Origin of the sequence: Chroococcus sp. FPU101, assembly GCF_017312365.1 — a bacterium.
Lineage (GTDB): Bacteria > Cyanobacteriota > Cyanobacteriia > Cyanobacteriales > Microcystaceae > Chroococcus.
Window position 1 is genome coordinate 1 of the sequence record NZ_BLJI01000032.1, and the last position, 49,280, is coordinate 49,280.

General features: G+C 39.2%; 42 protein-coding genes, 1 tRNA gene and 3 pseudogenes. 23 read left to right on the plus strand and 23 right to left on the minus strand.

Annotated elements, in window-relative coordinates; all coding sequences use genetic code 11:
• A partial coding sequence (locus CFPU101_RS26190; RefSeq protein WP_307730465.1) for a DUF29 family protein occupies nucleotides 1–203 on the plus strand: 203 nt, incomplete at its 5' end.
• Nucleotides 181–420 (plus strand): annotated as a pseudogene (locus tag CFPU101_RS26195) (DUF29 family protein). The gene CFPU101_RS26190 and the pseudogene CFPU101_RS26195, both read left to right, overlap by 23 nt.
• 94 nt (nucleotides 421–514) lie before the next feature.
• Here CFPU101_RS26195 and CFPU101_RS19990 read toward each other — a convergent pair.
• Nucleotides 515–1,090 carry a Uma2 family endonuclease gene (locus CFPU101_RS19990; RefSeq protein WP_206817088.1) on the minus strand — a complete coding sequence of 192 codons (576 nt, stop codon included), beginning with the start codon at nucleotides 1,088–1,090 and terminating at the stop codon, nucleotides 515–517.
• Nucleotides 1,091–1,241: 151 nt separating this feature from the next.
• Here CFPU101_RS19990 and pruA point away from each other — a divergent pair, with 151 nt between their 5' ends.
• On the plus strand, nucleotides 1,242–4,211 hold the full coding sequence (gene pruA / locus CFPU101_RS19995; protein WP_206817089.1) for an L-glutamate gamma-semialdehyde dehydrogenase: 2,970 nt from the start codon (nucleotides 1,242–1,244) through the stop codon (nucleotides 4,209–4,211).
• A 100-nt stretch (nucleotides 4,212–4,311) separates the two neighbouring features.
• Here pruA and CFPU101_RS20000 read toward each other — a convergent pair whose 3' ends face one another.
• On the minus strand, nucleotides 4,312–4,524 hold the full coding sequence (locus CFPU101_RS20000; protein ID WP_206817090.1) for a hypothetical protein: 213 nt from the start codon (nucleotides 4,522–4,524) through the stop codon (nucleotides 4,312–4,314).
• Between the two features lie 64 nt (nucleotides 4,525–4,588).
• Between CFPU101_RS20000 and CFPU101_RS20005 the strand changes: the two genes are divergently transcribed.
• Both CFPU101_RS20005 and CFPU101_RS20010 read left to right on the plus strand, forming a co-directional pair.
• The gene (locus tag CFPU101_RS20005) at nucleotides 4,589–4,870 is read left to right on the plus strand and encodes a hypothetical protein (RefSeq protein ID WP_206817091.1); all 282 of its coding nucleotides are present in this window, start codon (nucleotides 4,589–4,591) and stop codon (nucleotides 4,868–4,870) included.
• A 273-nt stretch (nucleotides 4,871–5,143) separates the two neighbouring features.
• Nucleotides 5,144–6,544, plus strand: coding sequence for an ATP-binding protein (locus CFPU101_RS20010; protein WP_206817092.1), 1,401 nt, complete (start codon nucleotides 5,144–5,146; stop codon nucleotides 6,542–6,544).
• Nucleotides 6,545–6,546: 2 nt separating this feature from the next.
• Here the strand turns inward: CFPU101_RS20010 and CFPU101_RS20015 are convergent, their stop codons facing one another.
• The 3 genes from CFPU101_RS20015 to CFPU101_RS20025 all read right to left on the minus strand — a co-directional run bounded on the left by CFPU101_RS20015 (nucleotide 6,547) and on the right by CFPU101_RS20025 (nucleotide 9,862).
• Entirely contained in the window at nucleotides 6,547–7,995 is a 1,449-nt protein-coding gene (locus tag CFPU101_RS20015; RefSeq protein ID WP_206817093.1) for a bifunctional orotidine-5'-phosphate decarboxylase/orotate phosphoribosyltransferase, read from the minus strand.
• 44 nt (nucleotides 7,996–8,039) lie between these two features.
• Entirely contained in the window at nucleotides 8,040–8,741 is a 702-nt protein-coding gene (locus CFPU101_RS20020; protein WP_206817094.1) for a 1-acyl-sn-glycerol-3-phosphate acyltransferase, read from the minus strand.
• Between the two features lie 119 nt (nucleotides 8,742–8,860).
• Nucleotides 8,861–9,862 (minus strand): DMT family transporter, encoded by a 1,002-nt coding sequence (locus CFPU101_RS20025; RefSeq protein ID WP_206817095.1) that lies wholly within the window; start codon nucleotides 9,860–9,862, stop codon nucleotides 8,861–8,863.
• Nucleotides 9,863–9,993: 131 nt separating this feature from the next.
• Here CFPU101_RS20025 and sppA point away from each other — a divergent pair, with 131 nt between their 5' ends.
• From sppA to CFPU101_RS20045, 4 genes are all read left to right on the plus strand, one after another.
• A complete protein-coding gene (gene sppA / locus CFPU101_RS20030; RefSeq protein ID WP_206817096.1) occupies nucleotides 9,994–10,818 on the plus strand; it encodes a signal peptide peptidase SppA in 825 nt (274 codons plus the stop codon).
• 88 nt (nucleotides 10,819–10,906) lie between these two features.
• Complete coding sequence (gene aroH / locus CFPU101_RS20035) at nucleotides 10,907–11,320, plus strand: chorismate mutase (RefSeq protein WP_374191979.1); 414 nt, start codon at nucleotides 10,907–10,909, stop codon at nucleotides 11,318–11,320.
• A 3-nt stretch (nucleotides 11,321–11,323) separates the two neighbouring features.
• Nucleotides 11,324–12,370 (plus strand): pentapeptide repeat-containing protein, encoded by a 1,047-nt coding sequence (locus tag CFPU101_RS20040; protein ID WP_206817097.1) that lies wholly within the window; start codon nucleotides 11,324–11,326, stop codon nucleotides 12,368–12,370.
• A gap of 49 nt (nucleotides 12,371–12,419) precedes the next feature.
• Nucleotides 12,420–12,492, plus strand: a tRNA-Arg gene (locus CFPU101_RS20045).
• 86 nt (nucleotides 12,493–12,578) lie between these two features.
• Here the strand turns inward: CFPU101_RS20045 and CFPU101_RS20050 are convergent.
• From CFPU101_RS20050 to CFPU101_RS20060, 3 genes are all read right to left on the minus strand, one after another.
• Entirely contained in the window at nucleotides 12,579–14,198 is a 1,620-nt protein-coding gene (locus tag CFPU101_RS20050) for a choice-of-anchor I family protein (RefSeq protein WP_206817098.1), read from the minus strand.
• A gap of 229 nt (nucleotides 14,199–14,427) precedes the next feature.
• Nucleotides 14,428–14,892 carry a Uma2 family endonuclease gene (locus tag CFPU101_RS20055; RefSeq protein ID WP_206817099.1) on the minus strand — a complete coding sequence of 155 codons (465 nt, stop codon included), beginning with the start codon at nucleotides 14,890–14,892 and terminating at the stop codon, nucleotides 14,428–14,430.
• Between the two features lie 33 nt (nucleotides 14,893–14,925).
• Nucleotides 14,926–15,315, minus strand: a complete 390-nt coding sequence (locus CFPU101_RS20060; RefSeq protein WP_206817100.1) for a VOC family protein — start codon at nucleotides 15,313–15,315, stop codon at nucleotides 14,926–14,928.
• Between CFPU101_RS20060 and CFPU101_RS20065 the strand changes: the two genes are divergently transcribed.
• Nucleotides 15,314–16,717 (plus strand): TldD/PmbA family protein, encoded by a 1,404-nt coding sequence (locus CFPU101_RS20065; protein WP_206817101.1) that lies wholly within the window; start codon nucleotides 15,314–15,316, stop codon nucleotides 16,715–16,717. The genes CFPU101_RS20060 and CFPU101_RS20065 overlap by 2 nt on opposite strands.
• 385 nt (nucleotides 16,718–17,102) lie before the next feature.
• Nucleotides 17,103–18,413, plus strand: coding sequence for a calcium-binding protein (locus CFPU101_RS20070; RefSeq protein ID WP_206817102.1), 1,311 nt, complete (start codon nucleotides 17,103–17,105; stop codon nucleotides 18,411–18,413).
• Between the two features lie 53 nt (nucleotides 18,414–18,466).
• Here CFPU101_RS20070 and CFPU101_RS20075 read toward each other — a convergent pair whose 3' ends face one another.
• The 7 genes from CFPU101_RS20075 to CFPU101_RS20105 all read right to left on the minus strand — a co-directional run bounded on the left by CFPU101_RS20075 (nucleotide 18,467) and on the right by CFPU101_RS20105 (nucleotide 28,182).
• Nucleotides 18,467–19,258: a hypothetical protein gene (locus CFPU101_RS20075; RefSeq protein WP_206817103.1), complete on the minus strand. Its 792-nt coding sequence runs from the start codon at nucleotides 19,256–19,258 to the stop codon at nucleotides 18,467–18,469.
• Complete coding sequence (locus tag CFPU101_RS20080) at nucleotides 19,258–20,502, minus strand: hypothetical protein (protein WP_242578124.1); 1,245 nt, start codon at nucleotides 20,500–20,502, stop codon at nucleotides 19,258–19,260. Before CFPU101_RS20080 ends, CFPU101_RS20075 begins: the two co-directional genes overlap by 1 nt.
• Before the next feature lie 166 nt (nucleotides 20,503–20,668).
• On the minus strand, nucleotides 20,669–21,364 hold the full coding sequence (locus CFPU101_RS20085; protein WP_206817104.1) for a response regulator transcription factor: 696 nt from the start codon (nucleotides 21,362–21,364) through the stop codon (nucleotides 20,669–20,671).
• A 105-nt stretch (nucleotides 21,365–21,469) separates the two neighbouring features.
• Complete coding sequence (locus CFPU101_RS20090) at nucleotides 21,470–22,258, minus strand: hypothetical protein (RefSeq protein ID WP_206817105.1); 789 nt, start codon at nucleotides 22,256–22,258, stop codon at nucleotides 21,470–21,472.
• Nucleotides 22,255–23,283, minus strand: a complete 1,029-nt coding sequence (locus CFPU101_RS20095) for a metal-dependent hydrolase (RefSeq protein WP_206817106.1) — start codon at nucleotides 23,281–23,283, stop codon at nucleotides 22,255–22,257. The genes CFPU101_RS20090 and CFPU101_RS20095 overlap by 4 nt, the downstream gene beginning before the upstream one ends.
• Nucleotides 23,284–23,291: 8 nt before the next feature.
• Nucleotides 23,292–24,113: a sigma 54-interacting transcriptional regulator gene (locus tag CFPU101_RS20100; RefSeq protein WP_206817107.1), complete on the minus strand. Its 822-nt coding sequence runs from the start codon at nucleotides 24,111–24,113 to the stop codon at nucleotides 23,292–23,294.
• Nucleotides 24,114–24,411: 298 nt separating this feature from the next.
• Nucleotides 24,412–28,182, minus strand: a complete 3,771-nt coding sequence (locus tag CFPU101_RS20105; RefSeq protein WP_206817108.1) for an ATP-binding protein — start codon at nucleotides 28,180–28,182, stop codon at nucleotides 24,412–24,414.
• Nucleotides 28,183–28,575: 393 nt separating this feature from the next.
• Between CFPU101_RS20105 and CFPU101_RS20110 the strand changes: the two genes are divergently transcribed.
• Nucleotides 28,576–29,355, plus strand: a complete 780-nt coding sequence (locus CFPU101_RS20110) for a DUF1194 domain-containing protein (RefSeq protein ID WP_206817125.1) — start codon at nucleotides 28,576–28,578, stop codon at nucleotides 29,353–29,355.
• A 199-nt stretch (nucleotides 29,356–29,554) separates the two neighbouring features.
• Here the strand turns inward: CFPU101_RS20110 and CFPU101_RS20115 are convergent, their stop codons facing one another.
• Together CFPU101_RS20115 and CFPU101_RS20120 are read right to left on the minus strand one after the other, a co-directional pair.
• Nucleotides 29,555–30,592, minus strand: a complete 1,038-nt coding sequence (locus tag CFPU101_RS20115) for an SDR family oxidoreductase (protein WP_206817109.1) — start codon at nucleotides 30,590–30,592, stop codon at nucleotides 29,555–29,557.
• Nucleotides 30,593–30,618: 26 nt separating this feature from the next.
• Complete coding sequence (locus tag CFPU101_RS20120) at nucleotides 30,619–31,089, minus strand: DUF6335 family protein (RefSeq protein WP_242578126.1); 471 nt, start codon at nucleotides 31,087–31,089, stop codon at nucleotides 30,619–30,621.
• Between the two features lie 246 nt (nucleotides 31,090–31,335).
• Between CFPU101_RS20120 and CFPU101_RS20125 the strand changes: the two genes are divergently transcribed.
• The 3 genes and pseudogenes from CFPU101_RS20125 (at nucleotide 31,336) to CFPU101_RS20135 (ending at nucleotide 33,510) form a co-directional block, all read left to right on the plus strand.
• A complete protein-coding gene (locus CFPU101_RS20125) occupies nucleotides 31,336–31,530 on the plus strand; it encodes a hypothetical protein (protein WP_206817110.1) in 195 nt (64 codons plus the stop codon).
• 48 nt (nucleotides 31,531–31,578) lie between these two features.
• A pseudogene (locus CFPU101_RS20130) lies at nucleotides 31,579–33,158 on the plus strand (iron uptake porin).
• 106 nt (nucleotides 33,159–33,264) lie between these two features.
• Nucleotides 33,265–33,510 carry a FeoA family protein gene (locus CFPU101_RS20135; RefSeq protein ID WP_206817111.1) on the plus strand — a complete coding sequence of 82 codons (246 nt, stop codon included), beginning with the start codon at nucleotides 33,265–33,267 and terminating at the stop codon, nucleotides 33,508–33,510.
• Here CFPU101_RS20135 and lspA read toward each other — a convergent pair.
• From lspA to bioB, 3 genes are read right to left on the minus strand one after another with little or no spacing between them, the layout of a single operon-like run.
• Nucleotides 33,507–33,974 (minus strand): signal peptidase II, encoded by a 468-nt coding sequence (lspA, locus tag CFPU101_RS20140; RefSeq protein ID WP_206817112.1) that lies wholly within the window; start codon nucleotides 33,972–33,974, stop codon nucleotides 33,507–33,509. The genes CFPU101_RS20135 and lspA overlap by 4 nt on opposite strands.
• A gap of 9 nt (nucleotides 33,975–33,983) precedes the next feature.
• A complete protein-coding gene (locus CFPU101_RS20145; RefSeq protein ID WP_374191980.1) occupies nucleotides 33,984–34,640 on the minus strand; it encodes a biotin transporter BioY in 657 nt (218 codons plus the stop codon).
• On the minus strand, nucleotides 34,612–35,691 hold the full coding sequence (bioB, locus tag CFPU101_RS20150) for a biotin synthase BioB (protein WP_242578128.1): 1,080 nt from the start codon (nucleotides 35,689–35,691) through the stop codon (nucleotides 34,612–34,614). Before bioB ends, CFPU101_RS20145 begins: the two co-directional genes overlap by 29 nt.
• A gap of 256 nt (nucleotides 35,692–35,947) precedes the next feature.
• Here bioB and CFPU101_RS20155 point away from each other — a divergent pair, with 256 nt between their 5' ends.
• A complete protein-coding gene (locus CFPU101_RS20155; RefSeq protein ID WP_206817114.1) occupies nucleotides 35,948–36,826 on the plus strand; it encodes a lipid kinase in 879 nt (292 codons plus the stop codon).
• Here CFPU101_RS20155 and CFPU101_RS20160 read toward each other — a convergent pair.
• Nucleotides 36,823–38,013 carry a glycosyltransferase gene (locus CFPU101_RS20160; RefSeq protein ID WP_206817115.1) on the minus strand — a complete coding sequence of 397 codons (1,191 nt, stop codon included), beginning with the start codon at nucleotides 38,011–38,013 and terminating at the stop codon, nucleotides 36,823–36,825. The genes CFPU101_RS20155 and CFPU101_RS20160 overlap by 4 nt on opposite strands.
• A gap of 66 nt (nucleotides 38,014–38,079) precedes the next feature.
• Between CFPU101_RS20160 and CFPU101_RS20165 the strand changes: the two genes are divergently transcribed.
• On the plus strand, nucleotides 38,080–38,628 hold the full coding sequence (locus CFPU101_RS20165) for a Uma2 family endonuclease (protein ID WP_206817116.1): 549 nt from the start codon (nucleotides 38,080–38,082) through the stop codon (nucleotides 38,626–38,628).
• Here CFPU101_RS20165 and CFPU101_RS20170 read toward each other — a convergent pair.
• Entirely contained in the window at nucleotides 38,620–39,075 is a 456-nt protein-coding gene (locus CFPU101_RS20170) for a DUF29 domain-containing protein (protein ID WP_206817117.1), read from the minus strand. The genes CFPU101_RS20165 and CFPU101_RS20170 overlap by 9 nt on opposite strands.
• Nucleotides 39,076–39,183: 108 nt before the next feature.
• Here CFPU101_RS20170 and shc point away from each other — a divergent pair, with 108 nt between their 5' ends.
• The 6 genes from shc (at nucleotide 39,184) to CFPU101_RS20200 (ending at nucleotide 48,992) form a co-directional block, all read left to right on the plus strand.
• Entirely contained in the window at nucleotides 39,184–41,115 is a 1,932-nt protein-coding gene (gene shc / locus CFPU101_RS20175) for a squalene--hopene cyclase (protein ID WP_206817118.1), read from the plus strand.
• Nucleotides 41,116–41,354: 239 nt separating this feature from the next.
• Entirely contained in the window at nucleotides 41,355–41,888 is a 534-nt protein-coding gene (locus CFPU101_RS20180; protein ID WP_206817119.1) for a photosystem I reaction center subunit XI, read from the plus strand.
• 165 nt (nucleotides 41,889–42,053) lie between these two features.
• On the plus strand, nucleotides 42,054–42,920 hold the full coding sequence (locus CFPU101_RS20185; protein ID WP_206817120.1) for a DUF72 domain-containing protein: 867 nt from the start codon (nucleotides 42,054–42,056) through the stop codon (nucleotides 42,918–42,920).
• Nucleotides 42,921–42,986: 66 nt separating this feature from the next.
• A complete protein-coding gene (locus CFPU101_RS20190; RefSeq protein WP_206817121.1) occupies nucleotides 42,987–44,018 on the plus strand; it encodes a DUF4034 domain-containing protein in 1,032 nt (343 codons plus the stop codon).
• Nucleotides 44,019–44,253: 235 nt separating this feature from the next.
• Nucleotides 44,254–47,514: an alkaline phosphatase gene (locus CFPU101_RS20195; RefSeq protein WP_206817122.1), complete on the plus strand. Its 3,261-nt coding sequence runs from the start codon at nucleotides 44,254–44,256 to the stop codon at nucleotides 47,512–47,514.
• Between the two features lie 956 nt (nucleotides 47,515–48,470).
• Nucleotides 48,471–48,992 (plus strand): phycocyanin subunit beta, encoded by a 522-nt coding sequence (locus tag CFPU101_RS20200; protein ID WP_206817123.1) that lies wholly within the window; start codon nucleotides 48,471–48,473, stop codon nucleotides 48,990–48,992.
• A gap of 79 nt (nucleotides 48,993–49,071) precedes the next feature.
• Here CFPU101_RS20200 and CFPU101_RS20205 read toward each other — a convergent pair.
• Nucleotides 49,072–49,280: pseudogene (locus CFPU101_RS20205) on the minus strand (TolC family protein); the annotation flags it as partial.

The window sequence follows — 49,280 nt, forward strand, 5'->3', positions numbered from 1 at the left end:
TCATATGTATTAGATCACTGCTAAGACAATCACTAGAAATTTTAATGAATACGGAAACAATTAAAGTTCGTCTTGGAGAATTATATCATCAAGATTTTTATCTTTGGCTAGAAACAACAGCTAAACAAATTAAAGAGGGTGATTTAGAGCAGATTGATTTTAAAAATCTTTTAGAAGAAATTGAAAGTATGGGGGAGAAGTGAGAAAAATAGTTTAGAGAGCAATCTAAAAATTTTACTTCTCCATTTACTCAAATATAAATATCAACCTCAAAGACGGACGAATAGCTGGTTAGCTTTTATTGAAGAACATTGACAACGAATCGAAAATACTTTTCGAGATAGTCCTAGTCTAAAACGATATTATCACGAGATTTATGATACTGTTTACCTAAAAGCACGTCGTGAACGCTGCATTTGAAACAGGTTTGCCTTTAAACGTTTTCCCAGAATGCTCTCCTTTTACGCTAGAAGAAACAATCAATCCTGATTTTTTCTCAAACTAAACATATAATCTATGACCAAATTTTGCTCAGATTTAAAGTAAAGTTAGGTAACACATCTTCACCTGATAGAGTCATCGGACAATCTAAAACTTCTACTTCTTTTCCAGTACGATAAATCTCGACTTTTTTAGTTAAAGGATCGATTAACCATCCCAAACGAGTACCATTAGCTATATATTCAAGCATCTTTTTTTGTAGGTCTTTTATTGAATCAGTTTTAGAACGTAATTCAATGACAAAATCTGGACAAATCGGAGAAAATTTCTGTTTTTCTTCAGTGGTTAAAGTATTCCATTTCTCTAGAGGTATCCAAGACGCATCAGGTGAACGATTTGCACCGTTGGGAAGTTTAAAACAAGTAGAAGAATCGAAAGATATACCTGTTCCGTCTTCATTTGTCCATATCCATAACTGTGCTGTTAATCCTGCATTTTTAGAACCCGTTTCACCTCCAGTGGGTGGCATAATAATTAAATCTCCTTTCGCATTGCGTTCAAATCGATAATCTTTATTATTGGCACAGAGTTGGAAAAATTGTTCATCGCTTAATTCAATCGAATCTAAGTCTAATGTAAAGTAAGTCATAAGTATTTATTCTCTGATTTCAAGAATAACGATCGCTCCCTTTTCCTCCCAATAATACCCCGCCAAATGGTTTAAAATGGTAGATCTGGGGCATCATCAACAAGCGCAACATTAGCAGAATTATTTTAAAGGAAAGGGAGAAACGATCGCTGTGGTTATACAAATAGATTCTAACCAAACTTATGAAGCAAAAACTCAAGAAATCGCCAAACAACTTTTAGCCGAAACTCGTCAAAAACGATCCTTGTGGGCGCAACTACAAGACCAAATGCGCTGGGATGATAAACTATTAGCCTGGACGATGAGTAATCCTAACTTACGGGTGCAGATGTTTCGCTTCATCGACTGTTTACCCGCATTACGGAGTAAGGGAGAAATTGCCAATCATCTGCAACAATATTTAGGAGATGAATCTGTAGAACTTCCCTCAGCTTTAAAAGGTGTTCTCAACTTTACTGATCCTAATACACCTCCCGCGCAACTGGCTGCAACAACGATTAGTAAAGCAGTTGAAACTCTAGCCCTCAAATATATCGCAGGTGAAGATATTGGGCAAATCACTAAAACCGTTGAACGTCTCCGCAAAGAAAAAATGGCCTTCACCATTGACTTACTTGGGGAAGCAGTCATTACCGAAACTGAAGCAAAAGACTATCTACAAGCTTACCTAGATCTCATGCAACATCTAAGTCAACAAGCGAAAAGATGGTCAAAAGTTCCCGAAATCGACGAAGCAGATGGAGAATCATTACCACAAATTCAAGTTTCTGTCAAGTTAACTGCCTTTTATTCTCAGTTCGATTCATTCGATCCAGAAGGAAGTAAAGCCAAAGTTTGCGATCGCATCCGTATCTTATTACGTCGGGCTGAAGAATTAGGGGCGGCGGTACACTTTGATATGGAACAATACAAATACAAAGATCTCACCATCAGCATCTTACAAGAATTATTACTCGAAGAAGAATTTCGCACACGTACTAATCTTGGTGTCACCCTGCAAGCTTATCTCAAAGACTCAGAACAAGACCTAAAAAACTGGATCGAATGGGCAAAAAAACGAGGCTATCCGATCACTATTCGTCTAGTCAAAGGAGCATACTGGGATCAAGAAACGATTAAATCGCTACAAAATCATTGGCCACAACCCGTTTATAACGATAAAGCCGAAACTGATCTAAATTTTGAACGGATGACGCGGTTACTCTTAGAAAATCATCAATATTTATATGCAGCGATCGGCAGTCATAACGTTAGATCTCAGTCTCTAGCTTGTGCGATCGCAGAAACCCTGAATATTCCTCGTCGTCGTTTCGAGATGCAGGTTTTGTATGGAATGGGTGATCAACTCGCCAAAGCATTAGTCAAACGGGGACATCGAGTAAGAGTTTATTCACCGTATGGGGATCTCTTACCTGGAATGGCGTATCTAATACGTCGTTTGTTGGAAAATACCGCGAATAGTTCTTTCTTACGACAAAATCTCGAAGAAAGACCCGTAGATGAACTGATTGCACCGCCAAAAGTCGGCAATGCTTCCCAACTGATATCTAATGGCTTTCCCAATGCGCCAGATACCGATTATGCTAATTCAGATCTCAGAAATCAAGCCGAAAAAGCATTAGTACAAGTTCGCGGTGAACTCGGTAAAACCTATCTACCTCTGATTAATGGAGAGTACATAAATACTAGCCAAACTGTAGATTCAGTGAACCCATCTAACCCCAGTGAACTGATCGGAAAACTTGGCTTACTTTCGATTGAACAAGCAGAAATAGCCTTGAAAGCAGCTAAAGAAGCCTTTCAAGGGTGGAAAAAGACCCCAGTCAGAGTAAGGGCGGGTATCTTACGCAAAGCAGCCGAAATCATGGAAAGACGGCGACATGAATTAAACGCTTGGATCTGTTTAGAAGTCGGTAAAGTGATCCAACAAGCAGACGCAGAAGTATCAGAAGCGATCGATTTTTGTCGCTATTATGCCGATGAAATGGAAAGATTAGATCAAGGACATATATTAGATGTCGCAGGTGAAACCAACCGTTACATCTATCAACCGCGTGGTATTGCCTTAGTCATTTCGCCGTGGAATTTTCCGTTTGCGATCGCAGTTGGAATGACAGTCGCCGCCCTAGTCACAGGAAATTGTACTCTCCTAAAACCTGCCGAAACCTCCTCCGTTATTGCTGCTAAGATCACTGAAATTTTAGTCGATGCAGGTATCCCTAAAGGTGTCTTTCAGTTCGTTCCAGGGAAAGGCTCAGAAGTCGGGGCCTATATGGTGAAACATCCAGACGTACATTTGATTGCTTTTACAGGCTCTCGTGAAGTAGGATGTCGCATCTATGCAGATGCAGCCATTCTACAACCTGGACAAAAACACCTCAAACGAGTCATTGCAGAGATGGGCGGAAAAAATGCCATCATCATCGATGAAAGTGCCGACTTAGATCAAGCGGTTGCGGGTGTTGTGTATTCTGCATTCGGTTATAGTGGTCAAAAATGTTCAGCTTGTTCAAGAGTGATTGTACTCGATCCTGTTTATGACGCCTTTGTTGAAAGATTTGTCGAAGCTACAAAATCATTAAATATTGGCCCAACAGATCTACCTAGTATCCAAGTTGGCCCCGTCATTGATGCCACCGCCCAAGCCCGTATTAAGGAGTATATCGCTCTTGGGAAAACAGAATCAGAAATCGCTCTCGAACAGGAAGCCCCAGAAAACGGCTATTTTGTCGGGCCAACCATCTTTAAAAATGTATCACCCAATGCAACGATCGCTCAAGAAGAAATCTTTGGCCCTGTAGTTGCAGTCATCAGAGTGAAAAACTTTGATGAAGCATTACAGGTGGCAAACGGAACCGACTATGCTTTAACTGGGGGTTTGTATTCCCGTACTCCAGAACACATCGAACGCGCAAACGCAGAATTTGAAGTCGGTAACTTATATATTAATCGAGGAATTACAGGGGCGATCGTCTCTCGTCAGCCCTTTGGCGGTTTCAAGCTATCGGGTGTCGGTTCTAAAGCAGGAGGCCCAGATTATTTATTACAATTCCTAGAACCGCGTCATATTAGCGAAAACATCCAGCGACAAGGGTTTGCACCCATTGAAGGAGTAGATTAGATCAGTATGAAGGGTGGGTTTAAATCCCACCTTTTAAAAGATTTTTGATTAATATGAAAACCGACACCATTTTTATTAGAAAGCAGTGACGGTATTTGAATTATTCCAAAGTAGCCTGTTTTTGTGCTGCTAGACGTTCTTCTCTTCGTTTACAATACTGACCGTAAACACTATTGTTAAAATCTTCTTCTAAACGAGCATTGATATAGTCTAGATCAGCAATATGTTTGTCCATCCGCTTGATTAATTCTCGCATCGTCGCAACATGGCGATCAATTGTTGCTTTATCAGGAATTTGAGGTTGATTGCTCATGATAGACCAAAATCTCTTTTTATTTCTTCAATTGTTGCTCTAACAGCTTCATGTTATTTTACTCGTGATCATTAGTGAGGCAACTCAGAATGCGTTGATCCGTAATGATTATTCCCTCACAAATGGCTTTTTGGTTATTATAACTTTAATGAGTATCGATATCGGTTTATCACTTTGGAAACAACGATCGCCAGTTATTGAAAAGATTATTGATGGTGTACCGATGATGATCGTCAAAGAAGGTCAACCACTTAAAGATAGAATGAATAAGGCTCGTGTTGATGAAGATGATGTATTGACCGTAGAAACGGGAATTACAAGGTTTAGAGCGAATGGCTCAAATTAAGTATGCAGTCTGAGAGCGTACAATTATCCTTAAGCAAAGTTTGGTGTTCTGTAATTCATATAAATCAATAATACCTATTTGATAAAGAAATACTTAGAAAGGGTCAAATAATTTGAATAAACTCCAAAAACTAATAAATCTGGCTATTTTGATGAATTTTTAATTTCTGGCTCCCTCAAGAAATAGATTAATTTATTTAAAAAAATGATAATTTTTGCTTTAATGTTTAAAAACATCAGTTAATCTGGTTTATTAAAGCAAACTATAAAATTAATGAATCCATCTTCAGCAGACGCATCTCTTTATCAACTAACTCAAAAATTTAATCCGCCTCCGCCACCTTTGACTGTTAGTAATACTACTTTTAAAGGTGTGATTAAGGCTTTAATTAATTTTCTCATAGAACAGCAACTACCTGCTACTGTTTGGTTTAAATCACCTTGGTTAGATGAATTAGAACGATATTATAAACAAGGAAAGGCTACTCAAATTTACTACTGCACGACTCATTTAAAAAAACTAGAAGAGTTTGTGACTACTTTTGATTTTTCTCTTGATTCTCATTCTCGCACCTCTATTACTCCTTTAGTCCTAGAACCTAGTTCACAGCTTAAACAAGAATCTTATCTGATTATTCTTTCTTCTCAATTTTGTTGCTTGCTGTTAGCTCATCCACAAACTGAACAGATGTATAATCATGCTAATCATTCTCATCAAAAAACGGACTGGAAATTAATTTACTGTTTCGATCATGCTTTAATTGAAAGTGTTATAGAGACGATCAAACAGTCGATTACTGTTACTGATACAACTCCAGAAGAGCTTTTAACCAGTAATAGTTTACCTTTTTCTTTACCTAATAACATAACTTCAAAGCTGGTCAATAGTTTGTTATTACAACAAATTCAACAAATTGAAAGGATGCAAAATGATGAGGATTTAATTAATCAATCGAATCAAACAATTAAACAATTACTAGAATCAATTCAATTTAAAAGCGAGGTTTTAAAAAATCTATCTCAAGAAATTAGTCTGCCTTTGACTAATATGAAAACCGCTTTACTTCTCCTCAATTCAAGACAGGCTAAAAAAGAACATCGACAAAAATATTTAGATTTGTTGCAAAAAGAATGCGATCGACAATCTTTAGTCGTCACAGGTTTATTAGAATTAGTCGCTTTTGATCAATCAACAGGTGAATTAGGAACAACATTAAAGTTAGAGGATTTAGTGCCTGGAATTGTCAGTACCTATCAATCTTTAGCTGCAGAAAAAGGAATATCGATGGGGTATACGGTGCCTACAAATTTACCTGTTGTTGCTTGTCCTGAAAGTTGGCTAAGACAAATTTTACAGCATTTATTAAATAATAGTTTAAAATATACTCCAGCAGGGGGAAGAATAATAGTTAAAGTATTTTTGAAACCAAATCGAGTAGAATTAATGGTTTCCGATACTGGAATTGGGTTTGATTCTAGTGAGATTCCAAAAATTTTTAATAGTTTTTATCGCGGTAAAGTTAATGACCCGAATGCTGGTGCTGGACTAGGTTTGACACTTGTTAAATTCCTTCTTAAACGTTGTGGAGGAGATATTTTAGTCTCCAGCAAGTTAGAACAAGGAACAACTTTTACAGTAATTTTACCAATTGTTACTTCAGAACTAGAAGATTAATTTTAATGATTTTTAATTAAACATTGATATTGCTCATTACTAATTCGTCCCGCACTATAAAGCGTTTCTGTTATTTCTGAAATTGCTACTACAGAATAAGCATTATAACCTTTGTCTTTAAGTTTATCTTTAACACCTTCTTCGTGATCAATAAAAACCACAATATCTTTAACATTTAAACCAGAAGATACTATTTTTTCTGCTCCTTCTATCGCGCTTTTCCCTGAAATTAGAACATCATCAACCACAACAATTGTTTCACCAGCTTCAAAATGTCCTTCAATTAAACGACGAGTACCATGCGCTTTGACTTCTTTTCTCGGATAGATCATGGGACGATTTAATAACAATGATAACCCCGTAGCCGTTGGTAGTGAACCATAGGGAATACCAGCAATTCGATCAAACTCTAGGGTTTTCAGAATATTTACATAAGCTTCTAAAACTTGTTGAAAAATCTGAGGATTAGAAATAATTTTTCTTAAATCAATATAATACGAAAAAGTTGCGCCTGAAGCCTGCACATATTCACCAAAAAGTAAACAGCCAAGATCATAAAGTTGTAGGATTAAATCTTGATGGGGATGCTTATTTAATAAACAAACATTAGATGTCCAAATCTCACAACTTGAACTTGTTTCTCCAAGAGAGTTTTTCACTTCTGTGACTTCATCACGCAATGATAAAATATTTTTTCTTAAATCATTAGAGCTTAATTGATCTTGAGGAACTGGAATTAATAACCCTTCTCTATTACTATTTAATCCTGCGGAGAGTATTTCCTTAAGATTGCCGCTTTTTGCCCAAATACTGCGTAATAGAATATAACGTTCGGGTGCGATCGCTCGAATTCTTCTTAAAACTTCACCATTGGTTGTACCAACTTCTAAAAATAGCTGTTCTGGAGTTCCCCACGTTTGAACCTCCTTTACGACTTGTAGGTAAAAAGGATTGTCTGAAGTGGGATAATCTTGTAAATTAACTGCACCAGGATTCGAGGTACGACACAAAATAATAGTCCCTTTATCGGGGTAGACTAAAAAAGACGCGGCATGATCTTGACCCACATAAGGATTAAGCGTGACTGCATCGACTCCCCATTCTTCAAAAACAGTACGGGCGAAAATCGTGCTAGTGTTGAGATCACCGTGTTTCGCATCGAGAATAATCGGGATATTCTGGGGAACTGCTTGAATAACCTGAAAAAGTAACTCTAACCCCTTAATTCCAAGAGCTTCATAAAATCCAAGAGTCGGTTTATAAGCACAAACTAAATCAGACGTTTCATTAATAATATAAGATAACCATTGCCAAAGTTGTTGACTCAATTCATGATGATCGCCTTCTATCTGATATTCTAGAGGCATCATCTCAGGATTCGGATCAAGCGCAACAATGAGTGAACTTTTGTTTTGCTCAATAGCTGTAGTGAGTTTGGTAAAAAAATTCATTTCAAATTTATCTTTGCTTTGAATTTTACCATACCTCAAAACTATCAGCCTTCATACATCCGTTTCAGACGCAGATATAGATCATCAGTTAACTGCTCTGCATTGTCTTTCATCTCTCCACTACTATAATCAGCTACATTCAGAGGAGTATCAATTTTAATTTGAATATCACTCCCCCATTTAGGATAGGGTTCTGTGTAATGGATACTCATTGGTAATATTTTTATGCCAGACTTGGGATACAATTTCTCAACTTCTAGAGCAATTCGCGCTACACCAAGTTTAAGCGGATGAACCCTATCATCACGAAAAATTCCCCCTTCAGGAAAAATAGCCACCATTTCCCCTTGTGAGAGGAGTTCCACACTATGAATTAAACTACCAACACCAGGACGAGTGGTATTTACTGGAAAACCACCCAAACGTCGAATGAACCATCCCTGTATCCCTCTCATTTCATTAGCAGATACCATGAAGCGCAAATCTCTACCACTAACCCATCGACCAACTGCATAAGGAACCATCAGAGCATCCCAACGCGATCGATGTGTCGGAGCAACAATCACTGGGCCAGTCAAAGGAACATTTTCTCGTCCAATGACATCTATCTTACCAAAATAGCCAGGGATAATCATCCGACATCCCAACGGATAAACCAGACGAATTAACCAAGGTGCAACACGAGAATCTATAGAAGTGCCTTTTTTATCGATGAGGTTAGAAGTCGGGGACGTTACTTGAGTCATTGGTTAGGAAGTAAGAACTGATTGACCTTACTTCTACTCTAGCTGTGATGATTACAGTTCGTCATACTTGCTCATGACAGTTTACTAGGTGGCTAGAATTTCTTGAGCTACAGATTAATCTAGGATTCGCTTTTGAAAAAAGAAGGAAGTTGCGTTCTGTCAAACAAAGATTTAAGTTGTTGCGTAATACGATCGCGTTGATTAATTAAATAAATACTGACTAAAGTTAAACTAACACCCATCCACTGTAAAGGACTTAATACTTCTGACAAAAATAAATTCCCAAACGTCAAGGCAAACACGGGGGTTAAAAACGTCAAAGAACTTAAACTGGTTAAATTTCCTTTCGCTGCTAGATAGAAAAAGACTCCATAAGAAAGCGCACTACCGAACGTGGTTGAATAAGCTAATCCTAACCAACTATTAAGCTCAAGTTGTTGCCATTGTTGCGTTTCCCATAAAAGCGAACCAATCAATAACGGTAGTCCTCCTATAATCATATGCCAACCCGTCGCCACAACTGGATCAACATGACGAGAAACATATCGAATGAGAATTGTTCCGACTGCCATCGATAGGGAAGCGAGTAACATTAACCATTCACCACTGTTTAATAAATTTTCCCAACTGAAAACAATATTTAACGTATGGTCTTGCCATAAATCGAAAAACCATTGATCAGGTAAACCGATTAAACTAATTCCTAAGATGCCAATTCCCAAACCCAACCAACCCCATAAACCAATGATTTCTTTAAATAGCCAGCTTGACATCAAAGCAACCGCTAAAGGCTGAGAATCAATAATTACTGAACCTAAACCTGCACCTGTTCGCATTAAACCCGCAGCTAAAAACCCTTGAAACATCGCGCCATCGACTAAAGCGAATAAACTAATCCAAAGCCAAGCACGTATACTTTTAGGTTGAGAACGACCTAAAAACATGGCTACAATTAGTACTAAAATACCAGCAGGTAACAGACGAACACTCGCCATAAATAAAGGAGTCGTTTGTAGAGTAACACCTTTCATCGCGACCATCGCCGTACCCCACAGGAAAAAAGGCGAAATCAGTAGCAAGGATGACCAAATAGATTCAGGTTTTTTGAGATTGGATTCCATACAGGTTGAGGATAACTTATTTCTCAAATTGTATACTTTTGTAAAGCATTGTAGAGAAACTGGGGGTCAAAGCGCATCCTAACAAAAGTGTTAGGCTAGAAGTGTATTGCTTAGAACACTCTCATTAATTTATGGTTTGGCCGTTTAAACCCAGAACAACGAAACAAATTGCTCGCATTGAAATTAATGGAGCGATCGCCCAAGACACCCGTAAACGCGTTTTACAAGCATTAGAAACCGTTGAAGAAAAAAAATTCCCTGCTTTACTATTACGAATTGATTCACCAGGGGGAACCGTTGGCGACTCCCAAGAAATCTATACCGCACTCAAAAAATTACAAGATAAGGTCAAAATTGTCGCTAGTTTTGGCAATATTTCGGCTTCTGGCGGCGTTTATATTGGAATGGGTGCCAATCATATTATGGCTAACCCTGGTACCATTACGGGCAGTATAGGCGTGATCTTACGGGGTAATAATCTAGAACGATTACTCGATAAAATTGGTGTATCTTTTAAAGTCATTAAATCTGGCCCTTATAAAGACATTCTCTCCTTTGATCGAGAATTAACCGAGCAAGAACAGCATATCCTACAGGAGATGATTGATACAACCTATGAGCAATTCGTCGGAACCGTAGCCGAAGCCCGTAAACTAGATGTAGAACAAGTCAAAAGCTTTGCTGATGGTCGTATTTTTACTGGACAACAAGCGTTAACCTTAGGAGTCGTGGATCGTTTGGGAACCGAAGAAGATGCGAGAAAATGGGCAGCCGAATTAGTTGGCTTAAATCCCGAAAAAACCAAATGTTATACCATTGAAGAACCGAAACCCTGGTTAAATCGTTTAATACCAGGACGTAATCAAATATCGAACAAACGGATCACGACGGGCCTCAATTGGATAGAATTTGAACTAGCAACTAATGGTCAACCACTTTGGTTATATCGACCTTAATGGGAAGATCTGCGTATAGATTTTAGTCAAACTCAAGGCTAAAATCTTAAAGCTAGTATCATTATGTTATGGTCGGAGGATTAAGATCGTGAATTGGAAAGTGCGGGCAATTCGGGGGGCAACTACAGCAACAAGTAATAGTAAAGAAGCTATTCGAGAAGCAGTTACAGAATTACTTGATGAAATCGAAGCGCACAACCAGTTCGATCCAGAAGACATCGTTAGTGTCATTTTTACTACGACCAAGGATCTTGATGCAATTTTTCCAGCAGCGATCGCAAGAGAACGTTCTAATTGGGATCATGTTCCTCTACTAGATGTCCAACAAATGCACGTGGAGGGCAGTTTAGAACGGTGTATCCGTATTCTAATTCAAATTAATACACCCAAACGACAAATCGAAATGTATCACTCTTATCTAAGAAAAGCGAAAAATCTTAGACCAGATTGGAGTTTAGCGCAAATCAGTACGCCTTCTTCTATACAATCTCACCGTTTTTAATTTATGGATCTCCTCAAATCTGATAACCTCTATCCAGATTGGGTATTATTAAAACTGAATCTTGTTCCCATCAGTTCTGGACACTATGATCTGAATGTTACGCTTAAATTTCAAGATAATTGGCAACCTCTTCTAGATGGTCGAATTAAATGGGGTCTTAAAGGTGGAGAATTAAAAGTTACCTCGAAAAATTGTGAGATTCTGCAAAATCCTAATCCTTATGGTTCAGTTGTAACAGAAGCAGACACCAATAACTTTACTTGGATTTTAATGCCTTCTATTACTTCATCGGTTAATGATGGTTCACTTTCATTTCAAATTGGAACTGCGGCCGCAACTTCAGAATCTTTTGAAATCACCGTTGCTTTTATTCCGACTTTAGCAGATATTTCGGTTAGTGATGCTGAGGGACTTTGGAAGCATGATATTAGTCCGAATAAACATGGTGTATTAGAACGTGCGATCGCTCAATACATTCACCAAAACTATTGTTTTCCTCATCTCAGTTTTATCCAGCTAGGATCTCAAACCGTTCCGACAACTCATCCGAGTATACCAGTCGATCCCGAACCGTTAGCCTCTTTAATCGAACAAATCTATCATCATGAGAGCGATAATTTAATAGAATTGGCACAATTAGCCAATTTAAACCCATTAGAAGATTTTTCAGGGGCTAACCTCATCGCAGCGCAACTAAGCGGACTTTCTCTGGGAAATGCTAATTTATATCAGACTAATCTTAGAGGTGCTAATTTAACCGATATCGATCTCAGTGAAGCGGATCTAAGTTATTCTAACCTCAAAGGTGCAGATTTAAGCGGGGCTTATTTAGGGAATGCTAATTTAAGTTATGCTGAATTACAACGAGCTAGTCTAGCTTTAGCGAATCTAATTGGTGCCGATTTACAGAATGCCAATTTAGAAGAAGCAAACTTGAGTAATGCCAATTTTAGTGGTGCCAATTTACAGAATGCTAAATTTGGCAACAACCCAGGATTAACGGAAGATCTACAAGCAATCATCAAAGATCGAGGCGGGCAAATAGAATAAACTAGAATATTAACCCAAAAAAATGTTAACCTAGATAAGCGATATATTTGGGCATGTAGCTCAGTGGATAGAGTGCCAGGTTCCGGTCCTGTAGGTCGGGGGTTCGAATCCCTCCATGCTCGTTGTACTCCACAGTAACCAAATAATTTGTTACTGTATATCAAATGCCATAACCAGTAATAGCTATGGCTTTTCTAATTTACATTATTTAGGATCTTTTTTTCTTAAGTTTAAACAAGATTCCTCCCATTCCTAAAATCAATAAACCTAAACCTGTCGTCGGTTCGGGGGTTGTTGCTGCATAAATTGTTGTTGTCCCACTCAGTTCATTAGTCACGACAACTAAAGAGCGATTTGTGGGACTATCAAGAGAGGGAATAAATAAAACTCCTTCTGGACTAATATCGCCCTCAGTCCGAGTATAAGTGACAAAGGTCGGATTAAGAGGATCAGTAATATCGTAGGTTAAAAAGCCTCCTGTTCTCTCTAAACCAATAAAAGCATAGAAATGATCGCCTATTAGTCCAACGGTTAATCCTTCGGGTTCGGGGCCTTTATTATCACTGCGCGTATCAAAACTACTGGATGTTCCATCGGAGTTAAATAGGGAGGGAACTAAAGATGCTGTAATTTGTTCAAAAGCATCACCACTATCAAATACTAAATTTCCATTAGCATCCCAAATCGAAAAAGAACGCCCACCATAAGCGTATAATTGATCAAAATCGCCATCTCCGTCAAGATCGCCATCAACACTAGATACATTCAAACGTCCTAGATTTTCATCCTCTTGAAGTTGTGCTGCATTTGGAAAGACAGTCGGATCTAAAGTTATATCTTTAATCCGCACATTTTCACCGCGATCGTCTCCCTCATTGGCTGTGATAATATAAGTTTGACCGTGAATTTCAACAGTGGCAATAGCATCAGGCATATACATCCCAAAAACTGGCCAATTTTGAATATTAATCCCACCATCTCGATCACTCGCGTCTAAACCATTCCCTAATGTATTGTAATTTTTTAGACCCAAGGGCAAAATATCCGTAATGGTTGCGCTATCAATATCTAAAACAGCTAACGCATTATTTTCTTGTAGAGAAATGTAAGCGGTTCGATTATCTTGGGAAATGGAAATGTATTCGGGTTCAACATCTTCTGCTACGGTTGCATTGCCGTTTTGACCGAATAATCGTACTCCTGCTGCTTCTAATGCGGCTTTTTGGCTATTAAATCCAGCAAAACCTGCTGTATTGACTGTAGCACTACCGACACCTCCCGAAAGGTCGATAATACTAATTGAGCCTTCTGGATCGGTTGTTGGATTAATACTTAAAGGAAAGGGTTCTGCTTCATTTGCAACTAATACTCTTGAACCATCTGAGGTAAAGGTTAACATATCAGGTAATGCACCCACAGTCACCGAATTAAGAAAATTACCTGTAGTATTAAAAAAGGCAACTGTACCCACATCGGTTATGGGATCTGATCCAATTGCCGCCGCAACTAAACCATTTTTCACCGCAACACTGTTTACACCCGCACCATAGGGATTAAGATCAATGCTGGAAACTAATGACGGAGTTCTAGGGTTACTTATATTTAAAATATCAATGGAATTCGTAGACGCATTAGTAACAAAAAGACTTTGACTGATGGGATCATATGCAGAAATTTCGGCGGCACTTTCTCCCGAAGGTGATACATATGTTCCTAAACGGCTCAGGTTTAAAGCGAAAGATTGATCGGCAAAGGTTCCTAAGAATAGAGGTGTAATAACTGCTGTAGTTCCCCACACAGGAAGAAGACGAGAAATCAAACGAGACATGATCAGTTCTAAAAATAAATTTCTCGTTTAGCATCGCTGGTTAATTTTAAGAGAAGCTAAAGAATCGGTTAATTTTAGAGTAAAGTAGCTAAATTTGATATTAATCTTAATTTTAATCACTTAAATTCGTAATTTTAAACCTTAATCATCAATTACCTAGAATTCTTGCCACAAAAATTAGAATATTATGAAAAGCACTAGAATAAATTACACCTTGGGTATATTCTGTCTAACTCTGATACTCTTCTCCTTCAGGTTGTAGAAAAACTTTCACTGACTGAGATTTGAGATTAACTACCCAATTTTCAAGAATACCTGCACGTGCATAAACTTTCTTTTTCTGATCTAAATCTGCTGTTAAAGTACTATCAGAGATCTCGACTAACCAGTAAATATCTTCAGCAAAAGGATGACGAGTTCGATAATGATCGGCTCTAAGACGTACAATAGTTATATCGGGTTCGGGTTCAGAATCTAATAGAGTGATTGGATGCGCTTCATAGATTTTAGCTTTCCCCAGTAAGAGCGAACGTAAATAATCAGCAGCATTATCTGTCACATATCGGTGTAACGGGCCTTCTGGGGTTATTTCTAAGATTTCTCCTGCAATTAATTCTAAGCGACGATCAACTAAAATTCCTGTTTCAATCATGCGGTGATAATCTTCAACTGACCATTTAGCTAAGGTTCGCATCTTGAGAATTGAGATAAAGTTAAACTGTCTTTATTATAGATTTAGGATTTTTGAAAGTCCTTGATGCAAAATTAAACGATTTCCATCTGGATCATAAGCGTAAATTTCTTTGCCATGAGAAGCAAGGGTAAGATCACCTGTTGGTGGATAACCCATTATCGTTAAATGAGCGATCGCATCTTCTATATTTTCCACTTCTAAACACAAACTCATCCCACTTCCAAAGGAGTTAGCAAACTCTTGTTGATGACTTGCTTTCGGTTTAAAGATTCCTAAATTTAAACCCTTGAGTTGAAATTCTGCATAAACTGAAGAAATATAAGGATTAGGCTTTTGGTTCAGTAGTTTTTGATAGAATTGTACTAACTGATCAAAATCCAGAGCAGCCAAAGTCACAAAAGCTTTTGTATAGTGAAATTCCATGATTCATCGTTTGGTTGATAGCAAAAATTTACTGACTGATTTAATAAACCGTTATAAACATAGAGTAGACTTTCTCACCATCCGTATAGAAGAAGGACAAGGGACTAATATTTTACTCAGAGGAGATAAAGTAGAAACCCTGTCCGAAGGCATTTCAATCGGGGGACAAGTCAGAGCGTGTTATAAAGGAGGTTGGGGATTTGCAACCTTTAATCAATTATCGACTCTAGCGGAACGAATTGAAGATGCGATCGCTGCTGCTAGATTAGTCGGAGAAGAAGAAACCATCCTTGCACCTGTTGAACCTGTACAAATATCCTGTAAACTACCTTTGACGGGAACTGATCCGCGCTTGGTTTCTCTGATTCAAAAGAAAGAATTATGCGATCGCTACAATGAGATGCTACGTCACTACAATCATCAAATTACGACGACATCGGTTCGTTATGGCGATAGTACCCAACATATTATTCTAGCTACTTCAGAAGGGACACTGATCGAACAAACTTGGGCCGATCTTGAAATGCGTTTTTCAGCAACTGCAAGAAACGGTGATCTTGTACAAAGTGGTCGAGAAACAACTGGATCTCGCAAAGCTTACGAAGATTTAATGAATTTAGATGAACAGGTGGAGAAGACCGCTAAACGTGCCGTAGAATCCCTGATTTTGCCCCCTGTCAAGGGTAATACTTATACAGTCGTCATCGACCCTATTCTTACAGGTTTATTCGTTCATGAGGCATTTGGTCACCTCTCAGAAGCCGATATGCTGTATGAAAATCCTGATTTACTCGAAGTGATGAGCATGGGTAAGCGATTTGGTACAGATGAATTACAAATTTTTGATGGTGCGGCCCCCGAAGGACATCGCGGCAGTTATTTGTATGATGATGAAGGAACACCAGCAAGCACAACCCAACTAATAAAAGATGGGGTTTTAGTGGGACGTTTACATTCTCGTGAAACCGCAGGAAAATTAGGAGAAAATCCGACTGGTAATGCACGTTGTCTAAATTATCATTATGTACCCATTGTACGGATGACGAATACTTGGATCGAACGGGGTAAAACTCCTGTTGCTGATTTGTTTTCGGGTATTAAAGAGGGAGTTTACGCGAAAAACTGGCAAGGTGGCATGACTAACGGGGAAATGTTTACCTTTAGTGCGGGGGAAGCATGGATGATTCGAGATAGTAAGATTGCTGAACCTGTCAAAGATGTAACTCTTTCTGGGAATGTATTTAAGACTCTAGCCAATATTGAAGCGATCGGAGATGATTTTTATTGGGATGAGTCGGGAGGATGCGGTAAAGGTGGACAAAGCGGTTTACCTGTCGGTTGTGGGGGGCCGAGTCTACGCATTCGTGATGTGGTCGTTGGTGGTGAAGCTGTGGATGAATAAAATTAATAACTAAAAATTTTTGATCTTCCCTACTTCTTCTCGATTGGCTCTTAAATTAAAGACTAATAGAAATTGGAACACCAAAAACAAAACAACTGGTTACATTCCTATTAATTGTTCGAGCTACTCAAGTTTATCTTAATATTCAGGTGACAAAAAACTTAATTTCCTAACCATTTTTCCTAGAAAGGGAGACTTTATTAGATAAATCTCTTGTTTTTTGAGGAAGAATTATCCTACAACAAAATGATTTATTTTCTCAAAGGATCTCATGTAGGATAAGTCTTTTTTGAGGAGATAGGTGGTTTTTTGAGGAATAAACTGTAGTTTTGTTTTCGGTAACTATTTCTATCTATCCATTTTTTCAAAAGAAGGAGTCAAGATTATGGCAGTTATTAAAGGTACTGATCCCTTTTTATGGTGGAGTGGTAACGATAATCTTACTGGAACCACACAAGACGATCAAATGTATGGCTATGGTGGAAATGATACGCTTTCGGGTGATTGGGGCAATGATGTACTCTATGGTGGTACAGGTAATGACTCTCTATATGGAGGTTGGGGAAATGACACCCTGTATGGTGAAGCAGGAAATGATTCCCTATCAGGTAGTTGGGGAAATGATACCCTCAATGGCGGTGATGGAAATGATACTCTTTTTGGAGGAGAAAACAACGATTATTTAGATGGTTGGAATGGCGATGATTATCTCAATGGTGATGCGGGTAGTGATACCCTACTAGGTTGGACTGGAAATGATTATCTCTATGGTGGTGATGGATCTGATTCTCTTTATGGTGAAGCGGATAATGATACTTTAGGGGGTGGAACAGGTTGGGATTATCTCGATGGGGGTGATGGCAATGATTATATGTATGGTGGGTTAGACGGTGACACCTATATTGTGAATAACGCTTCTTTAGATAATGTGATTGAGTATGCCAATGAAGGAACAGATACCGTTAGGACAACTGTTAATGCTTATATCTTGGGTGCGAATGTTGAAAATTTGGTTTTGGTTGGTCTAACCAGTCGTGGAAATGGTAATGAGTTAAATAATATCATCACAGGTAATGAAGCCAACAATTATCTATATGGGGCTGATGGTAATGATAGCCTCAATGGAGGGAATGGTAATGATTCTCTAGATGGCTGGACAGGTAATGATCAAGTTTTTGCTGATGCTGGTAATGATTGGATCTGGGGTTACTCTGGAAATGATTACCTGTACGGCGGTGATGGGGATGATACGATTTATGGCGAAGGGGAAAATGATGATTTAGGGGGTGGTAATGGCAATGATTTCTTGAGTGGTGGTGAGGGGAATGATTTCCTTACTGGTAGCTTTGGTAATGATGTCCTCTATGGCGATAATGGACAAGATTGGTTCAGTTTCTGGACTCCCTCAGAAGGCATTGATACGATTCAAGACTTTAACGTGTCGCAGGATATGATTGAATGTAGCTATCTATTCGGAAATGATTTAGATCAATGGACAACCCTGAGTAGCGATCGCTTTGTGATTGGTTCTGGTGCAATGGATAGTAACGATCGTTTTATCTACAATAGTGGCACAGGTGCCTTATACTTTGATTCTGATGGTATAGGTAGTGCCGCACAAGTTCAACTCGCCCAATTATCAACGGGTTTAGCTTTAACGGCCAACAATATTTATATTCAAGGATATATTGGTTAGCACATATATAGAGGGAAGAAGGACAACCTTCAACCCTCATCTACTAAAGAATGCTAAAACCCAAAAGAATAACCCACCTTAAAGCGTAACTCACTACGTTCACCCGCACCTGTCGCAATATTCCCCTCTAAACCAACGTCAATCACACTTCTTAATCCGACTTGCTGACGAAGACCTACACCCGTTATTAAAATAGCTCCTCCTTCTGTGTCCTGACTCGCTCTAACCCCCATCTGAGCTAAAAAGGTTCTGTCAAAACGTTTAGGATAGCCAAACGGTCTAGAATAGCCTAAAATTAAACTGGGAATGATTGATCGTTCTTCACCATCAACATCGGTTTTTACATTCAAGTCCAAATTTAGATGTAGACGGTTATATTGTCCGACTGTTTTACTGGCAATTCCTCTAACACGTAGATCGACTCCCCGCGCAGCTCGTCCTGTCGGTAAACCTACATCACCCCGAATGGCAAATGCTGGTATGTTATCATACTCTCGATTGAAGTTATGGAACACCCCAACGGATAAATTACCCACATCAAAATCCGTATTATCCGTATCTGCTTTACCACCAATGCTAGGATTGATCCCGATGACTAGATGACTATTAAGGGCAAATCCATACAAATATTCAATATCAAAAGATCCCCCAACACTACGATGACTGGGTATATTTAATCCTGCACCAAATTCAATTGACTGTTCACGATAAGCTAGACTTTCTGCATCATCAAAAGACAGTGGACGACCTGCATCAAGATTATTATGATCGACAGCAAGAGAGGGATGGATAGCTAAAATAGTGGTAGATATCACTCCCCAAAATAATATTTTATGTGATTTCATTAGTTTTTCGGCTTAGATGTTGCAGGTTCTACAGGTTTTTGTATGGAGTGTGGGGTGGGTTGTGTCATATTTGGCATCCAATGACCATCATGATTCATCGTTGGTTGTGGGGTGGGTGACGTTTGATGGACTGAATGATTACCATGTCCTTGATGTTCAGTTCCTTCAGGCATTAAACCCATACCAGGCATACCAGGCATAAAACGATGATCATGTAATTCATTATCATAGCTTTGTCCCGCTTCCATTCCCTCATGATTTTTCGCCATTACTAACCAAATTGCCCGTTTAATCTGTTCTTCTTTTTGCTTTTCACTCATCGAGTCTGACGCAAGGACATCGTTAATCATGTCATGTAACATATGCAGGTTATCGAAAGTATTGGCAATTTGTGGGAAACGTTGGGAAAAGCGTGGACTAACTTCAGCAAACATCGGCATAAATGTGCGGTCAGTTCTGTATAATTCTACTTCGTGGTATTGCTTACCGACAGTTGCATAGGCTGTTTTTTGTTCTTCTAAAGTTTTGCCGTACAGCATATCGTACATACTACCTTGCAACCAGTGATAGCCCCAAAATAGACCGTTTACTTTTTTGTATTCTTGACGAAATGCTTTTGAGTAGGGTTGTTCATCCAGATAACCCATGTTCATCGGTAGACCTGTAATCGCATAGGGAACATTTTTGACATAAAATTCATACAAGCGATCAATTTCTGCTTCTTTTTCCGCTTCCGTCATTTTGGTACTGACTAAAACATCGACGGTTTGGGCATGAAGAATATGCGCCCAGTCGAACACTTGTTCTAAAACACCATACTTGCGTCCGAAAGTTGGTGAGATATTCGCTTCATCGGGCATAAAACGAGGTGGATTTTTCAGTACCCAGTTGATGCGATCAAAAGTTTTGGTTTCTAATTCTTTTTCTTTTCCTGTTACTAAATCCTCATAGGCTAACGCATGACCAACCGCAACAGCATTCAAATCTAAGGCAAGGGGTTTAAGGTTATAGACAGCATCATTATAAATACCACGTTTGCGATAGATATGATTTTTACTTTTATTATTCATCCAACTGGGTAATGTTGGTACGGATGGTAAGCTTTTCGGTTCGGATGTCGGGCTATTTATCTGAGGAACCGAATGATTTTGATGTTGGGCAACTGCTGAATCAAGTAAAAATCCTGTGTTTAATACAAGAATACTAATCAAAAGAGAGGTTTTCTTAAATCGTTGATGTCGCATGGTAAGATTAGCGAGTTAAATCCTGTTATCATGTTCAGTCTAAAAAAGAAAAATGAAATCAGGATGAAATTAGGTTTTTAATCAGGTTTCAATCTGTCATCTATCAAATTGCAGTATCAACTAATTCAGCAACGATAAAATTACTCTCTCAATTTAAGCAAAAAAGTTATTTGGTTAAACCATGCTTGAGGGCAAAACGAACTAATTCAGTTCTGCTGTTTGTTCCAGTTTTACTAAAAAGACGGCTAACATATTTTTCAACATTCCTGACACTGGTATCTAAACGACTAGCAATCTCTTTATTCATCAAACCTTCAGCCACTAAGTCTAAAACACTTTGTTCTCTGGGAGTTAGATCAATTTTGATTGGTGAAGGGGTTGTTGTAAAGCTTTGTTGCTGTCCAAGTTGTTGTTTAATTTCTTTGATTTCTTGGGCAATTTCTTCGAGTTTAGCACTTTCGCTGTTTGCTTGGGTATTAACACGACGACGTTCTAATAAATTTTTGACAATGGCTTCAAGTTCGTCTGGATCAAAGGGTTTAGATAAATACGCATCACAACCCGCATTATAGCCCTCAATCCGATCGCTTGTCATCCCTCTAGCCGTTAAAAAAACCACTGGTATCGCTTGAAAACGCGCATCATTGCGGAGTTTCTCTAAAAATTGGTATCCATCGACTTGAGGCATCATGATGTCCGAAATGACTAACTCTGGCGTATCTTTTTGCAGATATTCCCACGCCTCATTAGCATTACTGGCGACCTCAACATCAAATTCTTCGCTATCTTCTAAATAGGCTTGAACAGATTCTCGGACTCCAGGTTCATCATCAACCAGTAATAATTTAGCTGTTTTAGGCATGGTTTAAGCTTGCGGCTAGGCTTGTCATTGATCCCATTATACGAGTTTAGTCCCACAAGTAGGGAGATCGATAGTAAAGAGGCGGTATATCAGGTTTTTACAAGATCACGGGATAAGTAAAATAATTTCTACGGTAATATTTTGATCCTGTTGTTTAATGACTTTGATGCGATGAACTTGACCCGAATATGGCGATCGCACAACTTCCGTATGATGTTGATCTCTAAGAGTTTTCAGTTGATTTTGAAGTAAAGCCAATTCGTCTTGTTGTCGCAAAATACGGGTTTGATAGTCGGCTAAACGTAATTGATATTCGTTTTGTTGCTGATCATAACGGTTTTTGGCTTCATCAAGCCTTGCGATCGCGGCTTCTAGTTCTAATCTAGCATGGTGTTGTTGATCTTGCAGTTGCTTGTATTGTTCGATTTCTTCAGATTCAAAAATAGCACTTAATTCAAGCTGTTTAAACTGTAACTGAGAACCTGCATTCAATTTTTGATTAATTTGTTCTAGTTTGAGTTTAGCTTGACGTAGGGCTATTTCTTCAGATGCCAAATTGGGGAGAACTGGAGAGGGAACTAGAGGAAGCGGTAAACTTAGTTGAGTGATTTTTGCTTCGAGTTGCTGTTGTTTGGTGGCGAGTTCTTGTCTTTCTACTGGATGATCCGCAATAATCGTATCAGGTTGAATCCGATCGCCGATTTTGATTTTGAGATCATTTAATGAAGTAATTGTAACTATAATTTTGTGCTGCGGGGACGTTGTTGGAGTCGGAATAGGAGAAAGTACAGGAGACGGGTTAGGGGGAGATGGTGAGGGTTCATTAAACACAAAACTTGCACCCCAAACAATACTCACTAAAGCTGCCCAACCCACTAAATTATAGATACTCATGGTTGTGGGATAATTATTTTGACCGTTAAAAAACCTGTTCCGTACTGATCCTTAAGATCCTGTAATGCAAGTTTTAGCGGATGGTAACTGAGTTTGACGGTTGAACCCGAAACCGTTAGCGTCGTATATTGATCGATGTTTACAATAGGTTTAATTTCCTCACTGAGATCGACTTTTAACTCACCACTTAACCAAACTCGCTCAATTGGGTAATGTTGGGCTAGACTTTGTAAACGGGGTAAAATCGCCTCATCGTGAAACATAACGGTTTCTGCTTGGGTGATGGCAGGTTTTCCAACTTCCGTTATTAAATGAGTGGGTATGATCTGTTGATCGGTTTTATAGATGCCTTGTCCGTCTGTTAAGATAAATTCACTATCTGCTGTACCAATGATCAGATAACGACCTTGAATCGGTGCGCGATCGCCATGTGTTATCCCATGAATATCAGCCCATATCTCGTTAGTATAAGCGTATTGGTTATAAACTTGGAATAATCCTTCTTTGAGTCCCAGATGCAAGCTTACTAATTGCGGGATTCCACCTTCACTAGCAGACCACATCCCCAATAATAATAAAGCAGTTGCCGCTACAACAATTGAGTATTCAGCAGGACTACCTGTAATGAGACGACGATAGGGGTTACGAACCGAATAAACCCAATAAGGAGCAGGCCAGAACAATTGTACACCTTTTTTTGTAAAACAATCGGAGAAAGAGGCTAAAAAATGACCCAAAGCGATCGCAATACCAAGCTCAAGGTTACCTAAATGATAAGCAATGGGAAATAAAAATAGAATAATTAGACCAGTGGCTAAGACAGAATGAGTGATGGTACGATGAGGATATCGCGCTTCAAACCAACGAGCGATTGGCCAAAAGATTTGACCGATTAAACTACGACTGGTATCAAGATCAGGTAATTGTGAACCAACGATCGCAGAAAATAATACAATTGGATCGGCGGTATCTAGGATAAAAGAGGTTCCTGCGGCTGCAATCATGCCATGGGTTAAAGCCATCATAAATTTTATTACTCTCCTAAACCCTTACCTGGGCCTTTAGTGCGGCTAATTTGCTGTAGAATCATAATTGCCATCACGCCACAGCCACTTGTGATGTACAATCCTCGATTATGAGTGCCTAAACCAATCATTCTCAGCATTCCCACACACAGCAAAGCCCCAATAATGGCAGGCATAATCACGATATATTGGGTATGATTGGGTTTAGCTTTATGGGCAACTCCTAAAGCTTGTCTGGCTATGACTTGTTTAGCTAAAAGTGGATTTTTGCCCGCCTGGGGTTGTAGTTGTGCCAGTTGCGAGTCTGATAGTTCTAAACCCTTATTTTCAGCTTCTTGGGCCATGACTTGACGAATATACTGATCACTGGGAAACTCTAATTCAAGATCGACCATTTGTAAGAAAATATCTTTCTTTAAATTTTTGAGGGCGAAAAGTACAATAACTGCACCTTTAGCAATCATTTCTTCGATCCAAAAGCGAATACTTGGTGTGAGACGTTCCGCGTGAGGAAAAATTAACAGTGCTTGTCGAGTAAGATTCAGATTAATTTCAGTTTGTAATTGCTCAATGGTCAAAAATTTATCTCTTTCATCGGTTAAAGGTATATTCAGTTGATTAGCGATATTCTGGAAAAAGGTTTTTCGTCCTCCTTTATAACTGGCTATAATGGTTTGGCGTTGTTTAAGAAAAGACTGATGGATTTGTTGTGCGAGTTCTTCCATCCCCATCCCCGCTTCTCCTATTACTAAAATTGAAATTTTTTGTTCAATTCCTTGACAAACTTTGGTAAAAAGATCTGAGGCGAAATGAGTGTTAGAATTAATCATCTATTTTCCCTTAAAAAATGAGTCGTAGATTAATTTGCGTCATATCTAAGGATCTAATTAAGATTCTTTTCGAGGACATACCACAAATTTTGGATATTTTTTAATTCTTAATATTTTTTAACTAAAGCAATAAATCAAGAATTAAATTAATGAGAATGAAACAAAAAAAGGATTTTTAGGATTTGCAGCTAGGATGATTTAGTATTAAAAAGTTTAATTTTAAATATTATGAAAAATTGACATTATGATGTCATCAGGAAAAATACTGAATTCTTAACGTGTAATTATCACGTAGATTTTAGGATTTCTTAGAGACAGGCCAAGTGAAGCGAAAAGTCGTGCCTTTACCTAATTCGGACTCGACACGAATCGAACCTGATTCGGTTTCAATAATTTTTTTGACGATCGATAAACCAATTCCCGTACTTTCTTGAACATCACGAGACTTGAGGGTTTGAAAAATCTCGAAGATTCTTTCGTGATCTTTGGCGGCAATGCCAGGCCCATCATCGTAGATGCTAAATTCGTAGTAATCACCCTTGTCTACTCCAGTAATATCAACGCGTCCATCGTTGCGATCGTGGTGTTTAATGGCATTACTGATCAAATTAGAAAAGACTTGGGATAGAAGTAATTGTTTAGTAATAATAGGGAGTAAGGCAAGCTGAGTCGTAATTGTAAACGTGGATGGCGGCATCAATGAATCGATGATATCATTGACTAACTGAGCGACATCAGTCATTTTTTCTGCAACCTCAACTCGACCCGCCCGCGAATAAACTAGCAGTCCATCGATCAAAGATTCCATACGATGTACTCGTTGCCGCAAAAGTTGTAATTGATGTTCCGTATTTTCTGGGATTTGACCATTTAGATCTTCTTCGATCCATGTAGAAAGATTGGTAATAGCACGTAAAGGAGCTTTAAGATCATGAGAAACAACATAGGCAAAACGATCTAACTCTTGGTTGCGTTGGGCTAACTCAGCAGTGGATTTACTCAGATGAGTGTTCAATTGCTCGACTTCTTGTGTTTTAGAAAGCATCTTAATTTCAGCTTGTTTGCGTTCTGTGATATCAAGAGCAGTGCCAAAGAAATTTACGAGATAACGAGATCTTCTCTCATTCTCAAATAGTATTTGACCATTCGCAAACACCCAATGCTCGGTTCCATCGGGCCAAATAATGCGATACTCAACCTCATACAATCCCGACGAACTTGGATCAAGTGCTGCGTTGATGGCACTCTCAACATGAGGACGATCGTCTAGGTGAATTTGTTCCATGACCGTTGTTAGAGAAAGTACTTTTGTATTAACTGGCACACCCCAGATCTCACACATTCTGGAATCGAATTCAACCATATTTGTCTCTAAATTGTATCGCCAAGTCCCTATACGACTGACTTGAATGGCAAGTTGGGCGCGTTGTTCACTTTCTCGTAAGGCTTCCTCAATGTGCTTTTGTTCTGTAATATCAATCGAAATACCGATCGCTCGTATCGGTTGTTGCTCAGAGTCATAAAAAATTTGGCTACGGGAAGCAAACCATCTTAAACCGAGGATTGGGTGACGAATGCGAAATTCAAAGATAAGACTCGTTTGTTTACGTTCTAGGGCTTTTTGGATCGCTTGAATACAGGAATCACGATCCTCTTCTAAAACTGTTTCTAACCAGTTTTTATAGGTTGCGGGTGTTGTTGGATCGATTCCATAAAGTTTATAATACTCTGGCGACCAAAATACAATATTTTTCTTTAAATCCCAATCCCAAGTACCCGTCTGCGAGGCTAATTGAGCAATTCTTAAACGCTGTTCATTAATTTGTAAAATCTCCTGTGTTTGTTGGCGAAGACGACTCAATTTAAAGATTGCTTCCACCCGTGCTAGGAGTTCACGAGCCGAAAAGGGTTTAATTAAGTAATCATCGGCACCCGCGTTTAAACCTTCAATTCTAGATTCTTCACCAGAGCGCGCTGAGAGCAAAATAATCGGTAAATCTTTGGTTTGTGAATCCGATCGCAGTTGCCGTAACAATTCAAAGCCATCGAGTTTCGGCATCATAACATCGGTGATCACTAAATCTGGTTTTGAGTAACGAATCGATGATAAAGCCGCTTTTCCATCGGCGACCGTTTCAATTTCATAATATTGACCTAAAAGCCTTTTTGTGTATTCTCTTAAATCAGCGTTATCATCTGCCAATAAGATTCGCCCTGTTTGAATTGAGCTTCTCATCGCTAAGGACAGTTCAGTATCTATCGATGTCGCACTCTGGAGGGTTTCAGGTAACCAGCGCAACAATTCTTCATTCACAGGAGCCGCTTTTAACGTGGTTGCGGTTTGGATGCGTTCAGAGGGTAAATGAGCGTATCCAGTCGGAATAAAGACAGTAAAACACGTTCCTTGATCAACAATGCTACTCACCTCAATTGTACCGCCATGCAAATGAACTAACTCTTGTACTAATGCCAGTCCAATTCCTGTACCCTCGAAACTCCGTCCTCTTGCCCCTTTGATGCGATGGAACCGTTCAAAGAGCCGAGGCAATTCTTCAGCACGAATACCTGTCCCTGTGTCTCGTACTTGTAGCGTAATCTGACGAGCATCTGAGCGCAAAACAACGGCGATTTCACCTTCAAAGGTAAATTTAAAAGCATTTGAGAGCAAATTTAAAACAATTTTTTCCCACATCTCACGATCCACGTATGCAGGCGATGGCAATGGGGGACAGTCTACTATTAAGCGTAACCCTGCCCTTTCGATCGCGGCTCGAAAAATACCCGCGAGATCGGCGGTAAATAAAGCAAGATTAGTCGGTTGGTAAACCGCTTCAATGCGACCTGCTTCAATACGAGAAAAGTCTAACAGGGTATTAACGAGTTTGAGTAAACGTTGGGAATTGCGGTAGGCTATTTTGAGTTGTTCTTGGTCGTTAGGTAACAGGTTTTCTGAATGCTCTAAAACATCACTCAAGGGGCCGAGCATTAGAGTGAGGGGTGTTCGGAATTCATGACTAACATTACTAAAAAAAACCGTTTTGGCACGGTCTAATTCGGCTAGGGCTTCAGCGCGTCGGCGTTCGGCTTCATAGGCATCGGCATTAGCGACCGCTGTTCCAATATGACTAGCCACTAAATCAAAAAAACCTCGATATTCATCATCAAACGCTCGTCGTGGATTAATCCCCAAAACCAGTATACTGGCTAATTGTTGTTGTCCCGCTTGAGCGATCGGCATCACCAACGCCGAATGTGTTGCATCGGGCCAAGCTCCTCTCAGTAATTCCCCTAACTCTTGAGTAAGATTACTGACCATAGTGGCGGTTTTTGTACGTGTTACCTCGGTCAAATGCCAAATATCTTGTGGCTGTATATATGCGATCGTTTCTGGTGTGATGTTGGTTGTTGTGCTGACTAAATGAGCTTGTTGGTCGTCTTCAACACGATAAAGTAGCGCAAAGGGAATATCATAATTATTCAGTGCCAGAGTAGCAGTAGCTTTATGACAAGCTTCTTCTACGGTTTTGGCTTCTACGGTTTTGGCGACGAGATCCCGTAGCGTTTGTAACCGCCGTTCTCCAATCACCCGTTCTGTGGTTTCCGTACAAGCACAAAAAACCCCACCTACGCCGCCAGTTTCGTCGCGCACTGGACTATAAGAAAAGGTAAAGTAGGTTTCCTCTAAGTAGCCATAGCGGTTCATGAGTAGCAGCAAATCTTCTGACCACGTAGGTTCACCTGTTTTCATGACAATTTCGGTCAACGGCCCCAAAGTATCCCAAATTTCCGCCCACATTTCTTTAGCAGACTTCCCCAAAAAATAAGGGTGCTTACTATTTCCCAAAATTGGCCGATAGGCATCGTTATAGAGTGCGACTAATTCTGTTCCCCACCAAATAAACATCGGATAACGGGAATTTAGTAAAACACTAACAATTGTGCGTAAACTTTGAGGCCATTTTTCCACTGAATCGAGTAGGGTTTTTGACCAGTCGAAGGAACGCATTAAAGCCCCCATTTCGCCTCCGCCCGAAAAAATCTTCTCAGCCTTTGATTCCGCTTTTGGCATTACAGGTGCTTCTCTCCGCCTTTAAACAACTCTATGGCAACCCATTACTGCAATGATAACCGTTGCTAAATGCTAATTGTTGGGTATCTTTAAATTTGTACTGGCTAAGAATGTCTTGGTGTCGAACTGGCATAGACTAAGCCGATAATAGGACTAGAGAGAGCTAAACAACTCTTCTGAGTCTAGTTCATCTGCCGTGTACGCAATTTTAATTGGTATGACATAAATCATGACTCTTTAAGATTAATTGATAACGCTCCCAAAAATTATGATTTTTTTTGATACTATTGCGTATTCTTATTTTTCATTGTATAAATGAGGAGACAATTTTGAAGGCATTCAGTCAAATTTGTCATAATCTCAAATCAAACACTTATTTCTGTCTAAAAAATCATGTTTCCCACAAATTTTAGCAAATCTCTCTCAGTCAGATCATCTGTAAAAACAGCGTTAGTCTCATCTTTAATGACTTTAGGCATCTTAGCCCCTGCTCAATCTTTACTAGCTGCTTCTCTAGAAATTGGTTTGGTGATCGATGGCTCAGGCAGTGTTAGCTCTAGCGATTTTGCTCTCCAGAGAGATGCTTATGTCAACATTTTTAGTAACGATTTTGTTGGGAATTTTCTAACAGGGGATGTTGATACGGTCTATATTTCTTTTTGGCAATTTGCCTCTAGTGTACAAGAAGAAGTAACTTGGACAACTATTCAGACTAATGCTGATGCTATTGCTTTTGCTAATGCTATTGCATCGGTGACTCAATTAGGTGGTGGTACTAATACAGCAGGAGCAATTAATACTGTAGCAAACTCAATTCTAACTAACGCATTTGATGGTGACTCCGAAGTGATCGATCTTTCTAGTGATGGTATTCCTAATGATCAAGCAGCAGCAGTCACAGCAGCCTCTAATGCTTTTTCAAATGACATAGTTACTAACACACTGTTTGTTGGTACTGGTACCACAGGACAATCAAATTTAGCGGCTATTGCTGCTGCAGGTGGCGGTACTCCCTTCGTTGCCAATAGCTTTGCGGAGTATGAAGAAGCATTGACAGAAAAACTTGATCTTGAATTTAATCCTGGTCCTACTACCCCAGAACCAGCTTCGATTCTTGGTCTTCTTACTCTTGGCAGTTTAGGATTGACTTTAAAATCGAAGAAAAAAGTATAATATTGTAGCTTTTGACTAAAAAACTACGAAATTTGCTTTAATTCATAATCTCAAGTATTGCTCGATCAATAACTTGAGATTCATTTCTATCTAAGGGAAATATAATTTTTATTAAGCTTTAAACATATTTTAAAAGTTTATGCTAAAGCGGGTTGTACGATACGACACATCAACAGTCAAGAAAAAAAGCTTATTTATTCTATTCTTTGATTTCTTCGGGTGTAAGCTGGTTATTTTGTCGGGCAGCACGTTGACTTAAAGCCGTTAGAAGTGAGGAAGTGATTGAGGAATGACTGTCTTTTCCAATAATACGATCGCTACCTATTCCGCCATTTTCGGGTAGAAGTCGGTTAACCCAACTTAAAATATCTGAGGTTAGACCAGGGAAAACACCATGAAATCGAATACCAATAATAGCAGGAAGCGATGTGATAATTTCCGAATCACCGCGCCGACAACCTGCTAAGATTTTTCGGGCGACTGCCTCGGCACTCATCGAAAGAATAGGGAGTGAATCACTAATTGTAAACCATGTATACTCAGCACGATGATGTCCTTTAAAATAAGCGTTTTCTGTACTACCTGTGCGGATCAAACCTGGGCAAACAGTGGTAACTTTAATTCCATCTTTGGCTAACTCGGAACGCATTCCCTCAGAAAGACCGACTAGAGCAAATTTACTAGCACTATAGGGTAAAAGATGAGGAACGCTAATTTTACCGCCAATTGAAGAAATATTAACGATACGACCCGCTTTCTGGTGGCGCATGGTCGGTAAAACGGCAAAAGTCGTATACAACGGGGCCCAAAAATGAAGCTTCATTGCAGCATCATAATCTTCTAAGGTCATGGTTTCAATTGGCCCGACTTGAATGATTCCTGCATTATTAATTAGTACATCTATATTACCAAAATGCTCGGTGATTTTTTGGATCATCTGCTCAACTTGAGTTTGATCCGTGACATCACAAGTTAGGGTGAAACAATCTTTTAATTGTAATTTAGCTCTTTCTAGTTCGGCTTGATCACGGGCGCAAATAGCAACACGCGCTCCTTGATGAACTAGCTGACGTGCCATAACTAAACCGAGTCCTCTAGAGCCTCCTGTAATTAAAACCGTTTTGTCTTTGAAAGTGTAACGGCTTTCTTGCCACCAACGGATTAGAATTTGGAGCAGGATAAACGCGATTGCGCCTACAACTAGAATAAAATAAAGATTGTCTGGTAATTCACCCATCTGTCTTACTTGCTCAAGTTTTTAGATTAATAAAGTTCCTCATCACTGCGGCGTTCTTCATAATCTTCTGATGATTTAGGTTCGAGTTCCCAACGTCGATCATCTCGCAAGGTTAGAATTTCATCAGTATGAAGCCATTCCCCATCGGCCATATTTAAGCCAACTGCCTCTCCTAATTCATCAACAATATCTTGATCGGGTGTTGCTACCGTGCCTCCTACCGCTTCATCTCCGACGGCATTCGCTTGCTCATAATTTGCATCAATATCTCCACCAGTGAGTATCGCATCCGCTTCATTAAACTCGCTATCACGTTGGTGCATGGTTCGCCCACCTTCGATATATCCTGGGAGTTCATGAACACCAGTCCCATAAGATTCGGTATATTCTTGCGGGATATCATCATCGTTGATTTCTTCTGGTTCGTCATCTTCTGCGACGGGAGTTCCTTGATTTTTGAGGGCGGCGTTTAAATCTTCTTGATCAGTTATACTCATAAATTCTGATTCCTTGATGTCCTATATCTATGTTGAAAGGACAATCTATTAATGTCCTCGAACTTTAGAAGGAGATCGCAGTTGAGCCATTTGTTGAAGATCTTTCTAGATAACTTTGACAGGTTGTCTTATTAATGTACGGATGAACAAGAAAAAAATCTAGATTTTTTTCTAAAACTGTTAAGAAAGATTTGCAATAGGGTTTAAAATACATAGATTGAGGGACTAATTTAAACTAATGGAACGATGACTAAGCCAATAACTAGACGCATTTTTCTTGAAACTGGAGCAGCACTCGCCGTAGGACTGTTGAGCAGACTTGAAGGCGCGTTTAAGAATCAATCAATTAATTTTGATTCTTCTCGTCATGGCTCCTTAACCCGACGTGTTGAACATCAGGTTAATCTCATCGAGGGGGAAGTTACTGGGTTAGTCAAGTAAATTGATTAGAATAAGAATCATTTTCATTTTTTGGTGTGAGGAGTAATCATGTTTAAACAAAAATGGCCACTAATAACCGCAACAGCAAGCCTATTAGGGGTTTTTGTTGGAGTTAATTCAGTAGAAGCTCAAACAAAAAACGAAGAATCATTAGACTGGATGCAAACAAAGCCAATGTCTCAAGTCACCAGTGTTAACCAACTGCGGGACGTTGAGCCGACAGCGTGGGCTTTTGAAGCACTACGGAGTCTAGTCGAGCGATACGGTTGTATTGTCGGATATCCCGATCGCACCTTTCGCGGAAATCGTGCTTTAACGCGATGGGAATTTGCGGCAGGGTTAAATGCGTGTCTGAATACAATGGAACGATTGATCCAAGAGGGTGTATCGGTTTTAAGAGAAGATGTCGATAAGCTCAAACGTCTAGCCCAAGAATTTGAAACAGAATTAGCTGTTTTAGGAACCAGAGTCGATAACTTAGAAAACCGAGTCGCTTTCTTAGAAGATCATCAATTTTCGACCACTACTAAACTGACTGGAGAAGTGATCTTTGGTTTATATGGTGTAGCAGCTGGTGAAAGAGATGGTGGTGAAGATATTGATCGTGTTCCCGCTTTAGGACATCGGACACGTTTAGAATTCAATACCAGCTTTACTGGACAAGACTTACTGTATATGCGTTTAGCATCGGGCAATGTTGCTGATCTTTCTGAAACTACTGGAACATTCCAAAGTACACTCAGCTATACTCAACCTGATGATAATAACGTTGCGCTTGAAGTCCTATTTTATAACTTCCAACTAACTGAAAACATTTCGGTCTGGTTAGAAGCGTTTGGCGGTGCAACGGATGACTTTACCAATACTCTAAACGCTTTAGATGGCGATGGTGCATCGGGGGCTATTTCCGCTTTTGGGACTCGTAACCCCATTTATTTTGCGCCTGGACAAACTGGGATCGGTTTACAGGGTAAATTTGGCTTCTTAGAAGTTAGTGCGGGTTATCTAGCAGGAGAAGGAAACGATCCCACTCCTGGGAATGGTTTGTTTAATGGTTCCTATAGTGCCATTGGTCAAATTGGTATCGTTCCTAATGAAAGATTTGGGCTTGCGTTTACCTATATTCATGTTTTAACCAACTAGATACAGGTACAGGTAGCGAACGTTCTAACTTCCAGTTCTTTACTGAAGATCAATTCGGTGAGGCAGTTTCGACTTCGAGTAACAGCTATGGTATCCAAGCCAGCTTTAGACCCTTTGACTGGGTGATCTTAGGCGGTTGGGGCGGTTATACCAATGCCAGAACCCTTAATACGATCGATGGGCAACTCGAAAGAGGCGACTTAGATATTTGGAATTGGGCGGCTACTATAGCATTTCCCGATCTTTTTAAAGAAGGAAGTCAAGGCGGTATTATTGTGGGGATGCAGCCTTGGGTATCTAATACATCAATTTCGGGTGTTGATGATGATGGTGATACTTCATTTCATATCGAGGCATTTTATGAATATGCGATCACCGATAATATTAAAATCACCCCTGGCATTTTGGTGATTACTTCACCAGATTACGATGATAATAATGCGACTTTAATCATCGGAACCATCCGGACAACGTTCACTTTCTAGAATCATCCCTTGTAGAGACACGATATATCGCGTCTCTACATCCAAAATCATGAGCGCGTCTGTACACCTAAACTAAATCTTATATTTTTAAAGAGGACAAAAGGAGATGAATACTATTACTACTTACCTTACAGAAATGGCTGTCAGTGCTAGAGGCTATATTGTGGGTTATGATCGCGCTTACAGTGGCTATATTGGCAAACTGTTGTCTAAAGGGTTAGCCCCTGGAACAAGATTTATTTTAATTCGCCAAGCGTGTTCCGAGTTTCCTTTGCAATTAGAAGTCGAAGGAAATTTAGTCAGTTTGAGTAAACCCGAAGTCGATGCCCTTTGTGTTGAAGAAGTTGATTAGCGTCTTTTTGTCAATGATTGAATGGGAAAAGTTGCAAAAATTAGACAAATCACACCAACATTAATAAAAACATCCGCAAAATTAAATACAGGAAAATCAATGAAACGAAAATCTAGAAAATCAACCACATAGCCGAAAAAAAATCGATCCCAACCGTTACCTAAAGCCCCTGCTAGGATAAATCCATATCCTAACTGTTCAAAAAATCTCATTCTTCCTAAAAATCCATAGATGATTAGCCCTAAACTAACCGCAAAGGATAACCAACGTAACCAGAATACACCCCCCGAAAAAAAACTAAAAGCTGCACCTGTATTCGTGACATAGGTTAAATGAAAAATACCTTGAATGAGGGGAATTGTATCACCAATTTGGGGTAATTGCTGGACAATCCAAAATTTAGTCAGTTGATCGAAAATAAAACCTAAAATGCCAATAATCCAAAATAAACGATTTTTTCTCATAGCCCCTTTTTAATAAAACATCAATCGGCGTAAAATCAAAGCCATCAGGGCTACTGCACAAATAATGATTAGCTGTCCGGGAAAAGGAATGACCGAATAGTTAAAAATAGCAGTTGGTAAACTCGATAGGGGAATGCTTTGACGTACCACTGGATGAAAAAGTGATAAACCCCCTAAGTAAACTAAACCACATAAATGAATCACCACCAACCCGCACAATGAGCTAAAAGCTAATGATTCTAAATTAGTGCGTTTGCGAAAAGCTAACCAACCACATAGCCAGCTACCTGGAATAAAACCGAGTAAATAGCCGAAGCTAGGTTCAGTTAAATAGTTCCATCCTCCACCTTGAGCGAAAACAGGTACCCAAGCCAAGCCTAACAAAACATAGGCAATTTGGGAGAGTAAACCCGCATTCGGGCCACCCATACAACCTGTAAGCAAAACCGCCCCAATTTGATAGGTTACACCCAAAGAATAACTCCGAACACCCTGTACTGGCCATGTCCAAGGGAGGCTCGTCATAAAGACTTCTAAGAAGGTACTAAAAATTGTAAGAATTAAGCCAATAAACGCCCACAAAAATTCATTGGGTATTGAAAGATGAATCAGTGGAGGGCGTGGGTTAAACCGTTTTTTAGTCTTGTTCGTGCGGTTGATATTCACCGGGGATAGGGGCCTCTCCTCCCTGTAAACCTAAAGATTTTAGCATAGCATGATCCGCTTCGGGTGGTTGACCAAGTGTGGTTAAATAATTACCAATGAGCATGGCATTAATTCCCGCTTGTAGCCCTAATTCTTGTAATTCTCCCATAATTGCTTCCCGTCCCCCCGCATAACGTAGAATTTGAGAAGGGAGAATAAAACGGAAAATGGCGATCGCTTTGACAGCTTCTAGGGGATCTAGTTTAGGAAGATGGTCTAATGGTGTGCCAAGTCTAGGGTTTAGAAGATTAATTGGTACTGATTCTACTTCTAATTCTCGCAAAGATAAAGCGAGATCAATGCGATCGTTCCAGCTTTCTCCCATACCAATAATACCCCCTGTACAAGCTTGGATTCCTGCGGCTTTAAGGTTTTTCACGGTATCAACGCGATCTTGCCAAGTATGGGTTGTTACAATGCTTGGATAGTAACTCTGGGAAGCCTCTAGATTGTGGTTATATCGCGTTACACCCGCTTCTTTGAGCATTTTTGCTTGATCAAGCGTAATTTCTCCAAGGGCGCAACAGGGCTTAATATTGACCTCTGAAATGATCTTATGTACGGTGTCTAAAATTTCTTCAAATTCTTTTGATTTCGGGCTATTGTATTTGAGTCCGCGACCTTGGGAGACTAAACAAAAGCGTTTAGCCCCAGCTTCGGCTGCTGCTTTAGCGTGTTCGAGGATTTCTGCTTGGGGTTTTAGTCCATAGATGGGTGACTCAGTTCCCGAATGATGTGCAGACTGGGAACAAAAACTACAATTTTCTGAACAGTTTCCCGACTTAATATTGACGATACTACAGAGATCGACGGTTTGACCACAACAAGATTGACGAATGCGATCGGCTGCTTCACATAGGAGTAAAATACGATCGTGACCTTCAATTTGAGTCAGAAGTAATGCTTCTTCTTTCGTCAGTTGTTTACCTGAAATGACCAAAGATGCAAGCTGCTGTAACCACGTTTTGATGTCTGTATCGGTTGGAAGTGATAAAACTGATGTTTGAACCACGTTTAAAAGATGCCCTACTCGGAAATACCAGCATTTTATCATTAGACTAGACCTCTCGATCTTTGTCTCGTCCTAAAATCGACATCATCGGAACTATGCTTATAAGTTTTCTATAGATTCAATAGAAAATTGTTATAATCTTTAGCGATATTTAATGTTTTTAAAAATAATTTGCACTAAACAATCAAAGCTCACACCAGAACACCAATAAACCATCATAATAAAATTGTGGCTTGTTGTTCGGATAGGGTTAATTATGTCAAAAAGAGCATTGCTAATTATTAACCGTCATGCACGTAAAGGAAAACAATACTTTGCACAAGTTGTAGATATTCTGCATGATTTGGAATTTGAATGTATTACAATTCCCCTTAAATCAACAGAGCAACTCACACAAGATATTCATCGTTACGGAAAACAAGTTGACCTTGTGATTATTGGCGGGGGTGATGGTACACTCAATGGTATTGTCGATACTTTGGTCGATTTACAACTTCCTTTAGGCATTTTACCCCTTGGGACAGCCAATGATCTAGCACGAACTTTATCTATTCCACTTGATATTTCTGATGCTTGTCGAGTTATCGCCGATGGTTATCTTAAACCCATTGATTTAGGATGGGTGAATGGCAAACATTTTTTTAACGTTGCTAGTTTAGGGTTAGGAGTAAAAATTACTCAAAAACTGACTAAAGGTGCAAAACGTCGTTGGGGTGTTCTCGCTTATCTTGCTACAGCGATGAAAGTTTTATCACAAACTCGTCCCTTTCATGCTGATATTATCGTCAATGGAGAAGCAACAAAGGTTAAAACGATTCAAATTGCTGTAGGAAATGGGCGATATTATGGGGGAGGAATGACTATTGCTGCTGATGCGACAATTGACGATCGTAGATTAGATTTATACAGTCTAGAATTGGAACACTGGTGGCAAATTTTCCCTCTTTTAAAAACATTTCCCAAAGGAGAACACGGGTTATTACCTTGGGTACAAACTTGGTCTGGAGAAGAAATAGAAATACGCACACGCAAAGAACATACGATTAATACTGATGGTGAATTAACAACGGTGACTCCTGCTGTTTTTCGCGTCATTCCTAAAGCATTAAATGTTTTTGTGCCACAGGAAGGCTAATCAAAATTATAAACTCTTCCTTTCCATCCTCCACCCTTTCCTTGCCAATATCTTATTGCCGAATCAATGGTCATGAGAGTATAAAGAAAGGCAATTACAGGTAAACTAAATGCCCACAGAGGAGAACATTTGTATAATTTTAAGGTTGGCCAATAAGATAACGCCATCAGTAACCAAATAATTAACCCGATGACCAAAATGATTTGATTATTTAGAATAATTCCTAGAATAATACTGAGGGGAGATATTAAATAAGTCATTACCATTCCTAAAACCGTTCCAACGAGCAATAAACTAGAATAATTAAGCTGTGTAAAAGCGGTTCTAGCGATCAGATCCCAAATTGATTTTAATGTTGGATAATCTCTTAAACTAAAAGTCGCGTCTGTTAAGCCTAACCAAATTCCTTTAGTGTCAAGATTAGGGTAATTTTGGATATATTTTTTGACTTCAGTTGCTAGTGTACAATCATCAATAAGAGCAGTTTTTAGAATTTCAATCCCACCAATTTTTTCTAAGATATCTCGTCGAATGAGAATACATCCACCTGCAGCAGCAGCCATCTTATTTTTAGGATTATTTGCCCAAGAAAACGGATAGAGTTTCTCGAAAAAGTAAACAAAAGCAGGAATCAAAAAACGTTCCCAAAAACTTTCATATTTTAGTAAAACCATTAGAGAAACTAAGGCTAATTTTTCTTGTTCTGCTTTCGTGACCAGTTGTGATAAATTTAATAAATCATGTTGAATATCGGCATCAGTAAACAGAATATATTTAGCCGTTATTTCTTGAGATTGTATGTAGTTTAAACCTTGTTGCATTGCCCACAGTTTTCCAGACCATCCAGAGGGTAACGGTTCACCTTTAATTACATTGATTCGTTCAAATTGATTTAATTTATTACTGATTTCTAAAGCAATTTTGCCAGTTCCATCTGTACTTTGATCATCAACTAAAATTATTTTAAAATCACCTGTATATTGTTGTTTAAGTAAAGAAGGTAAGCTAATAGGAATTGTATCAGCTTCATTTCTGGCAGGAATGACAGCACAAACCGATGGATAATCATTCTCTAATTTAAAATTAGGTTTTAATTTCTGATTCGATAACCAATAACCCCCACGAAAAAAAATTAAATAAATCCAAATGAATAAAGATATTAGGGAAAGAATGAATAAAAATTGCATTGATATCTAACTCAGCTTATTTTGGCTATAGTATACTTGAATAAAGATAATTTTAGACGAGAGTTTATGAAAATTTTAGCCAAGTGGACAATCGAAGAATATCACCAGATGATTGAGGCAGGAATATTAGACGATCGTAAGGTAGAATTATTAGCAGGTGAGATTATCGAAATGAGTCCAGAAAAACCCATCCACTATAATACAACTCGTCGCGGTGTATCTTATTTGGAACAATTGTTCAAAAATTTAGCAGAAATTCGTTTTAATGGGCCAATAACCTTAGCTGACTCCGAACCCGAACCCGATATCGCAATTGTACGACTTCCCGTTAGTCAATATAATTTTCATCATCCCTATGCTGAAGATATATTTTGGGTAATTGAAGTCGCAAATAGTAGCCTGAAAAAAGATTTAGAATTAAAACAAACAATTTATGCCAATGCTGGAATACAAGAATATTGGATAATGGATTTATCACAAACAAAACTCATTGTTTTTCGAGAACCCAGTAACGGCTATTATCAGAGTCGAGAAGAGTATACAGAAGGTGAAATTAGTTCTTTAGCGTTTCCTGATATTAATATTTCAGTGACCCAATTACTCGGTTTAAATTGATTCAGGATAAAAATCTATATCTAAAATTTGTTCAATGGTATCAGAACAAGTTTCAGGCAAACATTTTAAATTACTTTTCTTTTTTGCTTGTCGTACTGCTTCAGTATAAACTTCATCTTTGACGCTAAGAAGATAATTGTAAAGAGTTCTAGAACGGAGTAATCTTTTTAATTCTGCTCGAAAATTCTCAATCTCCATAGCCCAATGATTTTTACATTCAGGAAGACTCCAATATTGATAGAAAAGAAGATGTTTCAGTAATTGTCGTAAATAACTTTCAACTTTTCGACGCTGTTCACTTTCCAAAGCTTCGATCTCCTCGATTAAATGTATAGTGTCTAACTGTGAAAAATCTCCTGACTTTAATTGATTAGCTGTTTTTTCTAACCAAAGTGTATAATCATCTTCGTAAAGTTGTTCAATAGCTTTAAGATTAATAACACTCATAACTTAACCCTAGTTTATCCTTCTTTTATGATATAGGAACTAATAACAAGATCTCTTATCAAAGAATCTATTACAATAAACAAAATAAAGTGAGAGTGAACGGAAAAGATGCAGATACAAGACAAGGTAACGCAAACAGAAATAATAACACGTAGTCTAGAAGAAGCAATTGCAATCAGTCAAAACCATCTTCTAAGAATTCAATATCCTGATGGTTATTGGTGGGCTGAACTCGAATCTAATGTTACAATTACGTCTGAAGTCATTTTACTACACAAAATATGGGGAACCGATCAAGAGCGACCTTTACACAAAGCTGAAACCTATCTCCGTTCCATGCAAAAAGATCACGGAGGATGGGAACTATTCTACGGTGATGGAGGTGAACTTAGTACCTCAGTAGAAGCCTATATGGCATTAAGATTACTAGGAGTCAGTGCAAATGATCCAGTATTACTGAAAGCCAAAGAATTTATTTTAAAACGCGGTGGTATTAGCAAAACTCGTATTTTTACTAAATTTCATCTTGCTTTAATTGGTTGCTATGACTGGAAAGGTATTCCATCTATTCCACCTTGGCTCATGTTATTTCCGAATAACTTTCCTTTTACAATTTATGATATGTCCAGTTGGGCGCGAGGTAGTACGGTTCCTCTATTGATTGTATTTGATAAAAAACCAATTTATCTTACTGATCCTGCCATTAATCTTGATGAACTTTATGCAGAAGGAAAAGAAAACGTTAAATATGCACTGCCAAAAAACAATAATTGGGGCGATATTTTCCTAACCCTAGATAAAATCTTCAAATGGACAGAAAAAAATCATCTTGTACCGTTTCACCAAAAAAGCCTCAAAGTTGCCGAAAAATGGATCATAGAAAGACAAGAAGATAGCGGCGACTGGGGCGGAATCATCCCTGCAATGCTAAATTCATTATTAGCCTTACGATCGCTCAACTATGACTTATATGACCCCATCGTACAACGCGGTATCAAAGCGGTTGACAACTTTTCCATTGAAACAGAACAAACCTATCGAGTACAACCCTGTGTATCCCCTGTATGGGACACTGCATGGTGTTTGCGAGGCTTAGTGGAGTCTGGTTTAAACCCCGATCATCCTGCTTTGGTTCGGGGCGCACAATGGCTACTCGATCAACAAATTTTAGACTATGGTGACTGGCAGATCAAGAATAAAGAAGGACAACCTGGCGGCTGGGCGTTTGAATTTGAAAACCGTTTCTATCCAGATCTTGATGACTCTGCGGTTGTCGTTATGGCATTACATGGCGTAATGATGCCCAATGAAAAAATTAAACATGGCGCAATAAAAAGATGTTTGCAATGGATGGCTACCATGCAGTGTAAAACGGGTGGATGGGCAGCATTTGATAAAGATAATGATCAAGCGTGGTTAAATGAAGTCCCCTACGGTGATCTCAAAGCCATGATCGATCCGAGTACCGCCGATGTCACCGCTAGAGTCTTAGAAATGTTAGGGGCTTGTGGTTTAAGCATGGATGCAAACCGAGTCAAAAAAGCTTTAGCCTTTCTTGACAAAGAACAAGAAACCGATGGTAGTTGGTTTGGGCGTTGGGGGGTTAATTATTTATATGGTACCAGTGGGGTGATCTCTGCATTAGCCGTTATTGCGCCACAAACTCACAAAAACCAAATAGAAAAAGGCGTTAACTGGTTACTAGAAAAACAAAACCCTGATGGGGGATGGGGTGAAACCTGTCAAACCTATCGAGAACCCACCCTACGAGGTAAAGGAGTTAGTACCGCATCCCAAACCGCTTGGGCATTAATTGGCTTATTAGATGCAGGGATGGCAACGCAAACATGGGCGAAAACTGCTATTGAGAAAGGAATTCAGTATCTAATGTCTACGCAAAATAGCGATGGAACATGGGATGAGGAAGAATTTACTGGGACTGGATTCCCAAGTCATTTCTACATTCGCTACCATATGTATTATCAATATTTTCCGCTAATTGCTTTGGGACGATATCAAAAGTTAAAAGAGCAATTTTAAAGCCTTTTCACTGATATTTAAAGTAGGTGGGCTAGACTCACCTATTTTTTGTTAATAAATTAAAGCAATAACTTGTAGGGTAAGGGTCGCCATATCACTACATGATTCTGATTTCAGAAAAAGATTAGCGGAATATCATAACACTTTTGATAAGTATAGAATATAACTTTTGACAGGTCTTTTCAAGAGAAAAATTAATTAATTTTAATAGATAAAGAATACGAATTATAGGTAATCACATGGTTCAATCTCAAGCAATTTCCGAATCAAAGGATAATCCCAGAGATCCCAGAAATAAAGAAGTAGTTTACCCCGCTTTTAATGATCCACAACGCGGCAATTTAGAAACCCCCATTAATGCTTCTGGTCTTGCTAAAGCGTATATCAATAACTTACCCGCATATCGACGTGGACTTTCTCCACTACGTCGCGGTTTAGAAGTTGGGATGGCACACGGTTACTGGTTAATTGGCCCCTTTGCTACCTTTAGCCCCTTACGCGGTACAGAAGTAGCCTACACAACAGCACTTTTATCCGTGATCAGTATACTTATTATTTCAACCCTTGCTATTTCCCTTTACGCGAGTGTTCAGAAGCCTGTTTCACAACCTATTGTAACCGCCCCTAATATTCCAGATGCTTTTAAAACTCAAGAAGGTTGGAATGAGTATGCAAGCGGTTTCTTGATCGGTGGCATCGGTGGTGCATTATTTGCTTATCTACTCTTAACCCTTGTTATCAGCAAATTTTTCTACGATTATGTCATTCGATAAGTCATAATTCTGCCAGGGAATAAAATTCCTGTCTAAATATGCGTTTATTCGGTTAAAACCGACTCTAGTCCATTAAAATGGACTTTTGCTATTAGACAGTGAATAAATTCACTGGCGTTATAAAAAGCGCAAACTATAATTCAAAAATAAACAGCAATTTATTTAATGATATCTCTAGAACGCCAATTTTATTTAGGTTGTGCTGTTTGGTCATATAAAGGTTGGCTAGGTTCATTCTATCCCCTTAAAACACCTGCTAAAGATTTTCTCTCACTTTACAGTCAACGACTAACGACAGTAGAAGGAAATACAACTTTTTATGCAGTTCCCGATGAAAAAACCGTAAAACGATGGAAAGAAGAAACCGCAAATGAGTTTAAATTTGTGCCAAAATTTCCCAAAACAATTACCCATGAAGGGTTATTACAACCTAAGATAGTTGACGCAATTGCATTTCTCGAACGGATGAGAAAATTAGGTGATCGTTTGGGTTCTGTATTTATCCAACTTCCACCCAGTTATAGTCCGAATTATTTGGAAGATCTATCCTTATTTCTGTCAGTCCTCGCGACACAAAACATTAAATTAGCTTTAGAAGTTCGTCATCCTAGTTGGTTTAAAGAACCGTATTCAGAAAAACTAAAAAACTTACTCGAAAATCATCATATTGCTAGAGTGTTATTAGATACACGTCCTATTTATAACGCCCCAAGTGACCCACAGATTAACTCAGAACGGCGTAAACCACAAGTACCTCTACAGCCTCATGTTACTGCTAATTTTACTTTAGTTCGTTTTATCAGTCATCCTGAGCGACAATGGAATCAAGCTTATTTAGATGAGTGGGTTAAACAATTAGATCAATGGTTAAAACAGGGAATAACTGTTTACTTTTTTGTCCATTGTCCAATAGAAGATCATTCACCGCATACAGCACGTTATTTTCAAGAATTATTAGAAAAATCGGGTGTTGATGTTCCTCCTTTACCTTGGAATGAACTTGAGAAGTTAGAACAGTTAAATTTATTTTGAAAACATGGTGATTTCCCACTCATTTTAGGGAACTCTTGTAAAAAAAGCTTACTATTAGCAAATTTTATGAGTGAAATCATCCGTTATCAAACACATTGTTCTCGTGTGCTGAGTCTTTTAATCTGTCTTTGGGTTCCGCTTTCCCTAACAACCTATAGCACTCGTACCTTAGCTAATAATACAACAAGTCAAATTCAGGTGATGTCTTTCACCACATTAGAGTATGAAGCACAAGCAGAAAATATACTAAATTTACTTGAACAAGAAAAATATACTCAAATTGAACAAATTCTCAACCATTCAATCAAAGAAAAAAAATTAACTCGCGGTGGCTTTTATTATGCTGTATCCGTTTTAGATAAGGCGATGGTTTCATTAGATCCGAGTTGGGTTACAATTTTAGATGATTGGATCAAAAAGTCACCTAATAGCACAATTGCTTATAGTGTAAGAGCCTATTTTCATTATTATCAAGCTTGGGATATTCGAGGAAACCGATACGCTTACAAAACTCCTGCCGAAAATATGCAGGAATATCTAAAACGTCTTGCTCTAGCTACTGCAGATACCCAAAAAGCGATCGCTCTTAATTCTAACAACCCGATCGCTATTTTTGCTAAATTAAGAATTAAAAGAAATATGAGAAGAGCATCAGCAAGAGATTTTGAACCTATATTCAAAAAAGCAATTACACTTGTTCCTAACTTCATGCAAGCTTATCAAGAAAAATCTTTGTATCTAAGTCCTCAATGGGGTGGTAATGAGCAAGAAGTTTTAGCCTTTGTTCGTCAAGCAGCCAAGTCGGCACCGCATGGTACAGCTATTCCTTTCCTAGTGCCTCAGGCTCATCAAGATTTATGTGCTTATTATTCCAATAAACAATATTATTACAATCAACCTCAAGTCTGGAATGAAATCGAGAAAAATTATTTACGGTTAATTAAAGATTTTCCTCGCGCTGGATGGTATCCATTATGGTTTGCAGAAGTTGCTAAAATAGCAGGTAAAGATCAACTCGCTCGTCAGTATTTTAAAATGGCTATAACTCGTGAACCCAATAATCCTGAGATTAAACGCAGAGCCAGTAGGTATCGATAAATCTATCATTAAATTGTCAATATTTCGCTCCAAAACATTTTTATCAAATCTAAAAATATTCCTAAAGCAGTAAATTAAATCTTTTAAAGAAAAGATAGCTATCTCTTAAACTGAACTATCAATAATTATCAAGGAATCTAATTTTTACTTCCGTGTCTGAATACGGCAGATAGTCTAATCTTCCGTAAGTTAAACCTTGATTAAATTTCCCTAAACAAAATATTAGCAACCAACAATGAATAACCACGTCATTTTCATCCATCCAGATGGTACCAGTCCTGCGCATTATGGGGCAGCACGTTTTCTATTACATGGGCCTGATGGACGACTCAACTGGGATAGACTCGATCAAGCAGGTGTTTACCTAGGTCACATGGAAGACCAACTCGGAGGGACTTCTAATGCAGGGGCTGTCACTCATGCGACTGGGGCTAAGGTGTATGCAGAATCTTTTGGACTCAATGAAGATGGTTCGCCTGTAGAGTCACGGTCTGGAAATATCGGTCAAACCATTATGCAGGAAGCGGTTGCAGCCAATAAAGTAACCGCATTGCTCCAGTCAGGTTTTGCTGCAGAACCAGGTACAGCCGCATTTGTCGCACAAGTGGGCGAATTAGAAGTCGATGGTCAGCGCATTCCTCCACGGCAACAAGTCGCAGCCATCACCAGACAAGTGATCGAGTCTGGAGTAGATTTTATCATGGGTGGTGGTGAACTGCATATGCTACCCGTTGGAGTCGATGGCTTTCACGAAACAGCCGCCCAACTCGATGCTCGTAGTACTAACCCTATAACTCGCCCCTCAGGAAATTTGATTGAACTAGCCAGAAGTCTTGGCTACACTGTAGTTTACAACAGAGAGCAATTATTTGACCTGCTTGATACCACTCAGTATCCCACCCCACCAACAAAAGTTTTAGGGGTCTTTGCTGTCCTTCATACTTTTAATGATAGACCAGAAGAAGCTTTAGGCTTAGGCACACCCGAAGCCACGCCGCTTTATTCACCCACTGCGCCAACCATAGCAGAAATGCTCGAAGTGACTCAAGAGTTAGCCGAACAACATCCTAACTTTGACAATGGTTCATTTACGGTACTAGAAGAAGAAGGAACCGATAATTTTGGTAATAACAATAACGCGGCTGGAACCCTAGAAGGTTTAAGACGGGCTGATCAAGCTATTGGTGTTGCTCTCGACTTTCATCAACGTCATTCTAATACTTTGATCCTAACTGCTGCCGATAGCGATGCGGGTGGTTTACAAGTTCGAGATCCTTTGCCTGCTGATCAACCCGTTGGCACGATTAATAATAATCCAACCACCGAAGAACGTCTAGTACCTCTAGATGGCCAAACTGGGGCTAATTCCCTTCCCTTTGTCTCTGCACCCGATGCTAATGGGGATACGTTACCTTTTGCGATCGCATGGGCGGGTACACCTGATTTTGCAGGTAGTATTGTTACAAAAGCGCATGGACTCAATTCCGAGAACCTCCCTTCAACTGCGGATAATACGGGAATGTACGAATTGATGTACGAAACCCTATTCGAGACAGAATTACCCTCTCGGAACGAACCGCCACAAGTTGCCCCCACTCCCACCGAAGACACAGGTAACGTGATCTTTATTCACCCCGATGGTACCAGTCCCTCGCACTACATGGCTCTTCGTAACGTCGATTTAGGGCCTGATGGTCGTTTGAATTGGGATATGATGTCCAATGCAGGGGTTTATCTGGGACACATGGAAGACCAGTTAACAGGAACTTCCAATGCAGGGGCGGTGACTCATGCGACGGGAGCTAAGGTTTTTGCGGAATCTTTTGGATTTAATGAAGATAACACACCAATTCGCTCCGCTTCTGGTAGAGTTGGCATGACAATTTTAGATGAGGCGATCGAGAAAGGAAAAGCCACTGCCTTAGTACAGTCGGGTCACATCGGAGAACCTGGAACCGCCGCCTTTGCTGCTCAAACCTCCAACCGTACACCCGATCCCAATATTCGAGCGAGAGATAAAACGGCCGAAATAGCAGAACAGGTGATCCGTTCTGGAACGAATGTCATTATGGCAGGTGGGGAAGTCTATCTCTTACCCCAAGGTACTACAGGTTTTCACGTCACCCCCGAAATTGATGCCCAGTACAGTGATGCAGAGGATCGTCCAAGTACCAACTTAATTGAATTGGCTCAGTCTCTCGGTTATACCGTAGTCTATACCGAAGAGCAACTCAATCAAGTGATGAGTAGTGGGACTTTACCCGAAAAACTCTTAGGGATCTTTGCTGCAAATCATACTTTTGACGATCGCACAGAAGAAGCATTAGGACTGAATACCCCTAACCCTAGCCCCCTATATGTGCCGACAGCACCGACTATTGCTGAAATGCTCGATGCTGCCCTTGTGATCCTCGAACAAGATCCCGACGGCTTTTTTGCGGTTGTTGAAGAAGAAGGAACCGATAACTTTGGTAATAATAACAACGCAGTCGGAACCATCGAAGCCATGCGACGCGCTGATGCGGCTATTGGTGTAGCAATGGACTATGTTAATACTCAAGATCCAAATACATTAGTTATTACGGCAGCCGATAGCGAGGCGGGCGGAATGCAGGTTTTTCAATACGCCCCCTATACTCGTCCAGAAGGCAACTTTACCAGCGATCCTGCTTTAATGGATAGTGAGCCTCAAGTTCCTTTTATTAATGTTAATCCCAGTCCAGAACCCACGCCTAACTATCTAGATGGGGTCAACGGCAGTACTGCTAGTCCCGATGCACCTTGGCAACCTTTTGCATCTGTTGATAGTCTGAATGGCCCGATGGGAAATTTTGCGATCGCATGGACGGGTACACCTGATTTTCCTGGTAGTATTGTGGCTAAAACCTATGGCTTAAATGCGGAGCTTTTGCCTTCTACTGTAGACAATACAGAAATTTACCGCATCATGTATCAAACTCTTTTTGGTGAAGCTGAACCGCCAAAAACTGTTTATGGAACACCCGAAGCTGATCAGTTTGATACAGCTATTCCCGATACTAGAGGTTTTGTTGGGGATCTGCAAATTCTGTTTACAGGAAGTGGCAATGATACCGTTGATGTCACTTTTGCGTCGGGTGGAAACCGTCTTGATCTCGGTAGTGGTGATGATACTTTGTTTGCTGGTGCTAATAACCGCATCCTCGCAGGTTCAGGAGATGATACTTTATTTGTCGGTTCTAGTGGTGGCAACAATGTTATTACTGGTGGGGTCGGATCTGATCAGTTCTGGGTGGTTACCGATAGCGAAGATCTACCCGATATGGCAAATATCATTACTGATTTTACCAGTGGCGTTGATGTGATTGGGTTTGCGAATACTAGCCTGAATTTTGCAGGTTTATCCTTGATCCAAGACGGACAAGATATGATCGTTCGTGCCTTAAATCAAGATATTGCAAAACTGATCAATGTTCAAGTTAGCAGTCTAACTGAGACAAATTTTGTTTTTGCTTAATTTGAATGAAATGATAGGGGGGTGGTTTTCCCCCTTATCTCACTAATGGTATTTTCAGGTTAACTTTAGATTTAATCAAGCAGAAGATAGAAGATTGGAAGAGTATTACTAGGATTAGTGTGACTAAATAGAGACATATACTGGTATTCATCCCGAAATACGGTATGATTGAGTTTTTACGGCAGTTAAGTTGACAATACCCGAATTTATTCTAAACTGACTCTTTTTAAATTAAAAACTTTTACTTTTTAAAAGATAAATAAATTTAATTAAAAATCCACTCAATTAAATGATTTGACAATAGATAGTGTCATGGAAAATACCTGTTATTATTTAAGCAACTTCTAAAATTGCTATATTCATTATTGGGATTGTTGAAGAACAATGACTCGGCAAATCTAGCTTTACTGCTTGATGTGCCTATCTTTGTTTTAAGTGCTGATCATTATCTGAAGTCAAGTTACATTTTTTAAATAGTCTGTTAGCCATTCTTAATTGATTAAAAGAAGCAATTAATGCCATAAAATCTTTACTAGATTATGTTTAAAAAAAATTAATTAATATTATATTTTGACTTTATTTGTATTTCACTTAATAAAAAATATTAAATTAATTTCTGCTAAATAGTGTTAGTAAGCCAAGCTAGGAAAAAAACTATCTAATAAATTAAGCCATACAGTAAGTAAAGATGGTAGAAAGATTGAGCTTGTGATTGACCGAGTTAGAGAATATTAATTGTAAGCGCGTCAAAAGCTATATTTTCTAATTAAAATAATCTAGATTCCTGCAATACACTAAATTGTAATATTAATTACATTTTATTACAAAAATTAACAACAAAAACAGTTGTGTTGAACTAAATTCTATGGGATACTCTCTAAAAATACAAAAAACCGATAGGTAAACTGTATTTTGCTCAAAAACTGAATCAACTTACATTTGAGGAGACTAAAACGATGGTACTGGATGCTTTTTCCAGAGTTGTTGCTCAAGCAGATGCACGAGGCGAGTACCTGAACAATAATCAGATCGATGGACTCATTGCCTTAGTCAAAGATGGCAATAAACGCGTTGATGTAGTGAACCGTATTACAAGTAATTCTTCTGCGATCGTCACTAATGCGGCTCGTTCTCTTTTTGGCGAACAGCCCCAACTGATTGCACCAGGGGGAAACGCTTATACCAGTCGTCGCGCCGCCGCTTGCCTTAGAGATCTCGAAATCATTCTGCGCTATGTCACCTACGCAATTTTTACAGGCGATGCCAGCGTATTAGATGATCGCGCTCTTAATGGTTTACGAGAAACCTACGTCGCTTTGGGGACTCCAGGAGCTTCTGTCGCGGTTGGAGTAGACAAGCTAAAAGAGGCTTCTCTTGCGATCGCTGGCGATCCAAACAATATCACGCGAGGGGATTGCAGTTCATTGCTCGCCGAAGTCGCAAGTTACTTTGATCGAGCCGCCGCCGCCGTTCGCTAAATTCAACAAACTTTTGTCAAATTAAAGGAGAAACTCAACTCATGTCAAAAACACCTTTAACTGAAGCGGTTATACCAATTCATAGTACAATACTTTCTTCAAGGGTCAGGGGCCAGTTTCCCGCTTCTTCAATAGGATCGGCTGCTGTTACATCCACTTTTTGCCCTAAGCTTAAGAGATTAACTAAAGTCCGTCTAGCAATCCGTTGGTTAGAAATATTAGTCGTTAAATCTTGATTTGCACGGGCTACATCTACTTCCGCTTGTAGCACCGAAAAACGAGTACCAA

What these genes read in the sequence shown, in the direction of transcription:
- CFPU101_RS19990 (WP_206817088.1), bottom strand. Translation starts at nt 1,090, where the DNA reads ATGACTTACTTTACATTAGACTTAGATTCGATTGAATTAAGCGATGAA.
- CFPU101_RS20000 (WP_206817090.1), bottom strand. Translation starts at nt 4,524, where the DNA reads ATGAGCAATCAACCTCAAATTCCTGATAAAGCAACAATTGATCGCCAT.
- CFPU101_RS20010 (WP_206817092.1), top strand. Translation starts at nt 5,144, where the DNA reads ATGAATCCATCTTCAGCAGACGCATCTCTTTATCAACTAACTCAAAAA.
- CFPU101_RS20015 (WP_206817093.1), bottom strand. Translation starts at nt 7,995, where the DNA reads ATGAATTTTTTTACCAAACTCACTACAGCTATTGAGCAAAACAAAAGT.
- CFPU101_RS20020 (WP_206817094.1), bottom strand. Translation starts at nt 8,741, where the DNA reads ATGACTCAAGTAACGTCCCCGACTTCTAACCTCATCGATAAAAAAGGC.
- CFPU101_RS20025 (WP_206817095.1), bottom strand. Translation starts at nt 9,862, where the DNA reads ATGGAATCCAATCTCAAAAAACCTGAATCTATTTGGTCATCCTTGCTA.
- sppA (WP_206817096.1), top strand. Translation starts at nt 9,994, where the DNA reads ATGGTTTGGCCGTTTAAACCCAGAACAACGAAACAAATTGCTCGCATT.
- CFPU101_RS20040 (WP_206817097.1), top strand. Translation starts at nt 11,324, where the DNA reads ATGGATCTCCTCAAATCTGATAACCTCTATCCAGATTGGGTATTATTA.
- CFPU101_RS20050 (WP_206817098.1), bottom strand. Translation starts at nt 14,198, where the DNA reads ATGTCTCGTTTGATTTCTCGTCTTCTTCCTGTGTGGGGAACTACAGCA.
- CFPU101_RS20055 (WP_206817099.1), bottom strand. Translation starts at nt 14,892, where the DNA reads ATGCGAACCTTAGCTAAATGGTCAGTTGAAGATTATCACCGCATGATT.
- CFPU101_RS20065 (WP_206817101.1), top strand. Translation starts at nt 15,314, where the DNA reads ATGATTCATCGTTTGGTTGATAGCAAAAATTTACTGACTGATTTAATA.
- CFPU101_RS20060 (WP_206817100.1), bottom strand. Translation starts at nt 15,315, where the DNA reads ATGGAATTTCACTATACAAAAGCTTTTGTGACTTTGGCTGCTCTGGAT.
- CFPU101_RS20070 (WP_206817102.1), top strand. Translation starts at nt 17,103, where the DNA reads ATGGCAGTTATTAAAGGTACTGATCCCTTTTTATGGTGGAGTGGTAAC.
- CFPU101_RS20075 (WP_206817103.1), bottom strand. Translation starts at nt 19,258, where the DNA reads ATGAAATCACATAAAATATTATTTTGGGGAGTGATATCTACCACTATT.
- CFPU101_RS20080 (WP_242578124.1), bottom strand. Translation starts at nt 20,502, where the DNA reads ATGCGACATCAACGATTTAAGAAAACCTCTCTTTTGATTAGTATTCTT.
- CFPU101_RS20085 (WP_206817104.1), bottom strand. Translation starts at nt 21,364, where the DNA reads ATGCCTAAAACAGCTAAATTATTACTGGTTGATGATGAACCTGGAGTC.
- CFPU101_RS20090 (WP_206817105.1), bottom strand. Translation starts at nt 22,258, where the DNA reads ATGAGTATCTATAATTTAGTGGGTTGGGCAGCTTTAGTGAGTATTGTT.
- CFPU101_RS20095 (WP_206817106.1), bottom strand. Translation starts at nt 23,283, where the DNA reads ATGATGGCTTTAACCCATGGCATGATTGCAGCCGCAGGAACCTCTTTT.
- CFPU101_RS20100 (WP_206817107.1), bottom strand. Translation starts at nt 24,113, where the DNA reads ATGATTAATTCTAACACTCATTTCGCCTCAGATCTTTTTACCAAAGTT.
- CFPU101_RS20105 (WP_206817108.1), bottom strand. Translation starts at nt 28,182, where the DNA reads ATGCCAAAAGCGGAATCAAAGGCTGAGAAGATTTTTTCGGGCGGAGGC.
- CFPU101_RS20110 (WP_206817125.1), top strand. Translation starts at nt 28,576, where the DNA reads ATGTTTCCCACAAATTTTAGCAAATCTCTCTCAGTCAGATCATCTGTA.
- CFPU101_RS20115 (WP_206817109.1), bottom strand. Translation starts at nt 30,592, where the DNA reads ATGGGTGAATTACCAGACAATCTTTATTTTATTCTAGTTGTAGGCGCA.
- CFPU101_RS20120 (WP_242578126.1), bottom strand. Translation starts at nt 31,089, where the DNA reads ATGAGTATAACTGATCAAGAAGATTTAAACGCCGCCCTCAAAAATCAA.
- CFPU101_RS20125 (WP_206817110.1), top strand. Translation starts at nt 31,336, where the DNA reads ATGACTAAGCCAATAACTAGACGCATTTTTCTTGAAACTGGAGCAGCA.
- CFPU101_RS20135 (WP_206817111.1), top strand. Translation starts at nt 33,265, where the DNA reads ATGAATACTATTACTACTTACCTTACAGAAATGGCTGTCAGTGCTAGA.
- lspA (WP_206817112.1), bottom strand. Translation starts at nt 33,974, where the DNA reads ATGAGAAAAAATCGTTTATTTTGGATTATTGGCATTTTAGGTTTTATT.
- CFPU101_RS20155 (WP_206817114.1), top strand. Translation starts at nt 35,948, where the DNA reads ATGTCAAAAAGAGCATTGCTAATTATTAACCGTCATGCACGTAAAGGA.
- CFPU101_RS20160 (WP_206817115.1), bottom strand. Translation starts at nt 38,013, where the DNA reads ATGCAATTTTTATTCATTCTTTCCCTAATATCTTTATTCATTTGGATT.
- CFPU101_RS20165 (WP_206817116.1), top strand. Translation starts at nt 38,080, where the DNA reads ATGAAAATTTTAGCCAAGTGGACAATCGAAGAATATCACCAGATGATT.
- CFPU101_RS20170 (WP_206817117.1), bottom strand. Translation starts at nt 39,075, where the DNA reads ATGAGTGTTATTAATCTTAAAGCTATTGAACAACTTTACGAAGATGAT.
- shc (WP_206817118.1), top strand. Translation starts at nt 39,184, where the DNA reads ATGCAGATACAAGACAAGGTAACGCAAACAGAAATAATAACACGTAGT.
- CFPU101_RS20180 (WP_206817119.1), top strand. Translation starts at nt 41,355, where the DNA reads ATGGTTCAATCTCAAGCAATTTCCGAATCAAAGGATAATCCCAGAGAT.
- CFPU101_RS20185 (WP_206817120.1), top strand. Translation starts at nt 42,054, where the DNA reads ATGATATCTCTAGAACGCCAATTTTATTTAGGTTGTGCTGTTTGGTCA.
- CFPU101_RS20190 (WP_206817121.1), top strand. Translation starts at nt 42,987, where the DNA reads ATGAGTGAAATCATCCGTTATCAAACACATTGTTCTCGTGTGCTGAGT.
- CFPU101_RS20195 (WP_206817122.1), top strand. Translation starts at nt 44,254, where the DNA reads ATGAATAACCACGTCATTTTCATCCATCCAGATGGTACCAGTCCTGCG.
- CFPU101_RS20200 (WP_206817123.1), top strand. Translation starts at nt 48,471, where the DNA reads ATGGTACTGGATGCTTTTTCCAGAGTTGTTGCTCAAGCAGATGCACGA.